Annotated in this window: 60 protein-coding genes and 1 pseudogene (1 of these 61 only partly in view); 29 read left to right on the forward strand and 32 right to left on the reverse strand. The window is 71.4% G+C overall.

Annotated features, from left to right (window positions below):
- Positions 1-244: pseudogene (locus CJ226_RS18510) on the reverse strand (hypothetical protein); the annotation flags it as partial.
- A 51-nt stretch (positions 245-295) separates the two neighbouring features.
- Here CJ226_RS18510 and CJ226_RS15795 point away from each other — a divergent pair.
- Complete coding sequence (locus tag CJ226_RS15795; protein WP_374754542.1) at positions 296-766, forward strand: LysR substrate-binding domain-containing protein; 471 nt, start codon at positions 296-298, stop codon at positions 764-766.
- A gap of 80 nt (positions 767-846) precedes the next feature.
- Here CJ226_RS15795 and CJ226_RS15800 read toward each other — a convergent pair whose 3' ends face one another.
- From CJ226_RS15800 to CJ226_RS15815, 4 genes are all read right to left on the reverse strand, one after another.
- Positions 847-2211, reverse strand: a complete 1365-nt coding sequence (locus tag CJ226_RS15800; RefSeq protein ID WP_025102745.1) for a dihydrolipoamide acetyltransferase family protein — start codon at positions 2209-2211, stop codon at positions 847-849.
- 28 nt (positions 2212-2239) lie between these two features.
- On the reverse strand, positions 2240-3205 hold the full coding sequence (locus CJ226_RS15805) for an alpha-ketoacid dehydrogenase subunit beta (RefSeq protein ID WP_062638040.1): 966 nt from the start codon (positions 3203-3205) through the stop codon (positions 2240-2242).
- Between the two features lie 11 nt (positions 3206-3216).
- On the reverse strand, positions 3217-4344 hold the full coding sequence (locus tag CJ226_RS15810) for a thiamine pyrophosphate-dependent dehydrogenase E1 component subunit alpha (RefSeq protein ID WP_102209822.1): 1128 nt from the start codon (positions 4342-4344) through the stop codon (positions 3217-3219).
- A 105-nt stretch (positions 4345-4449) separates the two neighbouring features.
- Positions 4450-5517, reverse strand: a complete 1068-nt coding sequence (locus tag CJ226_RS15815) for a histidinol-phosphate transaminase (protein ID WP_062637896.1) — start codon at positions 5515-5517, stop codon at positions 4450-4452.
- A gap of 67 nt (positions 5518-5584) precedes the next feature.
- Here CJ226_RS15815 and CJ226_RS15820 point away from each other — a divergent pair, with 67 nt between their 5' ends.
- From CJ226_RS15820 to CJ226_RS15830, 3 genes are read left to right on the forward strand one after another with little or no spacing between them, the layout of a single operon-like run.
- Positions 5585-5791, forward strand: coding sequence for a ribbon-helix-helix protein, CopG family (locus tag CJ226_RS15820; protein ID WP_029989149.1), 207 nt, complete (start codon positions 5585-5587; stop codon positions 5789-5791).
- Positions 5792-5794: 3 nt separating this feature from the next.
- Positions 5795-6178 carry a type II toxin-antitoxin system death-on-curing family toxin gene (locus CJ226_RS15825; RefSeq protein ID WP_082750084.1) on the forward strand — a complete coding sequence of 128 codons (384 nt, stop codon included), beginning with the start codon at positions 5795-5797 and terminating at the stop codon, positions 6176-6178.
- A 34-nt stretch (positions 6179-6212) separates the two neighbouring features.
- Positions 6213-6617, forward strand: coding sequence for a phage holin family protein (locus tag CJ226_RS15830; RefSeq protein ID WP_062637894.1), 405 nt, complete (start codon positions 6213-6215; stop codon positions 6615-6617).
- 25 nt (positions 6618-6642) lie between these two features.
- Here CJ226_RS15830 and CJ226_RS15835 read toward each other — a convergent pair whose 3' ends face one another.
- Positions 6643-7938, reverse strand: coding sequence for a hypothetical protein (locus tag CJ226_RS15835; protein ID WP_102209783.1), 1296 nt, complete (start codon positions 7936-7938; stop codon positions 6643-6645).
- Positions 7935-8189: a hypothetical protein gene (locus CJ226_RS15840; protein WP_062637890.1), complete on the reverse strand. Its 255-nt coding sequence runs from the start codon at positions 8187-8189 to the stop codon at positions 7935-7937. Before CJ226_RS15840 ends, CJ226_RS15835 begins: the two co-directional genes overlap by 4 nt.
- Before the next feature lie 164 nt (positions 8190-8353).
- Here CJ226_RS15840 and CJ226_RS15845 point away from each other — a divergent pair, with 164 nt between their 5' ends.
- Together CJ226_RS15845 and purB are read left to right on the forward strand one after the other, a co-directional pair.
- Complete coding sequence (locus CJ226_RS15845) at positions 8354-8893, forward strand: low molecular weight protein-tyrosine-phosphatase (protein ID WP_180964626.1); 540 nt, start codon at positions 8354-8356, stop codon at positions 8891-8893.
- Positions 8890-10272 (forward strand): adenylosuccinate lyase, encoded by a 1383-nt coding sequence (purB, locus tag CJ226_RS15850; RefSeq protein ID WP_051582177.1) that lies wholly within the window; start codon positions 8890-8892, stop codon positions 10270-10272. Before CJ226_RS15845 ends, purB begins: the two co-directional genes overlap by 4 nt.
- Positions 10273-10284: 12 nt before the next feature.
- On the opposite strand, the gene CJ226_RS15855 is transcribed toward purB, so the two are convergent.
- Genes CJ226_RS15855 through CJ226_RS15865 form a run of 3 tightly spaced genes read right to left on the reverse strand, consistent with a single transcriptional unit; the run spans position 10285 to position 12774 of the window.
- Positions 10285-11718 carry an MFS transporter gene (locus CJ226_RS15855; protein WP_102209784.1) on the reverse strand — a complete coding sequence of 478 codons (1434 nt, stop codon included), beginning with the start codon at positions 11716-11718 and terminating at the stop codon, positions 10285-10287.
- Positions 11719-11767: 49 nt separating this feature from the next.
- Positions 11768-12127: a hypothetical protein gene (locus tag CJ226_RS15860; RefSeq protein ID WP_062637869.1), complete on the reverse strand. Its 360-nt coding sequence runs from the start codon at positions 12125-12127 to the stop codon at positions 11768-11770.
- Positions 12124-12774: an acyl-CoA synthetase gene (locus tag CJ226_RS15865; RefSeq protein WP_102209785.1), complete on the reverse strand. Its 651-nt coding sequence runs from the start codon at positions 12772-12774 to the stop codon at positions 12124-12126. Before CJ226_RS15865 ends, CJ226_RS15860 begins: the two co-directional genes overlap by 4 nt.
- A gap of 290 nt (positions 12775-13064) precedes the next feature.
- Between CJ226_RS15865 and CJ226_RS15870 the strand changes: the two genes are divergently transcribed.
- Positions 13065-13991 (forward strand): hypothetical protein, encoded by a 927-nt coding sequence (locus tag CJ226_RS15870; RefSeq protein WP_062637866.1) that lies wholly within the window; start codon positions 13065-13067, stop codon positions 13989-13991.
- Here the strand turns inward: CJ226_RS15870 and CJ226_RS15875 are convergent.
- Positions 13979-14818 (reverse strand): sulfurtransferase, encoded by an 840-nt coding sequence (locus tag CJ226_RS15875; protein ID WP_062637864.1) that lies wholly within the window; start codon positions 14816-14818, stop codon positions 13979-13981. The genes CJ226_RS15870 and CJ226_RS15875 overlap by 13 nt on opposite strands.
- A 106-nt stretch (positions 14819-14924) precedes the next feature.
- Between CJ226_RS15875 and ribA the strand changes: the two genes are divergently transcribed.
- From ribA to CJ226_RS15890, 3 genes are all read left to right on the forward strand, one after another.
- A complete protein-coding gene (gene ribA / locus CJ226_RS15880; RefSeq protein WP_062637862.1) occupies positions 14925-15575 on the forward strand; it encodes a GTP cyclohydrolase II in 651 nt (216 codons plus the stop codon).
- Positions 15576-15592: 17 nt separating this feature from the next.
- Entirely contained in the window at positions 15593-16063 is a 471-nt protein-coding gene (locus CJ226_RS15885) for a MarR family winged helix-turn-helix transcriptional regulator (RefSeq protein ID WP_062638035.1), read from the forward strand.
- A 62-nt stretch (positions 16064-16125) separates the two neighbouring features.
- Positions 16126-16476, forward strand: a complete 351-nt coding sequence (locus tag CJ226_RS15890) for a helix-turn-helix domain-containing protein (protein ID WP_062637860.1) — start codon at positions 16126-16128, stop codon at positions 16474-16476.
- A gap of 70 nt (positions 16477-16546) precedes the next feature.
- Here the strand turns inward: CJ226_RS15890 and CJ226_RS15895 are convergent, their stop codons facing one another.
- Both CJ226_RS15895 and CJ226_RS15900 read right to left on the reverse strand, forming a co-directional pair.
- Positions 16547-17149: a ClpP family protease gene (locus CJ226_RS15895; protein WP_102209786.1), complete on the reverse strand. Its 603-nt coding sequence runs from the start codon at positions 17147-17149 to the stop codon at positions 16547-16549.
- The gene (locus CJ226_RS15900) at positions 17146-17760 is read right to left on the reverse strand and encodes a ClpP family protease (RefSeq protein WP_102209787.1); all 615 of its coding nucleotides are present in this window, start codon (positions 17758-17760) and stop codon (positions 17146-17148) included. Before CJ226_RS15900 ends, CJ226_RS15895 begins: the two co-directional genes overlap by 4 nt.
- Positions 17761-17896: 136 nt before the next feature.
- On the opposite strand from CJ226_RS15900, the gene CJ226_RS15905 reads away from it, so the two are divergent.
- A complete protein-coding gene (locus tag CJ226_RS15905; protein WP_081811533.1) occupies positions 17897-18367 on the forward strand; it encodes an acyl-CoA thioesterase in 471 nt (156 codons plus the stop codon).
- 94 nt (positions 18368-18461) lie between these two features.
- On the opposite strand, the gene CJ226_RS15910 is transcribed toward CJ226_RS15905, so the two are convergent.
- Together CJ226_RS15910 and CJ226_RS15915 are read right to left on the reverse strand one after the other, a co-directional pair.
- Complete coding sequence (locus CJ226_RS15910; RefSeq protein WP_102209788.1) at positions 18462-19868, reverse strand: hypothetical protein; 1407 nt, start codon at positions 19866-19868, stop codon at positions 18462-18464.
- A 150-nt stretch (positions 19869-20018) separates the two neighbouring features.
- Entirely contained in the window at positions 20019-21257 is a 1239-nt protein-coding gene (locus CJ226_RS15915) for a PLP-dependent aspartate aminotransferase family protein (protein WP_102209789.1), read from the reverse strand.
- 112 nt (positions 21258-21369) lie between these two features.
- Between CJ226_RS15915 and CJ226_RS15920 the strand changes: the two genes are divergently transcribed.
- Together CJ226_RS15920 and CJ226_RS15925 are read left to right on the forward strand one after the other, a co-directional pair.
- Positions 21370-21837: an Lrp/AsnC family transcriptional regulator gene (locus CJ226_RS15920; protein ID WP_025102769.1), complete on the forward strand. Its 468-nt coding sequence runs from the start codon at positions 21370-21372 to the stop codon at positions 21835-21837.
- 42 nt (positions 21838-21879) lie between these two features.
- The gene (locus CJ226_RS15925) at positions 21880-23589 is read left to right on the forward strand and encodes an AMP-binding protein (protein ID WP_102209790.1); all 1710 of its coding nucleotides are present in this window, start codon (positions 21880-21882) and stop codon (positions 23587-23589) included.
- A 3-nt stretch (positions 23590-23592) separates the two neighbouring features.
- Here the strand turns inward: CJ226_RS15925 and CJ226_RS15930 are convergent, their stop codons facing one another.
- Positions 23593-23994, reverse strand: coding sequence for a hypothetical protein (locus CJ226_RS15930; RefSeq protein ID WP_146008259.1), 402 nt, complete (start codon positions 23992-23994; stop codon positions 23593-23595).
- Between the two features lie 114 nt (positions 23995-24108).
- A complete protein-coding gene (locus tag CJ226_RS15935) occupies positions 24109-25581 on the reverse strand; it encodes an MATE family efflux transporter (RefSeq protein WP_102209791.1) in 1473 nt (490 codons plus the stop codon).
- A 170-nt stretch (positions 25582-25751) separates the two neighbouring features.
- On the opposite strand from CJ226_RS15935, the gene cycA reads away from it, so the two are divergent.
- Positions 25752-27221, forward strand: a complete 1470-nt coding sequence (gene cycA / locus CJ226_RS15940; protein ID WP_062637847.1) for a D-serine/D-alanine/glycine transporter — start codon at positions 25752-25754, stop codon at positions 27219-27221.
- A gap of 4 nt (positions 27222-27225) precedes the next feature.
- Here cycA and CJ226_RS15945 read toward each other — a convergent pair whose 3' ends face one another.
- The 3 genes from CJ226_RS15945 to CJ226_RS15955 all read right to left on the reverse strand — a co-directional run bounded on the left by CJ226_RS15945 (position 27226) and on the right by CJ226_RS15955 (position 29618).
- The gene (locus tag CJ226_RS15945; RefSeq protein WP_102209792.1) at positions 27226-27678 is read right to left on the reverse strand and encodes a DUF2871 domain-containing protein; all 453 of its coding nucleotides are present in this window, start codon (positions 27676-27678) and stop codon (positions 27226-27228) included.
- A gap of 78 nt (positions 27679-27756) precedes the next feature.
- Positions 27757-28380, reverse strand: coding sequence for a response regulator transcription factor (locus CJ226_RS15950; RefSeq protein WP_102209793.1), 624 nt, complete (start codon positions 28378-28380; stop codon positions 27757-27759).
- Complete coding sequence (locus CJ226_RS15955) at positions 28377-29618, reverse strand: sensor histidine kinase (RefSeq protein WP_102209825.1); 1242 nt, start codon at positions 29616-29618, stop codon at positions 28377-28379. The genes CJ226_RS15950 and CJ226_RS15955 overlap by 4 nt, the downstream gene beginning before the upstream one ends.
- Before the next feature lie 133 nt (positions 29619-29751).
- Between CJ226_RS15955 and CJ226_RS15960 the strand changes: the two genes are divergently transcribed.
- The 5 genes from CJ226_RS15960 (at position 29752) to CJ226_RS15980 (ending at position 34329) form a co-directional block, all read left to right on the forward strand.
- Positions 29752-30405, forward strand: coding sequence for a YigZ family protein (locus CJ226_RS15960; protein WP_102209794.1), 654 nt, complete (start codon positions 29752-29754; stop codon positions 30403-30405).
- 65 nt (positions 30406-30470) lie between these two features.
- Positions 30471-31388 (forward strand): DnaJ domain-containing protein, encoded by a 918-nt coding sequence (locus tag CJ226_RS15965; RefSeq protein ID WP_102209795.1) that lies wholly within the window; start codon positions 30471-30473, stop codon positions 31386-31388.
- 69 nt (positions 31389-31457) lie between these two features.
- On the forward strand, positions 31458-31877 hold the full coding sequence (locus tag CJ226_RS15970; protein ID WP_025102779.1) for a Fur family transcriptional regulator: 420 nt from the start codon (positions 31458-31460) through the stop codon (positions 31875-31877).
- Between the two features lie 64 nt (positions 31878-31941).
- Positions 31942-33411: a catalase gene (locus tag CJ226_RS15975; RefSeq protein WP_102209796.1), complete on the forward strand. Its 1470-nt coding sequence runs from the start codon at positions 31942-31944 to the stop codon at positions 33409-33411.
- A 117-nt stretch (positions 33412-33528) separates the two neighbouring features.
- Positions 33529-34329, forward strand: a complete 801-nt coding sequence (locus CJ226_RS15980; protein WP_102209797.1) for an alpha/beta fold hydrolase — start codon at positions 33529-33531, stop codon at positions 34327-34329.
- A gap of 88 nt (positions 34330-34417) precedes the next feature.
- Here CJ226_RS15980 and msrA read toward each other — a convergent pair whose 3' ends face one another.
- From msrA to CJ226_RS16030, 10 genes are all read right to left on the reverse strand, one after another.
- On the reverse strand, positions 34418-34960 hold the full coding sequence (gene msrA / locus CJ226_RS15985; RefSeq protein ID WP_025102782.1) for a peptide-methionine (S)-S-oxide reductase MsrA: 543 nt from the start codon (positions 34958-34960) through the stop codon (positions 34418-34420).
- A complete protein-coding gene (gene msrB / locus CJ226_RS15990; protein ID WP_102209798.1) occupies positions 34957-35424 on the reverse strand; it encodes a peptide-methionine (R)-S-oxide reductase MsrB in 468 nt (155 codons plus the stop codon). Before msrB ends, msrA begins: the two co-directional genes overlap by 4 nt.
- A gap of 104 nt (positions 35425-35528) precedes the next feature.
- Positions 35529-36446 carry a DUF4862 family protein gene (locus CJ226_RS15995; RefSeq protein ID WP_180964627.1) on the reverse strand — a complete coding sequence of 306 codons (918 nt, stop codon included), beginning with the start codon at positions 36444-36446 and terminating at the stop codon, positions 35529-35531.
- On the reverse strand, positions 36443-37129 hold the full coding sequence (locus tag CJ226_RS16000) for an N-acetylmannosamine-6-phosphate 2-epimerase (RefSeq protein ID WP_102209799.1): 687 nt from the start codon (positions 37127-37129) through the stop codon (positions 36443-36445). The genes CJ226_RS15995 and CJ226_RS16000 overlap by 4 nt, the downstream gene beginning before the upstream one ends.
- Positions 37126-38058, reverse strand: coding sequence for an ROK family protein (locus CJ226_RS16005; RefSeq protein ID WP_102209800.1), 933 nt, complete (start codon positions 38056-38058; stop codon positions 37126-37128). Before CJ226_RS16005 ends, CJ226_RS16000 begins: the two co-directional genes overlap by 4 nt.
- Positions 38058-39002 carry a dihydrodipicolinate synthase family protein gene (locus CJ226_RS16010; RefSeq protein ID WP_102209801.1) on the reverse strand — a complete coding sequence of 315 codons (945 nt, stop codon included), beginning with the start codon at positions 39000-39002 and terminating at the stop codon, positions 38058-38060. Before CJ226_RS16010 ends, CJ226_RS16005 begins: the two co-directional genes overlap by 1 nt.
- Before the next feature lie 15 nt (positions 39003-39017).
- Positions 39018-39818 carry an ABC transporter ATP-binding protein gene (locus CJ226_RS16015; RefSeq protein ID WP_102209802.1) on the reverse strand — a complete coding sequence of 267 codons (801 nt, stop codon included), beginning with the start codon at positions 39816-39818 and terminating at the stop codon, positions 39018-39020.
- Positions 39815-41866, reverse strand: a complete 2052-nt coding sequence (locus tag CJ226_RS16020) for a dipeptide/oligopeptide/nickel ABC transporter permease/ATP-binding protein (protein ID WP_102209803.1) — start codon at positions 41864-41866, stop codon at positions 39815-39817. The genes CJ226_RS16015 and CJ226_RS16020 overlap by 4 nt, the downstream gene beginning before the upstream one ends.
- A gap of 1 nt (position 41867) precedes the next feature.
- Positions 41868-42824 carry an ABC transporter permease gene (locus tag CJ226_RS16025; RefSeq protein ID WP_062637823.1) on the reverse strand — a complete coding sequence of 319 codons (957 nt, stop codon included), beginning with the start codon at positions 42822-42824 and terminating at the stop codon, positions 41868-41870.
- A gap of 76 nt (positions 42825-42900) precedes the next feature.
- Positions 42901-44496, reverse strand: coding sequence for an ABC transporter substrate-binding protein (locus CJ226_RS16030; RefSeq protein ID WP_025102791.1), 1596 nt, complete (start codon positions 44494-44496; stop codon positions 42901-42903).
- Between the two features lie 128 nt (positions 44497-44624).
- Between CJ226_RS16030 and CJ226_RS16035 the strand changes: the two genes are divergently transcribed.
- The 5 genes from CJ226_RS16035 to CJ226_RS16055 all read left to right on the forward strand — a co-directional run bounded on the left by CJ226_RS16035 (position 44625) and on the right by CJ226_RS16055 (position 48992).
- Positions 44625-45347, forward strand: a complete 723-nt coding sequence (locus CJ226_RS16035) for a FadR/GntR family transcriptional regulator (protein ID WP_025102792.1) — start codon at positions 44625-44627, stop codon at positions 45345-45347.
- A 48-nt stretch (positions 45348-45395) separates the two neighbouring features.
- Positions 45396-46313: a DUF808 domain-containing protein gene (locus tag CJ226_RS16040; RefSeq protein ID WP_062637819.1), complete on the forward strand. Its 918-nt coding sequence runs from the start codon at positions 45396-45398 to the stop codon at positions 46311-46313.
- 2 nt (positions 46314-46315) lie between these two features.
- The gene (locus CJ226_RS16045) at positions 46316-46843 is read left to right on the forward strand and encodes a GNAT family N-acetyltransferase (RefSeq protein ID WP_102209804.1); all 528 of its coding nucleotides are present in this window, start codon (positions 46316-46318) and stop codon (positions 46841-46843) included.
- Between the two features lie 2 nt (positions 46844-46845).
- Complete coding sequence (gene pnuC, locus CJ226_RS16050; protein WP_102209805.1) at positions 46846-47553, forward strand: nicotinamide riboside transporter PnuC; 708 nt, start codon at positions 46846-46848, stop codon at positions 47551-47553.
- A gap of 74 nt (positions 47554-47627) precedes the next feature.
- Positions 47628-48992, forward strand: a complete 1365-nt coding sequence (locus CJ226_RS16055) for an LLM class flavin-dependent oxidoreductase (RefSeq protein ID WP_102209806.1) — start codon at positions 47628-47630, stop codon at positions 48990-48992.
- A gap of 70 nt (positions 48993-49062) precedes the next feature.
- On the opposite strand, the gene CJ226_RS18185 is transcribed toward CJ226_RS16055, so the two are convergent.
- Complete coding sequence (locus CJ226_RS18185; protein ID WP_025102796.1) at positions 49063-49239, reverse strand: hypothetical protein; 177 nt, start codon at positions 49237-49239, stop codon at positions 49063-49065.
- A gap of 208 nt (positions 49240-49447) precedes the next feature.
- Complete coding sequence (locus CJ226_RS16070) at positions 49448-50248, reverse strand: MerR family transcriptional regulator (RefSeq protein WP_257996707.1); 801 nt, start codon at positions 50246-50248, stop codon at positions 49448-49450.
- A gap of 61 nt (positions 50249-50309) precedes the next feature.
- On the opposite strand from CJ226_RS16070, the gene CJ226_RS16075 reads away from it, so the two are divergent.
- The 5 genes from CJ226_RS16075 to CJ226_RS16095 all read left to right on the forward strand — a co-directional run.
- On the forward strand, positions 50310-50768 hold the full coding sequence (locus CJ226_RS16075; RefSeq protein WP_102209808.1) for a DUF6194 family protein: 459 nt from the start codon (positions 50310-50312) through the stop codon (positions 50766-50768).
- Positions 50769-50772: 4 nt separating this feature from the next.
- Positions 50773-51306: a putative immunity protein gene (locus CJ226_RS16080; protein ID WP_102209827.1), complete on the forward strand. Its 534-nt coding sequence runs from the start codon at positions 50773-50775 to the stop codon at positions 51304-51306.
- Positions 51307-51424: 118 nt separating this feature from the next.
- Positions 51425-52102 carry a response regulator transcription factor gene (locus CJ226_RS16085; RefSeq protein ID WP_102209809.1) on the forward strand — a complete coding sequence of 226 codons (678 nt, stop codon included), beginning with the start codon at positions 51425-51427 and terminating at the stop codon, positions 52100-52102.
- Positions 52095-53420, forward strand: coding sequence for a cell wall metabolism sensor histidine kinase WalK (locus CJ226_RS16090; RefSeq protein ID WP_102209810.1), 1326 nt, complete (start codon positions 52095-52097; stop codon positions 53418-53420). Before CJ226_RS16085 ends, CJ226_RS16090 begins: the two co-directional genes overlap by 8 nt.
- Positions 53421-53589: 169 nt before the next feature.
- A protein-coding gene (locus CJ226_RS16095; RefSeq protein WP_180964628.1) for a hypothetical protein crosses the window boundary here: on the forward strand, positions 53590-54168 show its 5' portion. The gene runs 324 nt beyond the window's last position; the window shows 579 of its 903 coding nt (coding positions 1-579); the start codon lies at positions 53590-53592; its stop codon lies beyond the right edge, outside the window.

Consider the following 54168-nt stretch of genomic DNA (forward strand, 5'->3'; position numbering starts at 1 on the left):
CTCCGCCCGGGTCCGCAGCGCGGAAGCAGCCGTCGGGCATCCCCTCGTGCGGCGCTCGGTCCACGGGTCGTCGCTGACCGACACGGGCAGGATGATCGTCGAGCTCGGCGGGGCGGTCCTCGAGGCATCGCGGCGCCTGGAAGCCGGCCTGCAGGCGCAGCAGCCAGTCCGGCATGAGCAGCTCGGCGATGGTCTGCGACGCGGCCACCACCAGCGCGCTCGACTCCCGCCGCAGCGCCTGCACGCTGTGGAGCCCCCGACGGCCGTCCGGCTCATCGCAGGGAGCTCCTCCCGCGTGTCAGAACTCGTCCGCGGCGGCGACGCGCACCTCGGGTTCGTGGAAGGGCCGACGGTCGATCCCCGGCTGTCCTCGTTGGTCGTCGCGGAGGACGAACTGGTCGTGGTGGTCGCCCCCGATCACCCCTGGGCCGGGACCACGATCGAGGCGCAGGAGCTGGCCGAGACCGCGCTGCTGGTCCGCGAGCCGGGGTCGGGCACGCGGGCCACCCTCGAACAGTGGCTCTCCGATCGCGGGCTCGGGCTGGCGGCCCCCGCCGCCGTCCTCGAGACGACGGGGATCATCCACGCGAACGCTCGGGCCGGTCTCGCGCCCGCGGTGATGAGCGTCCGCTCCGTGCAGGCGGACGTCGCGAGCGGAGCGCTCGTCCGTGTCTCCGTGTCCGGCCCGCCGCTGACCCGCGCGTTCCGCGCCGTCTGGCGAGACCTGCCACCCGCCGGAGCGACCCTCGTGTCGCTCGCCCGCTGACGCAGGCGGTCGCGCGGGAGCAGGCACTCTCCCTCAGGAGCGCCTGTTCCCGCGCGGATGCCTGTTGCGGCGCAGGGGCCTCAGTCCACCAGGAGCGCGGGCTCCTCGAGGATGGAGGCGACGTCGGCGATGAAGCGGCTCATGCCGTCGCCATCGATCACGCGGTGGTCGAACGAGCCGGCGACCGTGGTCACCCAGCGCGGGCGCACCTCGCCGTCGACGACCCAGGGCTTCTGGCTGATCGTGCCCATGGCGACGATGCCGGCCTCGCCCGGGTTGATGATCGGCGTGCCCGCGTCCATCCCGAACACGCCGATGTTCGTGATGGTGATGGTGCCGTTCTGCTGGTCGGCCGGCGGGGTCTTCCCCTCGCGCGCCGTGAGCGTGAGCCGGTTCAGGGCGCGGGCGAGGTCCTTCATGCTGAGGTCCTGCGCGTCCTTGATGTTCGGCACGAGCAGACCCCGGGGCGTGGCGGCGGCGATGCCGAGGTTCACGTAGTGACGCACGGCGATCTCGGCCCCGGCCTCCGTGTCGATCCAGGCCGCGTTGACCATCGGCGTCCGGCGGACCGCCCAGATCACCGCGCGGGCCATGATGAGCAGCGGCGAGACCTTGATGTCGGCGTAGTCGGGCGAGGCCTTGAGGCGCTTGACGAGCTCCATCGTGCGGGTGGCGTCGATCTCCTTCCACACCGTCACGTGCGGGGCGGAGTACGCGCTCTGCACCATCGCCGACGACGTCGCCTTGCGCACGCCCTTGACGGGGATGGACTCGGTGCGGTCGTCGCCGGCCGCCGACGGGCGCACCGGCGCGAGGCCGCGCGCCAGGCCGGACGGGGCCTGCGGTGCCGGGACGGTCTCCTCGCGCACGCTCCCCCACTCCGGGGTCTCGATGTTGCGGAAGACGCTGGCCTGGGAGGCGTGCTTCATCACGTCGTCGCGGGTGACCTCGCCGTCGGCACCCGTGGGCGTCACGCTCGTGAGGTCGACGCCGAGGTCGCGGGCGAGCTTGCGGATCGGCGGCTTCGCGATCACGCCGACCGACGACCGGACGGGGCGCTCGGCCGGGCGCTTCCGCCGCGAGGTCGCACCGCTTCCGGAGCCGTAGCCGACGAGGACCGACCCGCCGCCCTCTTCTGGTGCGGGCGCCTCGGCCGTGGCGACGGTGCCGGGTGCGACCGAACCGGTCCCCGAGCCGGCCGCGGGGTCGGTCACGAAGGTGATGATCGGGGTGCCGACCTCGACCGTCGCCCCTTCGTCGACGAGCAGCTCGCCGACCACGCCCGCGTGCGGGGAAGGCAGCTCGACCAGGGACTTGGCGGTCTCGATCTCGCAGATGACGTCGTTGATGGCCACCCGGTCGCCCGGGGCCACCTTCCACGCGACGATCTCGGCCTCGGTCAGCCCTTCGCCGACGTCCGGGAGGGGGAAGTTCTGCGTGCTCATGACGGGTCCTTTCGGCGGATGCCGGGTGTCAGTAGGCCAGGGAGCGGTCGACGGCTTCGAGGATGCGGTCGGCATCCGGCAGGTAGGCGCCTTCGAGCTTCGCGGGCGGGAACGGGGTGTCGTACCCGGAGACGCGCAGCACCGGCGCCTCGAGGGCGTAGAACGCGCGCTCCATCACGGTCGCGGCGATCTCGCTGCCGAGGCTCGTGAAGCCCGGAGCCTCCTGCGCGTAGACCATGCGTCCGGTCTTGCGCACCGACCCGAGGATCGGCTCGTAGTCCACCGGCGACAGCGAGCGCACGTCGACGACCTCGCAGCTCGTGCCCTCGGCCTCGGCGAGCGCGGCGGCCTGGAGCAGCGTCGTGACCATGGCGCCGTGTCCGACGAGCGTCACGTCGGTCCCGGTCCGCACCACCCGCGAGGAGTGCAGCGGGACGGCGGGGGCGTCGAGCTCGACCTCGCCCTTCGGCCAGTACCGGCTCTTCGGCTCCAGGAAGATCACCGGATCGTCCGACGCGATGGCCTCCTGGATCATCCAGTAGGCATCGTTCGCGGTCGACGGCGACACCACCCGCAGACCGGGGGTGTGCGTGAAGTAGGCCTCCGGGCTCTCCTGGTGGTGCTCGACCGCCCCGATGTGCCCGCCGTACGGGATGCGGATCACGACGGGCAGCCGCAGCGACCCCTCGTGCCGGTTGGTGAGCTTGGCGAGCTGGGTGGTGATCTGGTCGAACGCGGGGAAGACGAAGCCGTCGAACTGGATCTCGACCACGGGACGGAACCCCGCCATCGCGAGGCCGATCGCGGTGCCGACCAGGGCCGACTCCGCGAGCGGGGTGTCCAGCACGCGCTGCTCCCCGAAGTCGCGCTGCAGGTGCTCGGTGATGCGGAACACACCGCCGAGCTTGCCGATGTCCTCGCCCATGAGGATGACCTTGGGGTCGTCCTCCATCGCCTTGCGCATTCCGGCGTTCAGCGCCTTGCCCAGCGGCATGGTCTCCCGGGTCACTGGCCCTCTCCTTCGAACGACGCCTCGTAGCGGGCGCGCCACGCTTTCTGCTCCTCGATCAGCGGATGCGGCTCGCTGTACACGTGGTCGAACATGAGGTCGGCGCGGGGCGGGCCGAGCTGCACGGTGCGGGCGCGGAGGTCTTCCGCGGCATCGGCGGCCTCGGCGTCGACCTCGGCGAAGAAGCCCTCCTCGGCGCCGCGGTTCTCCAGGAAGGCGCGCATGCGGACGATCGGGTCACGCCCGGCCCACGCGAGCTCCTCGTCGTCGCCGCGGTACTTCGTGGGATCGTCGCTGGTCGTGTGCGCGCCGAGCCGGTAGGTCACGGCCTCGATGGCACGGGGTCCGCCGCCGGCGCGCGCCTCGTCGAGGGCCACGCGGGACACCGCGTAGCTGGCGAGCACGTCGTTGCCGTCCACGCGGACGCTCGGGATGCCGTACCCGGCGCTGCGCTGCACGAGCGGCACCCGGGACTGCGTGGTGACGGGGACCGAGATGGCCCAGTGGTTGTTCTGCAGGAAGAAGAGCGTCGGGGCCTGGTAGCTGGCCGCGAACACCATGGCCTCGTGCACGTCGCCCTGGCTGGAGGCGCCGTCGCCGTAATAGACGACGACCGCCTCGTCGCGCTCGGGGTCGCCGGTGCCGGTGCGGCCGTCGAACGTGAGGCCCATCGCATAGCCGGCGGCGTGCAGCACCTGGGAGCCGAGGACGAGCGTGTAGAGCCGGGTGTTGCCGTTCTTCGGGTCGGTCGGGTCCCAGCCGCCGTGGGAGACGCCGCGCATGAGCTTGATGATGTCCACCGGGTCCACGCCGCGGATCCGGGTGACCGCGTGCTCGCGGTACGAGGGGAAGATCGTGTCCTGCGCGCGGGCGGCCCGACCGGAGCCGACCTGCGCCGCCTCCTGTCCGCGGCTCGGCGGCCACAGGGCGAGCTGGCCCTGGCGCTGAAGGTTGGTGGCCTGGGTGTCGATCGCGCGGATGCCCACCATGTCGCGGTAGAACTGCGCGAGCTCGTCGTCGGGGATGGCCTCGATGAGCGGCAGATACTGCTCCGCGGCCGGCGTCGGGGCGACCTTTCCGGTCTCGTCCAGAACGCGCACGAGGGGGGTCTCAGAGGTGCTCACGGCCCCCACGCTACCCGCGTCGGCATGCCGGGCCACGCATACCTAGGACGCCCTCGTATCTCCCCGGAACCCCGAGATTCCGCGGCTCGCAGGGCGGTGCCGCGGTCAGCGGAGGGTCGCCGCGACCTCGAGCACGCGGGCGACGGCCGCCTCCTCGCCGACGGAGATCCGGATGCCGTCACCGGAGAACGGACGCACGATCAGGTCGGCGTCGACGAACGCCGCCGCGACCTCGTCGGTGCGCGTGCCGGTCGGCAGCCAGACGAAGTTGCCCTGGGCGTCCGGCACCTCCCAGCCCTGCGCGCGGAGCCCCTCGACGAGACGGGTGCGGCGTTCGACGATCACGGCGACGCGCTCCAGGAGCTCGGCTTCGGCGTCGAGGCTCGCGATGGCGGCGTTCTCGGCCGCGGACGTGACCGAGAGCGGGATGCCGGTCGTCCGTGCCGCGTCGAGCACCTTCTCGTGGCCGATCGCGTAGCCGACCCGGAGCCCGGCCAGACCGTAGGCCTTGGAGAACGTGCGGAGGACGACCACGTTCGGGTGCGCCTCGAAGACGCGCTCGGCCAGGCCGTCGACGGCATCGGGGGCGGTGACGAACTCGGCGTAGGCCTCGTCGAGGATGATGAGCACGTCGGACGGCACGCGGTCCACGAACGCCGCGAACTCGGCAGAGGTGACGATGGGTCCGGTCGGGTTGTTCGGCGTGCAGACGATGATCGCGCGTGTGCGGTCGGTCACGGCGTCGGCCATCGCGTCGAGGTCGTGGCGGGAGTCGGCCGTCAGCGGCACCTGCACCCCGGTCGCGCCCGCGACCAGCGGCAGGCTCGGGTACGCCTCGAACGACCGCCAGGCGTAGACGACCTCGTCGCCGACCGACGCGGTGGCGAGGACGAGCTGATGCAGGATCGCGACACTGCCGGAGGCGACATGGACCTGCTCGGGCTCGACCCCGTAGCGGGCCCCGAGCCGCGCACGCAGGCGGCCGGCCGTGGCATCGGGATACCGGTTCATCGGCGTCGTGTGCTGCAGCGCGTCGAGGACCGAGGGCAGCGGGTCGAACGGGTTCTCGTTGCTGGAGAGCTTGAAGGCCTCGGGACCGGCCTGCTTGCCCTGGCGATACGGCGCGAGGGAGGCGATGGCGGGACGGATGCGGGGCAGGGTCGGCTCGGTCACGCGTCGAGTCTAGGACGTGCTGCCCGCCACCCTTTCGAGGCGGAGGGCGCGGTGATACCATTCTGGTATGGCTATGACGGTGCGACTCCCTGAGGAACTCGATGCGCGGCTCGAAGACATCGCACGAGCCCGGCACGTCTCCAAGCACGCCGTGATCATCGAGGCGGCCACCCGGTTCGCGAACAGCGAGTCCAAGACCGATCGAGTTCTGGCGCTCGCGGACGAGGTGACCGAACGCTACGGCGACGCCATCACGCGCCTCGAAGACGCCTGATCGATGGCCACCGAGTACATCGAGCCCGAGCAGGCCCTCGCGCTGATCGCGAAGCTCGGCCTGCATGTGCGCGACGAGGGGCTGCTCTTCTCCGCTCTGGCGCGACCCGCCGCCGGCATGTTCGGCGTCGACGCGTATCCGACGTTCGCGGAGAAGGCGGCGGCCCTGATGAGCTCCGTCGCCCAGAATCACGCACTGTTCGACGGGAACAAGCGCACAGCGCTCTATCTCACCTTCATCTTCATCCGGCTGAACGGCTACGACATCACCTTCACGAACGACGAAGCCTTCGAGTTCGTCATCGATGTCGCGCAGAGCCGGATGGATCTCGGGGAGATCGCCCAAGTTCTCGCCGCCCACATCCGTCCGGTGGACGACCGCGGCTGACACCGCGGGCCCCGCGTGGGAGACTGAACGCATCATGCGCTTCATCATCCGGGTCGTCGTCAACGCGTTCGCCATCTGGGTCGTCACGCTCATCCCCGTGCTCCAGGTCACGGTGCGCGCCTTCCCGCCGGGCGAGACGCTGCAGCTCGTCCTGACGCTCCTCGCGGTCGGCGCCCTCTTCGCGCTGGTGAACACCATCATCGGCACGATCGTGAAGATCGTCGCCTTCCCGCTGTACATCCTCACGTTCGGCCTCATCGGCTTCCTCATCAACGGCTTCCTGCTCTGGCTGACCGCGTGGATCACCAGCAGCTTCGGGTGGGGCCTGTCGGTCGAGTCGTTCTGGTGGGGCGTGCTCGCCGCGCTGATCGTCTCGATCATCAACGGCATCTTCGGCTTCATCCTGCGTCCGCAGAACAAGCGCTCCCGCCGCGACTGACCCGTCTGCGGAGGGCGCGTACGGCTCACGGATCGGGGAGCACCCGCTCCGCGCGGTACTCGGTGCGTTCGACGGTGACGGCGCCGTCGAGGTCGGCCCAGTAGGCGTCGAGAGCCACCGCCCGCGGGTCGGCGGAGGCGTCCACCATCGCCGCGGTCTCGATGTAGTTCTCCAGGGAGTGGGTCTCGAGCGCGAGGTCCTGGCGACCGGCATCCGGATCGCCCACCCGGCTCGCGGTGAAGCTGTCGGCGGACCCCGTGCCCTCCCTCGCCCCTCCTGCGGCGAGCGCGGACACCGCGTCGTCGGTGTGCCGGAGCTGCACGAGCGTCTGCTCGGCGGACAGTGTCGGCTCGACCGGGCTCCCGGCGGTGATCTGGGTCGTCACCGTGAACTCGCTCTCCATCGACAGGTGCGCCGCGATCATGCCACCCTGCGAGTGGGCGACGACGTCCACCCGATCCCCGGGTCTCGCACCCGCCGCGGCCAGCGCGTCGAGGGTCGCCTGATACGACGCGGACCGACCCCCGGTGTAGAGCTCGATGTTCGACTTCATGTCCCAGGCCTCGACACCCCCGCCCTCCCGGAGAGACATCGAGCGGCTGCCCGAGACGTAAGCGACGTAGCGCGGGGACTCACCCGGAACCGTGTACTTCTCGATCGCCACCTGCGCCCCGGAAGTGGAGGGCAGGCGCCCGAAGGCGCTGGCCAGTCCGTTCGGAGCCCCGGCCGGGCGGGAACGCGAGGTGACCGATACCCGCACCGGATCCGCCGTCGCGCCGAGTGCCATCCCTGGTCGCACCCGTCCCAGCCCCGACGTCACGCCGACGACAGCGCCGCCCAGGAACACCGGCGGAAGCAGTCCCCCGGCGTCGAACTGGTCGCCCAAGCCACGGAAGCGTCGGTCGTCCGCCATCCGCTCCCGCGCGTCGGCCAGCGCGGCCAGACGCTCGTCACCGGCGAGGAGCAGCCGCAGGCGCCCCTCCACCGCAGCGGCCGCAGCCGTATCCGTCCGCGCCAGCGCCTCCGCCTGCGCCCGCAGCTCGACCACCTCGTAGACCTCGGCCATGAGGTCGAGATCGGCGGCCGTCTCTTGGACCCGCGCCGCGAGCGCCTCCAGCGCCGTCACTGCGGACCGCAGGGACCACGCCGCTGAGGCGAGCGCGGTCCATGCGGCGGAGCCGAGCATCGCCTCGACACGCCCCACGGCGTCCTGCACCTCCGCGCACACCGGCTCGGCGGCCCGCACGCGCACCGCGAGCTCGCGGAGCTGCGCCGTGTCCACCGCGATCGCGCCGCCGTGGTCGATGTCGAGCCCGCTCATGCACCCTCGACCTCCCCGCGGCACGCCTGCAGCGTCCGGCGCACCGTCGCCGTGTCGTCCGACAGCCGCCAGAGGGCCCACCGCAGCGCCTCGACGCCGTCGGACTCCCAGGCACACGCGTCACGCAGCGCCGTCAGCGTGGAAGCGAGATCGTCGAGCCCCGCGATGGCGGCGTCCAGCTCGGACAGCACTCGGACCCGCAGCGCAGGATCGACACCGGGAGAGAGAGCGGTGAGGGCGAAGGACGACATGCCCCCAGCCTTCCGCCGGACCGCGTCCGTTGCGGCCAGGGCCCCGTCGGACGGCCACGACCGGTGGAGAGCCGGTTCTCCCCCAGGACCGTGCAGGAGGGTCGAGCCGCCCCGCGATCCGGTGCCCGCTGTGCAGGAACGGCATCGACCGGCAGAATGGATCCGTGACAGCCCGAGATCCCTTCCGCGTGATCTTCGTCTGCACCGGCAACATCTGCCGATCCCCCATGGCGGAGGTCGTGTTCCGGGACCTCGCGGAGCGGCAGGGGCTCGGCTCCCAGATCGTCTCGCGCAGCGCGGGCACCGGGGACTGGCACCTCGGAGAGCGCGCCGACCACCGCACCATCGACGCCCTCGCCCGCCGTGGCTATGACGGCTCGCTGCACCGCGCCCGCCAGTTCACCGCCGCCTCCTTCGCCGAGAACGACCTCGTGGTGGCCCTGGACCGCACGCACGAGCGCATCCTCCGCGAATGGGCCGCGGACGAGGACGAGGACGGCAAGGTGACCCTCCTCCTCGCTTTCGATCCCGACGCGTCGACGCACGACGTCCCCGACCCGTACTACGCAGGCCCGGAGATGTTCGATTCGGTGCTCGGTATGATCGAGACGGCGACTCGCGGCTTGTTCCGCCAGCTCGAACCCGCCCTGCGCCTGCCCCGCACGCCCCGAACCTTCGGGGCCTCATCAGGAGGATTCCCCTGACTTTCCAGCCTTCACTCCCGCCGCAGCCCCTCAGCCCCCTCGACGGCCGCTATCGCGGTGCCGTCACCGGGCTCGCCGACTTCCTCTCCGAGGCCGGACTCAACCGCGCCAGGGTCGAGGTGGAGGTGGAATGGCTGATCGCCCTCACCGACCGTTCGCTGTTCGAGACGACCCCGCTGTCGGACGACGACAAGGAGCGCCTGCGCGCCCTGTACCGCGACTTCGGGCAGGCCGAGATCGACTGGCTCGCCGAGAAGGAGGCCGTCACGCAGCACGATGTGAAAGCCATCGAGTACCTCGTCCGCGACCGGCTCTCCACGCTCGGCCTCGACCGCATCGCCGAGCTGACGCACTTCGCCTGCACGAGCGAGGACATCAACTCCGCGTCCTACGCCCTCACCGTCAAGCGCGCGGTCGAGGAGGTCTGGCTCCCGGCCCTCGACACCGTGATCGCGAAGCTGCGCGAGCTCGCGGTCGAGCACGCCGACGCCGCCATGCTGTCCCGCACGCATGGCCAGCCCGCCACGCCCTCGACGATGGGCAAGGAGCTCGCGGTCTTCGCCTGGCGTCTCGAGCGCGTGCGCAGCCAGATCGCCGGCTCCGAGTACCTCGCGAAGTTCTCCGGGGCGACCGGCACCTGGTCCGCCCACCTCGCAGCCGACCCGGACGCCGACTGGCCGACCATCGCCCGCGAGTACATCGAGGGACTGGGTTTGGGCTTCAACCCGCTCACGACGCAGATCGAGTCGCACGACTGGCAGGTCGAGCTCTACGACCGCGTGCGTCACGCCGGCGGGATCCTGCACAACCTCGCGACGGACATCTGGACCTACATCTCGCTCGGCTACTTCGCGCAGATCCCGGTCGCCGGCGCCACCGGCTCCTCGACCATGCCGCACAAGATCAACCCGATCCGCTTCGAGAACGCCGAGGCCAACCTCGAGATCTCGGGCGCCCTGCTCGCGTCGCTGGGCCAGACGCTCGTCACGAGCCGGCTGCAGCGCGACCTCACCGACTCCACGACGCAGCGCAACATCGGTGTCGCGTTCGGGCACTCGCTGCTCGCTCTCGACAACCTGCGCCGGGGCCTGAACGCGATCTCGCTGTCGCGCGACGTGCTGCTCGCCGACCTCGACGTGAACTGGGAGGTGCTGGCCGAGGCGATCCAGACGGTGATCCGCGCCGAGGTCGTCGCCGGCCGGTCGAGCATCCAGGACCCGTACGCGCTGCTCAAGGAGCTCACCCGCGGACACCGCGTCGGCGCCGCCGACCTCGCGTCGTTCGTGGAGGGTCTGGAGATCGGGGACGCGGCCAAGCAGCGGCTCCTCGCGCTGACCCCCGCGACCTACACCGGCATCGCGGAGCGCCTCGCCCGCTGAATCCGGCAGGAGCTAGGAGCCCGACTCCCCGGAGTGCTCCTCGACCCTGTCCTTCGGCATGAACGACGCCGCCAGGAGGGTGAGAACCGCGGTCACGGCGACCGCGACGAACACCCACACCGACGCGTGGACGATCGTGTCGGGGTCGTCGGGTCCCGCACCCTGCGCGATGACCGCGTTCGAGATCGCCCCGAACACGGCCACGCCCACGGCGCTTCCCGCTGACCGTGCGAACGCATTCATCCCGGTCACCGCGCCCCGCTCGCCCCAGCCGACCGAGGCCTGTGCGGCGATGAGGGTCGGGGCCGCACTCCACCCGAGCCCGAAGCCGAGGAGGAACGCGATGCCGGCGACGACGAACGGGTTCGGCCAGGAGGCGACGGCGGCGAGCGCGATGGCCGCGAGGGTCGTGATGCTCATGCCGATGAGCGTGGTGCGACGGAAGCCGATGCGCAGGTACAGCCGTCCGGCGTTCGCGGCGGCGAGCGGCCAGCCGAGGGTCAGAGCGGCCACCGCCAGACCCGACAGCAGCGGGGCGATCCCCAGGGACCCCTCGAGGTAGGCCGGGGCGAAGCTGGTCACGCCGAGCATGAGGGCCCCGATGCCGAGAGAGACCAACGTGGTCGTGAGGATGAGCCGACGGGTCACGAGGCGCAGATCGACGATCGGCTCCGCCACCCGGCGCTCGACGAACCCGAAGGCTCCGAGCGCGACCACCCCGATCCCGAAGCAGAGGGCACTCGGCACGGACAGCCACGCCCAGGCGTTCCCGCCCTCCAGCATGCCGAGGATGAGCGCGGTCAACCCGATGGTGAGCAGCACCGCGCCCCCGTAGTCGATGCTGTGCCGCTGGGTCTGCTTCTGCTCCTTGTACGTGCGCAGCAGCATCCAACCGGCGACCAGGCACAGGGGCACGTTGATCCAGAAGATCCATCGCCAGGCGTCGAGCTGGGCGAAGATGCCGCCGAGTGCGGGGCCCACCACCGAGGAGATGGCCCAGACGCTGGCGACGTATCCCTGCACCTTCGCGCGTTCGGCAACCGTGTAGATGTCGCCGACGATGGTCATCGACATCGGCGCGACGGCACCGGCACCGATGCCCTGGATGATGCGGAAGACGATCAGCGCCGGCATGCTCCAGGCGAACCCGCAGAGGACGGATCCGAGCAGGAAGAGGGCGATGCCGAGCAGGATGATCGGCTTGCGGCCCACGGTGTCGGCGAACCGCGAGTAGATCGGCACGCTCACAGCCTGCGCCAGCAGATACACGGAGAACAGCCACGGGAACTGCTGGTAGCTGCCGAGGTCGCGCACGATGCTCGGCACCGCGGTCGCCAGGATCGTGGCGTCGATCGCGATGAGGCCGGTGGCGAGCATGAGCGCGCCGAGGATGGGTCCCCGCTCCGACCGGAGTCCGATGGAGGCGCGGTCGACGGAGGCAGTCACTCCAGAGACAAGCGGAACGACCTCACCGATATTCCGCCCGACCTCCGCGTCACGACGAGGCGGGGCGTCCCGGCTCGTCGGTGGTGCCGTCGCTCGCGCCCTCGTCCTCCGCGTCGTACAGCACCGGGCGGTCGACGGTCTTCGTGACGTCGGCGGGATCGACCGCGAGCATGAGCATCGCGAGGATCAGAAGGGTCGCGATGAAGGCGCCGCCGCCCACGACGAGGCTCAGCGCCACCGGGGTGAGGCCCTCGTATGTGCCGTTCGCGATGGCGGTGTTCACGCGGAGGGTGAAGGCGCCGGTGGAGACCAGTGTGACCACCAGGGCGAACACGCCGCAGCCCAGGGCGATGCCGAGCAGGTGGAGGGGCCGCAGGATGTCCCGTCGGGTGGGCTTGTCGTCGCTCATCGCTCTCCTCCGTGCTCCACAGGAGCCGCATCATTCTCGGGGGCGGCAGCGACGTCATCGGCGTCCGCGCGCTTCGGGGTGAGGCCGGCGATGCCGAGGAAGACGGCGACGATGGCCGCATACCCGCCGAACATCCCCACGCCGAGGATGATGCCGGACAGCTCGAACGTGCCCGCCTTCTCGATCGTGTACTCCTGGACGAAGCCCGACGGGATCAGCAGCAGGACGACCGCGAGGAGCACGCCCAGCGCCCCGACCGTGATCGCATCGGTGGCGAGCGCTCCCCCGACGCGGCGGGCGCGGATGCCGGCGAGCAGCTCGAGGCCGCCGCTGAGCACGCCCCAGGTGATGAGCACGATGAAGAACATGTCGTCCGTGCGCCAGGCCGGCACGCCCCCGGCCATTCCGGCGATCGCGCTCACGACCGCCAGGAGGATCGCCGACCAGCGCGACCCCGACGGGAGGACGAGCCAGGCCGCGAGGATGTGCACCAGGGCGGTGACCAGCGCGAAGCCGCTGAAGACGGCGAGACCGACCGCAGCGGAGTGATCCGAGGAGAAGGTGATCATGAGGGCGGCGACGGCTGCGAACAACGCGCGCAGCAATTGCACGTGGCGCATGGTGAACGCGCGAGCAGGGGCAGACATGACGGCCAGATCCTCCGGAGTTTCCCCACCAGTCTACGCGGGGCGGCGAGCCGCACGCGCCCAGGGATGCTCGTGAAGCCCGGCGGATCTCCCCAGATCGATTGCCGGGCTTCACGACATACGCAGCAAGGGGGGCATCACTGCGTCGGGCCGCTGCCGCAAGGTCGGGCACCCTCCCCGCGACATCACAGCCCCGTGACCCACTTGCCCACCTGGTCCCCTGAGGTGCGCGCGTGCGGTCTTATGCTCACTCTAGAGGTGTGTTCTTCACATACCGGGTGGGGGCTGTGATGAGTTTTGGGGACGACGAGAAAAGAGCGGCGACGCCGGACACGTTCGCGGCGGCACTGCGCGATGCGATCAACGCGAGACCGGTGACGCTGTCGTGGTTGCAGCGGCAGCTCCGCGACCGGGGCAACCGGGTCTCGATGGCCACGCTGAGCTACTGGCGGTCGGGGGCCCGCCGCCCGGAAGGGCCGCAGTCCCTCGCCGCCCTCGCCGACATCGAGGACCTGCTGTGCCTCGAGTCCGGCGCGTTGAGCCGGCTCCTGCGTCCACACCGCACGGGCCCCCTGGGGCCGCGGGGGTTCCCCCTGGAGCAGGTCGACATGGAGCGGGCCGTCCGCGAGGTCTACGCCGCCCTCGGCGCCACGTACCCGGACCCGTCGCGGGAGCTCACCGTCCACTCCGTCACGGATGTGGACGCCGACGGCGAGGTGTCCTCCTGCCTCACCCGCAGCATCGTGCAGTCGACGAGCGGCGTGATCACCGCCATCCCCGTCCTCGACCTCACCCCCGGCGTCCCCGGGCCCCCACCGCTCCTCACGGCCGTGGCCGGCGGGCGGATCACCGCGCGCTACTCCCACCCGAACGGTGAGGCGCACGGCGCGCTGATCGAGCTCGACGTGCCGCTCGAGGCTCCGGACACCGCAGTCGTCGAGTGGTCGGTGCAGTACGAGCCGGGCCGCCCCTCGGATCGGGACACCGGCCACGCCCTGTCCCGCCAGGCACGGGAACTCCTCGTGTGGACGCGCTTCCATCCCGATGCCGTGCCGGACTGGTGCGAGGAAGTCGTCGAGACCGCCGGAGGCACCGTCGTCACCGCGCTCCCGCGACCTCGCGGCACGTCGGTGCATCAGGTGCGCCGCGCGTTCGGTCCCGGTGCCCTCGGTCTGCGCTGGGGGTACGGCCGGCGCGACGGCGATCAGCCCGGCTGATCACCCGTCGCGACCGGTCGTCCCGGCGTGTTCGACCACTGGCTCCAGGAGCCGGGGAACACCTTCGCCGGGATGCCGACCTCGTGCAGCACGAGCGCGGTGTGCGCGGCCGTGATGCCAGACCCGCAGTAGGCCGCGACCGGCGTCTCCGCCGTGATGCCGACCTCCGCGAGCGTCGCCAGGACCGTGTCGCGGTCGCAGATGCGCCCGCTCTCGTCGAGGTGCCGCGTGGTGGGGAGGTTCCGGGCACCGGGGATGTGTCCGGCGATCGGGTCGAGCGGCTCGGTCTCGCCGCGGTAGCGCTCCGGGGCGCGCACGTCGAGGAGCACCCCGGTCGCCGGGAACGCCGCCGCCTCGTCGATCGAGAGGGCGTCCTGGCCGGGGTCGGCGAGGACGACGTCACCGGTCTCCGGCACGACGTCGTCGGTCGCCAGGTCGTATCCGGCCGCGGTCCAGGCGCGCAGCCCGCCATCGAGCACCCGGACGTCGACCCCGGCCTGCCGCAGCAGCCACCACGCCCGGGCCGCCGCGAGTCCCTTGGTGTCGTCGTAGGCCACGACCGTGTCGCCCTGCCGCACCCCCCAACGCCGGGCCGCCGCCTGCAGGGTCTCCGTCGAGGGGAGCGGATGCCGCCCCTCGGCGGGCGCTCCGGGTGTGGAGAGCTCCTGATCCAACGACGCGAACACGGCACCGGGGATGTGGCCAGAGCGGTAGTCGCCCGGGCCCGCCTCGGGACGGTCCAGGCGCCAGCGCACGTCGACGACCCGGATCGGGGCGCCGTCCTCGAGGAGGTCGTGGAGTTCTGCCGCGGAGACGAAGTGACTCATGGTGCGAGGCTACCGAGTGCGCGGCGCCACGCGTCGATCGCCGTCACGGACCGACACGGTCCTCGCGGCCCGGGAATAGCCACGCGCCGACGACGTTTCCCCTCACATGATTGAAACTTCAACGGTCGCCGCGGAGCGTACCCGCGTGCGGGTGCCCCTGCGCTTCGCGGACGGCTTCACCACGACGGCCGACGTGGTGACCTTCGATGGCCTCGTGGACGGACGTGAGCACCTGCTGCTCGGCCTCGGCGACTGGCAGGCGGCGCTCGCCCGCTCCGCCGACGGCGGGGACGCCCCGCTCGTCCGCCCGCACAGCGAGTGCCTCACGGGAGACGTGTTCGGCTCCGAGCGCTGCGACTGCGGGCCGCAGCTGCGGGAGGCCGTCGAGCGGATCGCCGCCGAGGGCGGCTTCCTCCTCTACCTCCGGCAGGAAGGCCGTGGCATCGGGCTCTACGCCAAGCTCGACGCGTACGCCCTGCAGGACGCCGGCCTCGACACCTATGAGGCGAACGTGGCCCTCGGCCGCGGCGAGGACGAGCGGGACTACACCGTCGCGGCGCAGATGCTGCGCGCGCTGGGCGTGGACCGCATCCGTCTGCTGAGCAACAATCCCGACAAGGCCGCGCAGCTCGACGGCCTCGGCATCCATGTCACCGAGCGGGTGCGCACCGAGGTGCACCTGTCCGAGGCGAACTCGCGCTACCTCCAGGCGAAGCGCGACCACACGGCGCACACGATCGACCTGACCGCGGCGTGACCTCCGAGGAGCACGACATGAGCGAGACGCGGCACCCGCGGCGGCTCGACGACGACGAGCTCGCGACGTGGCTCCCGATCATCCGGTTCGTCCAGCTGCTGCCCCAGGTCCTCGACCGGGCGCTGAAGGACGAGGTGGGCCTGAACCACGCCCGCTACGCGATCCTCGTGACCCTCGCCGGGCAGGGCGAGGACGCCGTCACCATGACCGAGCTCGCGCGCATCGCCGGACTCAGCCGGTCGCGGCTGAGCCACGCCCTGGACTCCCTGGAGGAGCGCGGGTGGGTGGAGCGGACGTCGTGCTCCACGGACAAGCGCACGCTCTCCGCGACGCTGACCCCGGCGGGCCGGGAGATGCTCCGGACGGCCGCGCCCGTCCACGTGGCCCAGATCCGCGAGCTCATCCTCGACCCGCTGTCCGCGGAGGATCGGCAGCGGCTGCAGGACATCCTGGGCGCGCTGCTTCCCGGCGTCACGGCGGCGCTGTGAGCCGCGTTCTGCTCTGAGCAGAACGTCTCGATCGCCGCGCAGACGGCGGCTTATCGTGAGGCATGGCCGACATCGTCCCGTTCCCCCGTGCCCCGCATCCCGTCCGTCCGCCGTCGAACGGCCCCGAGCCGCTGTGGCGCGACCTGCTCGGGGATCAGCTCCGGCGGCGGCGCCATGACCGCGGCGAGACGCTCAGCGAGACCGCGGAGAAGGCCGGGGTCTCGCCGCAGTACCTCTCCGAGGTCGAGCGCGGCCGGAAGGAACCGTCCAGCGAGATGATCGCCGCGATCGCCGGGGCCCTGGACGCCACCCTCGTGGAGCTCACGAGCGCGGTCGCCGAGGAGCTTCGTCAGGCCACCCCCGCCGCGGCGGTGGTGTCGGCCTCCCGCGGCGCCTTCGCCCTCGCCGCCTGACCCGTCTCCCCTGCACGACCGGAGTCCGGGTGCACGACGGATCCTGGAGATTCGTCGTGCACCCGTCACCTCATCGTGCCTCCGGATCCCGGGGACCGAGCACGGTGTCGATGAGGCCGTAGTCGAGGGCGGCGGCGGCGGTGAAGACCCGGTCCCGGTCGGTGTCGGCGCGGAGCTCCGCGAGGGAGCGGCCGGTGTGCCGACCCAGGATCGTCTCCATGTCCGCGCGCACCCGCACGACCTCGTCGGCCGCGAGGATGAGGTCCGGGATGGCTCCGCGCGACTGACCGGCCGGCTGGTGCAGCACGATGCGCGCGTGGGCGAGGGCCGCCCGCTCCCCCGGCGCTCCCGCCGCGACGAGGAGCGCCGCCGGGCCGATGGCCTGCCCGACGCACGTCGTCGCGATCCGCGGACGGATGTGCTGCATGGTGTCGTAGATCGCCAGCGCGGCACCGGGATCCCCGCCCTCGCTGTTGATGTAGAACCGGACGCCGGTCTCCGGGCTGTCCGCGTCGAGGTGCAGGAGCTGCGCGATGAGGGCGTTCGCCACCCCCGCGTCGATGCCCGTGCCGAGGTAGATGACCCGCTCGGCGAGCAGATGCGAGTACACGTCCATGACCCGCTCACCCCGCGGGTGCTGGGCGATGACGTTCGGGATCGTGTAGCTGCTCATGCGTCCGCCCCCAGTCCCACCCGCGCACGACGACGCGGCAGGATCTCCGCCGTCGACTGCACGATCTCGTCGATGAACCCGTAGTCCTGAGCCTCGCCGGCGGTGTACCAGCGGTCGTGGAGGGAGTCCTCGAAGATCCGCGCGAGGGGCTGACCGGTGTCCTCGGCGATGAGGCCGAGGACGGTGTCGCGCATGTGCCGGAGGTCGTCCGCCTGCGCCTCGATCTCCACCGCGGATCCGCCGATCCCCGCCGAGCCCTGGTGCATGAGGATCCGCGCGTGCGGGAGAGCGCGCCGCTTTCCCTTCGTCCCCGCGGAGAGCAGGAACTGCCCGGCGCTGCAGGCGAGACCGAGGGCGAGGGTGGAGACGTCGTTCGGGATGAGGTGCATGAGGTCGCGGATCGCCAGCATCGATGGCACGGACCCGCCGGGCGAGTGGATCCAGAGGGCGATGTCGGCCGCCGGATCCTCGGCGGAGAGGCCGAGGAGCTGCGTCATCAGGAGGGTGCCGTTGTCGTCGTCGAGGGCGCCGTCGAGGACGAGCACCCGCTCGTGGAACAGGGCGCGCCGGGCCTCGGGGCCGAACTGCGGGAAGGGCTTTTCTTCGCTCATGTCCCCAGCATCCGGCTCCGGCTGCGGCCGCGGAAGCGGATCCGCCCGGAGCAGATCCGCTCTGGGCGGCGGCGTGTGCACCCGCCGGAAAACGCGACGTAACACCGCCGACGCACGACCCGCCTAGCCTCGGGGCATGGCGAAACAGAAAGCACCCGCATGGCAGTCCGAGGACGGCCTGAACTTCCGCACCCGCAAGTGGGTGCGCCCGGAAGACCTCAACGCGAACGGCACGCTGTTCGGCGGAAGCCTGCTGAAGTGGATCGACGAGGAGGCCGCGATCTACGCGATCGTGCAGCTCGGCAACTACCGCGTCGTCACCCGGCACATCTCCGCCATCACGTTCGAGGCGTCGGCGGTGCAGGGCGACCTCATCGAGATCGGGCTGCAGGCCACCCGTTTCGGCACGACCTCGCTCACGATGCGGGCCGTCGCGCGCAACATGATCACGCGCAAGCGCATCCTCACCATCGACGAGATCGTGTTCGTCAGCATCGGCGAGGACGGCCTGCCCACCCCCCACGGCTACGACGAGATCACCTACGATCGCGACCGCATGCCCACCGAGCGCATCGCCACCGGCACGATCCCCCTCCCGAAGCGCTGATCCGCTCTCGCCGACCCACCCCCTTGAGGTCGACCCACCCCCAAAAGTGCGTCATTTATGGGGGTGGGTCGTACGGAAGGGGGTGGGTCGACGGTCAGCGGTGGGTGACGCGGTGACCGATCCAGAAGCCGATCGCGATCAGGCCGACCAGACCGATACCGAGGATCCACGGGAGCAGAGAGGGTGCGGCGCCGGCCGTGGCCGTCGCGAGGGTGCCGGAGCCATCGGCGATGCGTCCGTTGCCCGCCGCGAGGTCGGCCGCGCCCGCGTCGAGCTTCGCGCTTCCGGCCGCGAGGGTGCCGGAGCCCTCGGCGACCGCGTCGGCGCCGGTACGGAGTTCGGTCATCCCGGACCGGAGGTCGCCGGCCCCCGACTGCAGCGCGCCGACGCCCGTGGCCAGAGTCCCGGCACCCTCGTCGAGCCGCGCCGCGCCGGCGCTGAGCTCCGCGGTGCCGGAGTACAGCGACGATGCTCCGGTCGACAGGGTCTGCAGCCCGGACGAGAGATCCGCCGCGCCCGCCGCGAGCCGGGAGGTGCCGTCCTGCAGCGTCTGCGCTCCGGCGACCAGGGCGGGAGCGCCCTTCGGGGAGACCAGGGCCACGGTTCCCGGCCAGCCCTTCGAGGAGTCGCCGTTGATGAGCGCACCGACGCCGGCCGTGACACGGGCGGAGCCGTCGGCGGCACCGATGAGTCCCTGTGCGAGGCCCGGAGCAGCCGCGGCGGGGGCGGCCAGCGCGCCGACCTGCTTCTCGACGCCGGCGGCGAGCGCCGCGAGCTGCTGGAGCTGCACGTCATCAGGGTGTGCAGCGAGGAGACCCTGGAGTCCGGCCGCGAGCGTCCGCGCATTGCCGGGAGCGCTCGTGGCGACGCCCGTCAGCAAGGCCTTCGTCTCCGGATGGGCGAGTTTCTGCACATCGGCGCTCACTCCGGCGCGCAGCGTGGTGCTGAGGGTCGTCGCCCCCTCGAGCACACCGTTCGCGTACCGGTGCGCGCCGTCGACACCGGCGGCGAGAGTGGTCGCGCCGTCGACGAGCTGCCGGGCTCCGGCGTCTGCCGCCGCCATCTTCGCCGCGAGCTCCTGCGATCCGGCGAGCGCCGTCTGGGCTCCGCCGCTCACCCGCCCCGCACCGTCGAGAGCGGTGGCGGCTCCCGCGGCGAGGGTACCCGCGCCCTCGGCGAGCGTGGTGGCGCCCGCGGCAGCGGTGGTCGCGCCGTCACTGAGCTTCACCGATCCCTGCTGCGCCGTCGCGGTGCCTGCCGCGAGATCCTGCGTGCCCGCGGCCAGCTCGTCGGCCCCCGCGGCGAGGTCGGCGGCTCCGGCGGCGAGGTCCGCGGATCCCCCCTGCGCGGTGGTGGTGCCGTCCGCGAGTTCCGAGGCGCCCGCGGACACCTTGCTCATCGTGGCGAAGAACAACAGCACCATCGCCGCCAGCAGAAGGCTGAGGACGATCACGGCGATGCGCATGCCGAGGCCGTGCGCGTGGGTCTTTTCACTCGTCATTGAGGACTCCCGAGGTCAGTGGCGTCGTTGCCACCCGCGACTGTAGGGCCGCACTCCCCACCACCCCCCGGTTTTGCCGCCAGGTACCAAGTCCCACCTCGGGCGACACTCAGTTTCTTGTCGTCCTCACACAATCGCCGACCCGGCCCCTTATGCGCGAGCCACCCCCATATGTGACGCACTTTCGGGGGTGGGTCGCGCGGAAAGGGGTGGGTCGGCGAGAGTGGCGAAGGCGTTCGCGAGGTCGGCGAGGAGATCGTCGACGTCCTCGAGGCCGATGGACAGACGCAGGACGTCGGCGGCGGGACGCGCCTCCGCGGGGACCGGGCGGTGCGTGAGCGCGGCGGGGTGCTGGATGAGGGAGTCGACGCCCCCGAGCGACACGGCGTGCGTGAAGAGGCGGGTCGCCCCGGCCACCGCTGCGGCCGCTGCATAGCCACCGCGCAGCCGCAGGGCGATCATCGCCCCCGGCCCGCGGAGCTGCCGTTCCAGGATGCCGCGCGGATCCCCGTCGAGCCCGGGATAGAAGACCTCGGCGACCTCGGGCCGATCGACCAGCCACTGCACGATGCGACGAGCGCTCTCCTGCTGGTGCCGCACGCGGACCGGCAGGGTCGTGAGACCGCGGTGCAGCAGGTACGCACCGAGCGGGTGCAGGAGCCCCCCGGTCACCGCACGCACGCGACGCAGCGCCTCCGCGGTCCTCTCGTCACAGGCGACGACGCCGGCGATGACATCACCGTGGCCGCCGAGGTACTTGGTGGCGCTGTGCAGCGACATCGCCGCGCCGTGGTCGATCGGGTTCTGCAGCACGGGGGTCGCGAACGTGTTGTCGACCACGACCGGCACGCTCCCCGCCTGCCGCACGACCTCGGCGATGTCCGCGACCTCGAGGGTCGGGTTCGCCGGCGTCTCCACGACGACGAGTCCGGTGTCGGCGCGCAGGGCGGCGGCGACCTCGTCAGGACGGCAGTACGTCGTCTCCACCCCGAGCAGGCCGGACCCCAGCAGGTGGTCGGTCCCTCCGTAGAGCGGACGCACCGCGACGACGTGCCGCGCTCCCGTGGCACCCGTGTGCGCGAGGATCACGGCGGTCATGGCCGCCATCCCGGAGCCGAAGGCGACGGCGGCCTCGGCGTGCTCCAGCTCGGCGAGCGCATCCTCGAAGCGCCCGACCGTCGGATTCCAGAGGCGGGCGTAGACCATGCTGCCGTCCTGCGGCGGGCGGCCCCCGGTCGCCATCGCCTCGTACGAGTCACCGCCGCGCTCGACGTCGGGCAGCGGATTCGTCGTGGAGAGGTCGATCGGCAGGGCGTGGACCCCGAGCGCCTCGAGGTCGGCACGGCCGCTGTGGACGGCCACGGTGTCGGGATGCAGCGGTGCAGTCATCCCTCCACGCTGGCCGAATCGCGGGGTTCTCGCTGGTCTTCGACAGAACAACTCATCGAATCCGGGATCCTCGCTATTCTGTGCAACATCCGGCCGTACCGAGGAGGGCACGTTGGCGAAAGCGCAACTCGACGAGATCGACCTGGAGCTGCTCGCCGCCCTGAGCCGCGATGCAGCCGTCACCAACAAGGCTCTGGCCCACCGCCTCGGACTCGCGGAGTCCACCTGCGCCCACCGGATCCGCGGCCTGCGCGAGCGTGGAGTCATCCGCGATACGCGCGTCCGCCTCGACGGCTCCGCTCTCGGCTACCCGCTGCAGGCGATCATCAAGGTCCGCCTCGCGCATCACACCGGACCCAAGGTCACGGCGCTCTTCGACGCGCTCGTCGCGATCCCCCGTGTGCTCCAGGTGTTCCACGTCGCCGGGGTGGACGACTTCCTCGTGCACGTCGCCGTGCAGGACGCGACCGCTCTGCGCGACATCGTGCTCGAGCACATCACCGTCCACCCCGTCGTGCGCGGCACCGAGACCCAGCTCGTGTTCGAGCTCCGCGACGGCACGGGTTTCCTCCCCCGCTGAACGAGGGGGCAGGATGGAGGGACGCCGTTGCAAAGGAGCACCATGAGCCGTCGTGCCACCCCCGCCACCGAAGCGATCCGCGGGATGAGGGACCTCCTCTTCACGCACGCCACGGACTACGACGCCGCGCGCCGCGAGTTCGCCTGGCCCGACCTGACCGCCTTCAACTTCGCGCTCGAGTGGTTCGACGTCATCGCCGGGGAGAACCCCGACCGTCCGGCCGTGCAGATCGTCGAGGCCGACCTCAGCCTCCGCTCCTGGACGTACGGCGAGCTCTCCGCCCGCTCCGACCAGGTCGCCGCCTGGTTGCGCGGCCTCGGCATCGGCCGCGGCGACCACGTGATCGTCATGCTCAACAACACGATCGAGCTGTGGGAGGTGATGCTCGCGATCACGAAGCTGGGCGCGGTGTCGATCCCGACCTCGACGCTGCTGTCGGCCTCCGACCTCGCGTACCGCATCGAGCACGGCCGCGCCGGCGCCGTCGTCACCCTCGGCACCCTGGCCGACCGCCTCGAGGGGATCGACCCCGCGGTCCTGCGCATCGGCGTGGGCGCGTCGCTGCCTGCGGACTGGAAGCGGTTCGCGGACGCCGTCGCCACCACGGAGGAGTTCGTTCCGGACGGCCCGACGCCCGCCGGCGACACGGCCCTGCTGTACTTCACGTCCGGCACGACGAACCGCCCGAAGCTCGTGCAGCACACCCACGTCTCCTACCCGGTCGGCCACCTCTCCACGATGTGGTGGCTCGGCGTGCGCCCGGACGACGTGCACCTCAACATCTCCTCCCCCGGGTGGGCCAAGCACGCCTGGTCGAGCTTCTACTCCCCGTTCCTGGCCGAGGCGACGGTGTTCGTCTACAACTACGACCGCTTCGACGCGAACACGCTCATGGAGGTCATGGACACCCACCACGTCTCGACGTTCTGTGCCCCGCCCACCGTCTGGCGCATGCTCATTCAGGCCGACCTCTCCCGGCTCGCGCACCCTCCGCGGGAGCTCGTCGGCGCCGGCGAGCCGCTGAATCCCGAGGTCATCGACCGGGTGCGCGAAGCGTGGGGCGGCACGATCCGCGACGGCTTCGGGCAGACGGAGATGACCGCCTGCATCGGCAACTCCCCGGGGCAGACGGTCAAGGTGGGATCGATGGGCCGTCCGCTCCCCGGGTACCCGGTCGTGCTGCTCGATCCGTCGACGGGCGAGGTCGTGGAGGACGAGGGCGAGATCGCGCTCGACCTCGCGCAGCCGCCGCTCGGCCTCATGGCGGGGTACTACGACGACCCGGAGAAGACCGCGGAGTCGCGGGCCGGGGGCTTCCATCACACCGGAGACATCGCCGTGCGCGACGCCGACGGCTACCTGACCTACATCGGGCGCTCCGACGACGTGTTCAAGGCCTCCGACTACAAGATCTCGCCGTTCGAGCTCGAGTCCGTGCTGCTGGAGCACGACCTCGTCGTCGAAGCGGCCGTCATCCCCAGCCCCGACCCCACGCGCCTCGCGGTGCCGAAGGCGTACGTGTGCCTGACGCCGGACGCGGGCGCGGACGAGGCGGCCGCCGCACGCGCCGTGTTCGGCTACGCGCACGAACGGCTGTCCTCGCACCTGTGGGTGCGGATCATCGAGTTCGTGCCCGAGCTGCCGAAGACGATCTCCGGGAAGATCCGCCGCGTCGAGCTGCGGGCACGCGAGAGCGCCCGCGTGGCCGCGGGCGACGAGGCGCGGCAGCACCGCGACCGCGACTACCGCTGAGCGCTAGGAGACGACGGCGACCGGCGCCGTGGGCGTCGCGGTCGAGCCGGTCTTGAGCGTGGCCGTCGTCGTGGTCGCCGGCGCCGGCTTCACGCGCGCGGCCCGGCGTCGCGACTCGAAGCCGCCCGCCGTGAGCATCGCGCGCACGATCCCGCCGATCACGAGCATGCCCATGAGCGACGCGCCCGCCGCGATCAGCGGAAGCCACTGATTCGCGAAGCTCGCGGTGAAGCTCATCAGCGCGCACACGATCCACAATCCGACCGCGCCGCCCGCGAGCCCCCCGGCTCCGCGGATGATCGCGATCGCGGCCACGATCGCGCAGACCGCGGCGAGCGCCGCACCCACGTATCCGATCGGTACCAGAATGGCGGCCAGGTCTCTGGCCACTCCCACTGTCGTCATGACGACCCCCCGTCCGGCGGAACCCCTCCGCACCTTCGACATTAGAAGTGTCTCTCCGGAAGGCCATCCGTCTCAAGTCCGATCCGGGTCATCCTTCCGGTGGATATCCGCGGCTCAGCGCCGGACCGGCCACCGCAGCCGGCGCGGGCGCACGACGCGGACGGGGCGGGTGACGACCGCGTCGACCACCATCGAGCCGTCGGTGGGGCCGACGATCGCGATCGCGGAGGTCTCCGTGGCCTCGGCCGGGGCCACGGGTTGCCTCGCGAGCGCGCGATGCGCCTTGACGTAGGCCGGCACGAGGAGCACGATCGCCCCCACCCAGGCGAGCGGGTTGCTGAGGGCCACGCCGTCGAACCCGATCATCGCCCCGAGGACGACCGCGGCGACGACGCGCATCACGAGCTCGATCACGCCGGTGACCGTCGGCACCAGCGTGTGGCCGAGCCCCTGCAGCGCGCCGCGGAGCACGAAGAGCATGCCGAGCGCCCAGTAGCCGCAGCCGTTGATGATGAGCATGCGGTGCGCCATGTCGACGACGTCGTCCGAGCCGTCGCCGACGAACAGCCGGACCATCGGCGCGCCGAACGCGATGAGCAGCCCGCCGAGGACGATCGCCGCGGCGACCGCCATCCAGGTGGCCTCGACCACGCCGCGCCGGATGCGGTCGGGGCGGCGGCCGCCGTGGTTCTGGGCCGCGTACATCGACACGGCGAGCCCGAGCGAGGAGAGCAGGGCGACCGCCAGGCTGTCCACGCGGGATGCGGTCGTGTAGGCCGCCACCGCGTCGGCGCCGATCGTGTTCAGGGCGACCTGCACCGTGAGGGTCCCGATCGCGATGATCGAGGCCTGGAAGCCCATGGGGAGGCCGAGGCGCAGGTGGTCGGCGATGTCCGTGCGGGAGATGCGCCAGTCCGAACGACGCAGGTGCAGCATGGGCAGCCTCCGGCGCACGAACTCCAGACACAGGATCACCGAGACGGCCTGCGCGACCACCGTGGCGAGCGCGGCACCCGCGACGCCCCACTCCAGCGGACCGACCATGAGCACGACGAGGCCGACGTTGAGCGCACAGGAGATCGTGAGGAACACCAGCGGGGTCTTCGAGTCGCCGATGGCGCGGATGATCGCGGAGAGGTAGTTGAAGAACATCGTCGCGCCCGCGCCGAGGAAGCTGATCTGCGTGAACACCGTCGCCTCGGCCATGAGCTCGGGCGGCGTCTGCAGCAGCGCGAGGATCGGCCCGGCGATGAGGGGCGCGACCACCGTGAGGACCACGCTCGTGATGCCGCTGAGGAGCACACCCGTGGCGACGGAGCGGCGCACGGCGGCGTCTTCGCGCGCACCGAAGGCCTGGGCGATGGGGATCGCGAAGCCGCTCGTGAGACCCCAGGCGAAGCCGAGGAGGAGGAAGAGCAGGCTGCCCGTCGCGCCGACGGCGGCGAGGGACTGGACGCCGAGGTGGCGTCCGACGACGATCGCGTCGGCGAACTGGTAGAGCTGCTGCACGACGTTGCCGAGCAGCAGCGGGATCGAGAAGGCGAGGATGACGCGCCACGGACGGCCCGTGGTGAGGGTGGTGGCCATGAAGGAAGGGGCTCGCAGGGAAAGAGGGGATGGATCGGGGGTGGGCCCAGTTTATCGAATCGTTTCGGGCGAACGGAACACCCCGGACCGGATTGCCGTCGCCGGGGCGTCGATTTCGGACGAGCGGGCCCCGGTGGTTACTCTGCATCAGTCGAGGACGACCGGAGGAGATGAGCGTGACGAAGGAAGACACGGGGGCCATCCGCCAGGGGCAGACCGCAGCCGGAGGCGAGGAGCACCTGCGGCGCGCGCTCAGCAACCGGCACATCCAGCTGCTCGCGATCGGCGGGGCGATCGGCACCGGCCTGTTCATGGGCAGCGGCAAGACGATCTCCGTCGCCGGCCCCTCCGTGATCTTCGTCTACATGATCATCGGGTTCATGCTGTTCTTCGTCATGCGGGCGATGGGCGAGCTGCTGCTGTCGAACCTCAAGTACAAGTCGTTCAGCGACTTCGCGAGCGACCTGCTCGGCCCGTGGGCGGGCTTCTTCACCGGCTGGACGTACTGGTTCTGCTGGGTGGTCACGGGCGTGGCCGACGTGATCGCGATCGCGGGGTACACCGATGCGCTCCTCCCCGGCATTCCGCTGTGGATCCCGGGCCTCCTCGTGGTCGTGATCCTCCTGGCGCTCAACCTGCCCACCGTCGCGGCGTTCGGCGAGATGGAGTTCTGGTTCGCGCTCATCAAGATCGTAGCGATCGTCGCCCTCATCGTGACCGGTCTCGTCATGATCCTCACCGGCTTCTCGCACGACGCCGGCACCGCGAGCTTCGCCAACCTGTGGGAGCACGGCGGCATGTTCCCGCACGGCTTCCTCGGCTTCGTCGCCGGCTTCCAGATCGCGGTGTTCGCGTTCGTCGGGATCGAGCTCGTCGGCACCGCCGCCGCGGAGACCAAGGACCCGAAGCGCAACCTCCCGAAGGCCATCAACGCCATCCCGATCCGGGTCCTGCTGTTCTACGTGGGCGCGCTCATCATCCTCATGTCCGTCACGCCGTGGACCGAGTACGTCGCCGGGGAGAGCCCCTTCATCGCGATGTTCGCCCTCGCCGGGCTCGGCATCGCTGCCACCGTCGTCAACCTCGTGGTGCTCACCTCGGCGATGTCCAGCGCGAACTCCGGCATCTACTCCACGTCGCGCATGGTCTTCGGGCTGGCGCAGGACGGCGATGCCCCCCGGTTCTTCGGCCGGCTCTCGAAGCGCCGCGTGCCGCAGAACGCCCTGTTCCTGTCCTGCATCCTGCTGCTGTCCGGCGTCGTGCTGCTCTACGCGGGCAAGGACATCGGCACGGCGTTCGAGATGGTCACGACGGTGTCGGCCGTGTGCTTCATGTTCGTGTGGACGATCTTCCTCTGCAGCTACCTCGTGTACCGGCGCCGTCGTCCGGAGAAGGCGGCGACCTCGGCGTTCAAGATGCCGGGCGGGGTGTTCATGGTGTTCGTGGTGCTCGCGTTCTTCCTGTTCATCCTCTGGGCGCTGACCACCCAGCCGGACACGCTGATCGCCCTGCTCGTGACGCCGATCTGGTTCGCGATCCTCATCGTCGCCTGGCTGTTCGTGCGGAAGTCGCCGCACCACCGGGAGCGCCACGCCGCGCACATCGCGTACCTGCGCGACGACACGATCCCGGCCGACTGAGGCGTCAGGCCACCGACTCGAGGGTCGCGGGCTGTGCGGCCACGACCTTCGGGGCGAAGACGCGGGGGCGGAGCGCGAGGAACAGCAGTACCATGCCGGCGGCGAGCAGCATGTGCCCCACGCCCGCGATGCCGGCGATCATCTTCGTCGACTCCTGACCGAGCACCGTGAGGCAGCCGTGCCAGACGAGCATCGCCGAGGTCAGCACGAGCCCGGCGGTGTAGGTCCAGAAGAACCAGCCGAACAGGCGGCTCTCGGAGAGCGCGAAAGCCTTCTCCAGGAGCATCACCACGAGGAAGACGACGAAGCCCAGCACGAGCAGATGCGTGTGCACGAGTCCGAGCTGCGTCGGCGCTCCCTCCGGGAAGCCGTTGATCTTGGTGAACTCGCGGTAGAAGAGTCCGGAGGCGACGCCCACCAGCATGGAGGCGAACGCGGCGGTGAAGAGCCTGCGCATGGGAGTCCTTTCTGTCTGCCTCCAGCCTCGCCGTGGGGCCGTCGCCGCGGATCCATCGAACGGTGGAGACCGCGGGCGTCAGAGCAGACCGGACTCCCTCGCGATCGCGACCGCCTTCGCGCGGCTGTCGGCCCCGAGCTTCTCGAAGACGTGCACGAGGTGGGTCTTCACCGTCGCCTCCGTGACGAACAGCGCCTTCGCGATCTCCCGGTTCGAGGCCCCGGTGTCGAGCAGCCGCAGCACGTCGAGCTCGCGCCCCGTGAGCTGCACCCGCGGGGCGCGGAGGGCGCGGCCGACGCGCGCCGTGAGCTCCGGCGTCAGCGCCTGCCCGCCCGACGCGGCCTGTCGCACGGCCCGGACGATGTCCTCCGGGGCGATGTCCTTGAGCAGGTACCCCGCCGCCCCCGCCTCGATCGCGCCGAGGATCTGAGCGTCGCGGTCGAACGTCGTGAGGATGAGCACCGCCGGAGCCGGGTCGAGCGCCCGGAGCGCCGCCGTCGTCTGCACGCCGTCCATGCCGGCCCCCAGCCGCATGTCGCAGAGCACGACGTCGGGACGCAGGTGCCGGGCGAGGACGACCGCCTCCTCCCCCGACGCGGCCTCGCCCACGACCTCGGCGTCGTCGCGGCGGTCGAACAGCGAGCGCACGCCGGCGCGCACGATGGGGTGGTCGTCGACGAGCAGGATCCGCACGGGGGTCACGACCGGCCTCCGAGGGGCAGGTGGGCCGACAGCGCGGTGCCGTCGCCGGGGGCGCTCTCCACGTCGAGACCGCCGCCGAGCTCGCGCAGTCGGGCGCGCATCGCCCGCAGGCCGTAGCCGCCGCCGGGCCCCGCCGCATCCAGCCGCGACGGGTCGAAGCCGCGACCGTCGTCGACCACGTCCAGCCGCACCGCGTCGCCGGCGTCCGCGAGGGTCACCACGACACGAGTCGCGGCGGCATGGCTGCGCACGTTGGCGAGCGCGGACTGCGCCGTCCGCAGCAGGGCGACCTCCGCGTCGAGGCCGAGTGCGGGCAGATCCTCGTCGGCATGGAAGGTGGCCACGATCCCGGTCTCGGCGGTCAGGCGCTCGAGCATCCGGGCGAGGGCGTCGCTCAGCGCGGAGCCGTCCAGCTCGGCGGGCATGAGGTCGTCGACGATGCGTCGGGCGTCGGCGAGCCCTTCCGCGGCGAGCGCCCCGATCTGCCCGAGCGCCCGATCCCGGCCGTCCTCGTGCTCGGCGGCCGACCGCGCCAGCAGGACGATGGACGACAGGCTCTGGGCGACCGTGTCGTGGATGTCGCGCGACAGCCTGGTGCGCTCGGCGGCGGCGCCGGACTCCCGCTGGGTCCGGGCGAGCTCGTCCTGGAGGGCCGCCATCTCCTGCTGCGTCGCGACGAGGGACGCGATGAGTCGCCGCCGCTCCCGCCCGTCGCGGACGAGCTCCAGGTAGCCGCGGGAGATCCCGAGGGCGAAGATGCCGCCCACCAGCGGCCCGATCACGTTCGCGTAGGTGGTCGTCCCGGTGTGCAGCAGCGGCGCGACGATGACGACGGCGAGGATGAGGACGCTGAGCAGCACAGCCCATCGCAGTCGCAGCAGGAAGCCGGCGAGCAGCCACAGCGAGAACGCGAGCCACACGAACTCCGGCGACAGCGCCACCGCCCCCAGCCAGATGGCCGTGAGCCCCAGCAGCCAGCCGGTGGCGAGCGCCCGGTCGTCCGTGCGGGAGGAGAGCAGGAGTCCGCCGCCGTACCAGCCGAGGAAGGCGAGGGCGGTCGCGAGCAGCCACGGCACCGGGACCCCGTCGGCGAGGGAGCGGACGACGCCGACGACGGTGAGCACGACGGTGATGACGGCCTGGCCGACACGGAGCGACGTGACCAGGCGCCCCCAGGAGCGCGTGCGTCCCGTCCGCCCTCCGGGGTGGTCGGTCTCGGCGGTGTCTCCGGTCGGCATGCTGACATTCTCGTCCGCCGGGCCGGTGTGCGCCTCCATCGTTCGGTCGACCCCGTTCGAATCGCCCGATTGGCGGCATCCGGCCCAGATTTGGGACCAATCAGGCGATTCGAACGGAGGTATCGTGGGGCCGATGTCGACACCGCACCCGTTCCCGGCGACGATCGCGGCAGCCGTCGACCACGAGCTCGTCATCCGCAAGTCGCGCTTCCTCACGCACGTCGCACCGGTGTCGTCGGTGGCCGAGGCCGAAGCCGTCATCGCGACGATCCGGAAGCGCGCCTGGGACGCGAACCACAACTGCACCGCGATGGTGACCGGTCTGCACGGGGATCAGGCGCGCTCCTCGGACGACGGCGAGCCCTCCGGAACGGCCGGCGTCCCGATGCTCGAGGTCCTCCGGCGCCGCGGCCTCACGGACATCGTTGCGGTGGTGACCCGCTACTTCGGCGGGGTGAAGCTGGGGGCGGGCGGCCTCATCCGCGCCTACTCCACAGCGGTGTCCGAGACGCTCGACCGCGCCGCCCTCGTCCGCCGCGAGGCGCTCACCCAGGCGACCATCGAGGTCCCGCACGCCGAGGCCGGCCGCTACGACAACCTGCTCCGCGACTGGGCGGCGTCCCACGGGGCCACGCTCGGCACGCCGACCTACGGGGCCTCCGCGCAGCTGGAGCTGTGGGTGCCCGCCGCCGCGCTTCCGCGTCTGGCCGCCGACCTCGCCGCCGCGTCCGGGGGCGCCGTGGCCCCGGTGGCCGGGATCGAGCGGATCGTCGACGTCGCGGACTGAGGCCTCCCGGCGGCCGCACACCGTCCGACGGATATCCTGGACGCCGCGGTCGCGGAAGGAGAGCGATGTTCGACAGTCCGCTCTCGGCCTCGCCGTACGAGATCCTCGGCGTGGATCCGGCCGTCGACGACGCCGAGCTCCGGCGGGCGTATCGGCTGCGACTGCGGCAGACCCACCCCGACACCGGCGGCGACGCGGCCGTGTTCATCCAGGTCCAGCGCGCGTGGGAGCTCATCGGCACCGTGGAGGACCGCGCCGCGTACGATCGCCGCGCGGGCCTGACCGACGACGGCGGCGAATGGAGCGGCTGGCGTCCGCAGACCGTGCGCACCGACACCCGGCCGCGCGCCCGCTCCTACGGACACCCCGGGGGCTGGCGCCGCGAACGCTACCTCTCCCTGATCCGCGAGTGGGCGGGTCACGGGGTCGAGGTCCCCGACCCGTACGCCCCGGCCCTCGTGCGCGCCGCCCCACGGGAGCTCCGGCGGCTGCTCGCCGACGCGCTGGCGGAGGAGGCCACGGCCCGCACGGTCTCCGACCTCGGCATGGGCTTCACGGTCTGGCACGACGTCGCCGCAGGACAGACCCCCGAGGACAAGCTCGACCACGTGGTGCTCAGCCCCTCCGGCCTCTACGGCGTCATGTCCGAGGACTTCGGCGGGATCGTGGGGTTCCGCCGCGGGGAGATCACCGGCCCGAGCCTCGGCACCCGGGCCCCGGTCACGGCGGCTCTCGCCCGGATGCGCGCGGTGGCGAAGGCCGCGAAGGTGAAGTTCGCCGGGGCGATCGTGGTGCTCCCCGACGACGACCTCGCCCAGGCGGTCACCCCGCTCGGCAGCAACCGCGGGGTCCCGGTCGTGGTGGTGCGTCGCAGCGCGCTGGCGATGGTGCTGCGTCAGGGCGTGCCCGGGGCGCGGGCCATCGGCGGCAACGAGCTGTTCGATATCCGCACCCGGCTGCAGCAGACGGTCCGCTTCGTCTGACGGCGGCGACGCGCCCGGCATCCCGGCATGCTCTTTTGAATCACTCAAAACACGTGTAGAGTCGAGGGCATGGAGACGGAACTCGACTCGGCGTTGCGCGACGCCGGGCTGCGTGCGACTGCGGGCCGCGTCGCCGTTCTCGAGGCTCTCGGCTCCATGGCCCACACGGATGCGGAGCGGGTCTACCGCGCCGTGTCCGACGTGCTTCCGACCACGTCGATCCAGTCGGTGCACAACATCCTCGCGGACCTGACGACGGCGGGCCTCATCCGCCGGATCGAACCGGCAGGCTCCGCGGCGCTGTACGAACGGCGCATCGACGACAACCACCACCACGTCGTCTGCACCTCCTGCGGTGCGGTCGGCGATGTGGACTGCGTCGTCGGCGAGGCGCCGTGTCTCACCCCGTCCTCGACGGGGGGCTTCACCGTGCAGACAGCTGAAGTCACCTTCTGGGGCCTCTGCCCCAGCTGCCAGAACGCCGCGTAGGCGCATCCACCGATCCCCTCCCCGAGGGTCCGTTCGGCATGTCCGCGCGGAGAAGGAGAAGACCATGACCAACCCCACCGACGCGGGCCGTCCGGCCACGACGACGCAGGCCGGAGCGCCGATCGCGAGCGACACCCACTCGCTGACCGTGGGCCCCGACGGCCCCACCGCGCTGCACGACCACTACCTGGTCGAGAAGCTCGCCTCCTTCAACCGCGAGCGGGTGCCGGAGCGCAACCCGCACGCCAAGGGCGGCGGCGCGTTCGGCGAGTTCGTCGTCACCGAGGACGTCTCGAAGTACACCCGTGCGGCCGTGTTCCAGCCGGGCGCCACCTCGGAGACCCTCCTCCGCTTCTCCTCCGTCGCCGGTGAGCAGGGCTCCCCCGACACCTGGCGCGACGTGCGCGGGTTCTCGCTGCGCTTCTACACGACCGAGGGCAACCTCGACATCGTCGGCAACAACACCCCGACGTTCTTCCTCCGCGACGCCATCAAGTTCCCGGACTTCATCCACTCGCAGAAGCGCCTCGGCGACTCCGGGCTCCGCGACGCCGACATGCAGTGGGACTTCTGGACCCTTTCGCCCGAGACCGCCCACCAGGTGACCTACCTCATGGGCGAGCGCGGCCTGCCCCGCAGCTGGCGTCACATGAACGGCTACGGCTCCCACACCTACTCGTGGATCAACGCCGAGGGCGAGGTGTTCTGGGTCAAGTACCACTTCATCTCTCACCAGGGCGTCGAGGCGATGAGCCCGGAGGAGGCCGAGCAGCTGGCCGGTTCCGACGCGGACCACTACCGTCGCGACCTGTTCCAGTCGATCGCCGAAGGCGACTTCCCGAAGTGGGACCTGTACGTGCAGATCATGCCGTACGACGAGGCCAAGGACTACCGCTTCAACCCCTTCGACCTCACCAAGACGATCTCGAAGAAGGACTACCCGCGCATCAAGGTCGGCACGCTGACCCTGAACCGCAACCCGGAGAACTTCTTCGCGCAGATCGAGCAGGCCGGCTTCGCGCCGGGGAACCAGGTGCCCGGTACCGGCATCTCCCCCGACAAGATGCTCATGGGCCGCATGTTCGCCTACCCGGACGCCCAGCGTCACCGCATCGGCGCGAACTACAACCAGCTGCCGGTGAACCAGCCGCACGCCGCCGAGACCCGCAACTACCAGCACGAGGGCTCGATGCGGTACCAGTACAACGACGCCGCGCACCGCACCTACCAGCCGAACTCCTTCGGGACCCCCGGTGGCCCCGCGGCCGACCCGGCGAAGGGCATCGAGGTGAACTGGTCGGCGGACGGCGAGCTCACCCGCTCCGCCGCGACGCTGCACGCCGAGGACGACGACTTCGGTCAGGCCGGCACGCTGTACCGCGAGGTCTTCGACGGCCCGCAGCGCGCCCGCTTCCTGGAGGTCCTGACCGGTCAGGGCCGCTCGATCACGGTCGACGCCATCCGCGAGCGCTTCTTCCAGTACTGGACGAACGTGGACGCCGAGCTCGGCGCCGCTCTGCGCGACCGCGTCTGACCCGAGACCCCGGGTTCTCCTCGAAACCCCCTCTCCGCGACACGGCGGGGAGGGGGTTTCGGCGTGTAACCGGGGTCTCGGCGCCACGGAAGGGAGGAGTGGGGGGAGGATGGTGGGGTGGCTGTTCCCCTCTCCGACCTCACCGAGATGCCCGACCCGCAGCACGTCTACGCGGCGGACGGCACACGACTGGCGACGTACACGTGGGGGGAGCTCGACGCCCCCGTCGTGGTGACCGTGCACGGCTTCGCCTCGGGCGCGCGCGACAACTGGGTGCTGACCGGCTGGGTGCGCGAGCTGACCAGGGCGGGGTACCGCGTGCTCGCACTCGACCAGCGGGGGCACGGGCAGAGCGACAAGCCGCACGAGTCCGACGCCTACGCCATCCGCAACCTCGTGACCGACGTCGAGACCGTCATGGACACGTACCTCGTCGACGACGCGTTCTACCTCGGCTACTCGCTCGGCGCCCGGGTGGGGTGGGAGGTGGCCCGCGAGCTCCCGCATCGGATCGGCCGGGCGGTCCTGGGCGGGGTCCCCGACGGCATCCCCCTCGCGCGTCTCGACCTCGACCAGGTGCGCGCGTACATCGCGGACGGCACCCCGGTGGAGGACCGCACGACGCAGAACTACATCGCGCTAACCGAGCGGGTGCCAGGGAACGACCTGCGCGCGCTCATCGCCCTGGCCGAGGGACTTCGAGGCTCCGGCACGATCGATCCGGATCCCGCGGACGCCCCGGTCGTGCCGCTGCTGTTCGCGACAGGATCGAAGGACGCGATCATCGAGGGCTCCCGGGCACTGGCGGCCGCGGCTCCCGATGCCCGTTTCGTCGAGCTCCCGAACCGCCACCACTTCAACGCCCCCGGCTCCCGCGACTTCAAAGAGGCCGCGCTCGCCTTCTTCGCTGAGTCCTGACTCCGCCGAGACCCCGTCTACGCGCCGAGACCCCCTCCTACACTCGCGTGCAGGAGGGGGTCTCGGCGGGAAAGCGGGGTCTCGGGGATCAGGCGGTGGCGTCCTCGCGCTTCGGGAGGACCCAACCGGCGCGGGGGAAGTGGCACGTGTAGCCGTTCGGGTACTTGATCAGGTAGTCCTGGTGCTCGGGCTCGGCCTCCCAGAACGGACCGGCAGGCTCGATCGTCGTGACGGCCTTCCCCGGCCACAGCCCGGAGGCGTCGACGTCGGCGATCGTGTCGCGCGCGACCTGCTCCTGCTCGGGGGTGAGCGGGAAGATCGCCGACCGGTAGCTCGACCCGATGTCGTTGCCCTGACGGTTCAGCGTCGACGGGTCGTGGATCTGGAAGAAGAACGCCAGGATGTCGCGATAGGTCGTCGCACTCGGGTCGAACACGATCTCCACGGCCTCCGCGTGACCGGGGTGGTTGCGGTAGGTCGCGTGGTCGTTCTCCCCGCCGGTGTAGCCCACGCGGGTGTCGATCACGCCGGGCTGGCGGCGGATGAGGTCCTCCATGCCCCAGAAGCAGCCGCCCGCGAGGACGGCCGTCTCGGTCCCGGGAGTGCGGGTGATGGTTCCGGTGTCGGTCATGACTGCTCCTCAGAGGTGTGGGTGGTGAAGAGGGGGCTGTAGCGACCGTACCCCTCCTTCTCGAGATCCTCCGCCGGGATGAAGCGGAGGGCGGCCGAGTTCATGCAGTAGCGCAGGCCGCCCTCGGCGCGGGGTCCGTCGTCGAAGACGTGTCCGAGGTGGCTGTCGGCACCGGACGACCGCGCCTCGGTGCGGGTCATCCACAGCGTGCGGTCGGTCTTCGTGGTCACGGCGTCGGCGTCGATCGGGCGCGTGAAGCTCGGCCAGCCGGTGCCGCTGTCGTACTTGTCCCGGGAGGAGAACAGCGGCTGCCCCGAGACCACGTCGACGTAGATGCCGTCGTCGTGAGTGTTCCAGTAGGCGTTGCGGAAGGGCGGCTCAGTGGCGTCCTGCTGCGTGACCTCGTACTGCAGGTTCGTGAGACCGCTGACGGCCTCGGGGGTCCTGCCGTAGTCGTTCGACATGAGTGGCTCCTTGTCCGACGCCGCTGGCTGCGGCGTCATAGAGGAGAACCAGGGACGGGTCCGTTTTGGTCCCGCGGGGCTGGGAGCGGGCTGGGAGTTTCCGCTCAGCCCGCGTCTCGGACGACGGCGAGGTTCCTTTCCGCGGTGCGGACGATCTCCGCGACCGTGCGATCCTCCGGCCGCCGCGCGACCTTGAGGCCGAGCCAGGGCACGTCGCCCGCGGCGTGGAGTCCCGCGCGGACGTGCGCCGCGTCGAGCAGCGAGGCGGACGCGGGATGGGTCTCCGCGATGGGCAGATGCGCGTCCACCCAGGCGGGGCCGTACGGACTCTCGACCGGCGCGGCCCCGGAGAACGCGAGCCCGGTCAGCAGCCCCGAGGCCGCGGCGTCGGCGATCTGCGCGGTCACCGCGTCCGCGTCCCGCAGCTCGATCGCCGACCGCCCCCAGTTGAGCCAGAGGCCGACCGGGGCGTCGGCGGACCGGATGGCCGCGATCTCGGCCGCGAGCGGGAGGAACCCCTTCTCGGGCGTCTGACCGGGAACGGCGGCGTCGCAGTGCTCGATGACGAGCCGGGCTCCGCTCCAGTCGAACGCCGCGACCTCCTCCAGCGACCGGGCGAGCGGGTCCCCGTCTCCGCTCCCGCGGGGCGCGGTGTGCAGCATCACCACCGCGACCGCTGCGGCGCTCTCGGCGGTGAGCCGCGCGACATCGTCCGCCACGCGCCGCAGATCCGCCACCGCCGCGGCTCTCCCCTCCGCCTGCGGTGAGGCGAGGCCGTACGACGGGTCCTCCCCGAGCCGCCGCATGACGAACGGCACTGCGGTGACCGCAAGGGGCACGGCCGGCACGTGGTCGAGGAGCCAGGACGGGTCGTGTGGATGGACCGCCCCCATCCACGGCACCTCGAGCCCGGCCACCCCGGGGAGCGCGCAGAGCTCCGGCAGCAGCGCGGCCTCCAGCGCCGGATCCCACTGGGTGTGCGCGGGCGACAGCGGATAGGCGCTGAGGAGCACGGGGGTCACGGACGGGCCCCGGCGAGACTCCGCGCGAACCACGACGTGATGGTGGCCGGATGGGTGATGGCCGTGCCGACGCAGACCGCGTAGGCCCCCGCGGCGATCGCGGCGGCGGCGTGCGCCGGGGTGTGGATGCGCCCTTCCGCGACGATCGGGCGCGTGCAGCGTGCCGCGATGAGGCTGATGAGCTCGAGGTCGGGGCCGTGGCTCTTCGGACGCTCCCCGGTGTAGCCGGAGAGGGTCGTGCCGAGGATGTCGGCGCCCGCGGCTTCGGCGGCGAGCGCGTCGTCGAGCGAACCGCAGTCGGCCATGATGAGCGCGTCGGAATGCGCGCGCAGCCCGACGATGGTCTCCGCGAGGGTCCGGCCGTCGGGCCGCGGGCGTCGGGTGCCGTCGATCGCCACGATGTCGGCGCCCGCGTCGGCGACGGCCACGGCATGCTCCAGCGTCGGCGTGATGAAGACGTCGGCGTCGCCGTCCTTCCACAGCCCGATGATCGGCACCGGGAGGGCGGCGACCGCGCGGATGTCGTCGATGCCCTGCACGCGGATCCCGGCGGCACCCCCGACGACGGCGGCGTCGGCGACCTGCGCCATGGTGCGCGGGTCGCGCATCGCCTCCCCGGGGTACGCCTGACAGGAGACGATCAGGCCGCCGCGCAGGCGTTCGAGGATGGGGGTGGATGTCATGGTCGCCTCCAGGCGGATGCCGCCGCGCCCCGCAGCGGCGCGTCGTCGCCGAGGGTTCCCGGCAGGATGGGGGTGTCGTGCAGGGCGTCGATGGCGTCCGCGTGGAAGGCCGCCCGCAGGGAGTCCCACCACAGCTCGCCGATGCGCGGCACGCCGCCGGTGACGACGATCCGCTCGGGGTCGAGGAGGGTCGCGGCTCCCGCGAGTGCGCGGCCGACGGCGGCGGCGGAGTCCTGGATGGCGCGGACGGCGAGGGAGTCCCCCGTGCCGGCCGCGACGGCGACCCCGCGCGCATCGCGCAGCGCCGCGTCACCGCCGAGCGAGAGGTAGTGCCGGTGCAGGCCGATGCCGGAGCCGAGCGCTTCGAGGTGTCCGTGCCGGCCGCAGGGGCAGCGGAGGTGCGCCGCCCCCGGGATCGGGAGGTGCGCGAGCTCGCCCGCCACGTGATGGGCACCGCGCACCGGACGGCCGTCGAGGATGACGCCCGCGCCGACGCCGGTGCCGACGGCGACGACGAGGGCGCTCGCGGCTCCGGCGGCGGCGCCGTGCCGGTGCTCCCCCGCGGCGTGCGCGTCGACGTCGTTCTGCACGGCGACCGGCGCATCGGCGGGGAGGCGATCCGCAAGGACTTCCCGGATCAGGGCGGCCAGCGGGGTGCCCGGCCAGTCGGCGAAGGTGTCGGTGGCCGACACGATCGTCCCCGTCCGCGCGTCGACCACGCCCGCGGTGCCGATGCCGACGCCGACGAGCGCGGACTCCTCGTCGAGCAGTTCCTCCGCGAGCGCGGCGACGGTCGCCACGACGGCGGCGGGTCCCGCGCTCGCGGGGGTCGGCGCCGCGGCGGTGCGCAGCAGCGCGTCCTCCCGGTCGGCGAGCGCCGCGGCCGTCTTGGTGCCGCCGATGTCGACGGCGAGGACGACCTCGCGCATCAGACGGCGACCGGAAGCAGACCGAGCTCGTCGAGGATCGTGCGGATGCCGGCGACGGCCTCCGGGGAGAGCGGCTCCACCGTGTCGGCCATCGTCGCGTGGTCGATGATGCCGCGCGCGTGCATCGCCGCCTTGAACGCGCCGACGCCGGTGGCGTCGCCGGACAGCCCCTGCGGCTGGAACACGATGTCGAAGAGCCGGTTGATGCGCTCCTGCTCGGCCCGGGCGGTCGTCCAGTCACCGCGCTGCGCGGCCTCCCAGAGGCGCACGTAGCCCGCGGCCTCCACGTTCGCCAGGCCCGGGACGACACCGGCGGCACCGACGAGGGCCATCGCGTCGACCACGACCTCGTGCCCGGTGAGCAGCTGCAGCGGGCGACCGGCGGCCTCGTTCGCCGCGATCAGTCGGCGGAACCCGACGTCGTCGCCGGACGAGTCCTTCACCCCGTGGATCACGCCCTCCCGGCCGAGCTGCACGAGCAGGTCGATGCCGAGCTTGGAGTGCACCCGCACCGGCACGTCGTAGGCCCAGAGCGGCACGTCGATCGCGGCGGCGATCGTGCGGAAGTGCGCGGCGACCTCGGCCGGCGAGTTCAGCGTGTACAGCGGCGCGGTGGTCACGATCGCCTGCGCGCCCGCGGCGACGAGCCGGCGGGCCGTCTCGATGATGCGCGGGGCCGTGAGCTCGATCGCGCCGGCGATGACGGGCACGCGTCCGGCGTTCGCGGCGACGATGGTCTGCAGCAGCTCGACGCGCTGGTCGTCCGTGAAGTACGCCGTCTCCCCGGTGGAGCCGAGCGCGAACAGTCCGGAGACGCCCTCCCCGATCAGGCGCTCGACGAGGCGGGTGAGCGACGCGTGGTCGATCGTCCCGTCGGGGAGCAGCGGGGAGGCGACCGGCGGGACGACGCCGGAGAACGACAGGGCGGGAGCGGGGGAAGGCATAGGTGTTCCGTCTTTTCAGTGGTGGGGTTCGAGCAGCGAGGGCGCGGCGCCCAGCAGCGTGCGGGTGTAGGGGTCGGCGGGGTCGTCGAAGACCCGGGCGGCGTCGCCGTGCTCGACGACGCGGCCCTTGTTCATCACGGCGATCTCGTCGGAGAGGTAGCGGACGGTCTGGATGTCGTGGGAGATGAAGACCATGCCGAGCCCGAGCTGCTGCTTCAGGTCGGTCAGCAGATTCAGGATCTGCGCGCGCACGGAGACGTCGAGGGCCGAGGTCGGCTCATCGGCCACGATGACCTGGGGGTCGAGGACGAGGGCCCTGGCGATCGCGACGCGCTGCCGCTGCCCGCCGGAGAGCTGGCTGGGCAGCGCCTCCAGCGCCGACGACGGCAGCCCCACGAGCCCGATGAGGTCGCGCACCTTGCGCTCCCGGCTCGCCGGGGAGCCGAGGCGATGCACCTGCAGCGGATCCAGCAGCGCGTCCCGCACGGTCATGCGGGCGTTCAGAGCCGTCGCCGGGTCCTGGAACACCACGGAGAGGATGCGCCCCAGGCGCTTGCGCACCGCGGGGGTGAAGGAGCGCACCGTCTCCCCGTCGAACACGACCTGACCGCTCGTGGGCTTCTCGAGGCCGATCAGCACCTTCGCGGAGGTGGACTTGCCCGAGCCGGACTCGCCCACGATGCCCAGCGTCTGTCCGCGGCGCACCGTGAGCGAGACCCCGGCGAGCGCGTCGACGTAGTGCGGGCGGAACAACGACGAGCTGCGGGCCCGGTAGCGGACGTGCACGTCCTGCAGCTGGATGACGGGTTCGCTCATCGTCCTGCTCCGATCGGTTCGACGGGCGCATCGTCGGGATGCGCGGAGTAGTAGTGCTCGGTCCCGTCGATGTGCCGCCGCACGGGTTCCACGCCGGCGTACCGGGCGGGGTCCGCGGAGCGCGGCGCGAAGCGGTCGCCCTGCGGGAAGTCCCGCGGGGAGGGGACGACACCGGACACCTGGTGCAGGCGGTCGGAGCCGGCCTCGATCGAGAGCACCGCCCCGAGCAGGCCCTGGGTGTACTCGTGGACGGGCTGCGTGAGCACCTCGCGGGTGGTGCCCTGCTCCACGACCTGGCCCGCGTACATCACCGTGATCCGGTGCGAGAGCTCGGCGACGAGGGCGAGGTCGTGCGAGACGAACACCAGTGCGAACCCGAGCTCGCGCTGCAGCCGCATGAGCAGCTCCACGACCTGGGCCTGCACCGTCACGTCGAGGGCCGTGGTGGGCTCGTCGGCGATCACCAGCCGCGGGTCGCGGGTCAGGGCCATCGCGATGAGCACGCGCTGCCGCTGGCCGCCCGAGAGCTCATGCGGGTACGAGGCGAGCGTGCGCTTCGGATCGAGACCGACGAGCTCCAGCAGCTCCTCGGCCGTGCGGGTGCCGCCGCGGGAGGTGAGCTGCTTCATCTGCGCGCGGATCAGCATCGCGGGGTTCAGCGAGCTCAGGGCGTCCTGGTAGATCATCGCGATGTCGTGGCCGCGCAGCGCGTTGCGCTCCTTCGGCGTCATCCGCAGCAGATCCTTCCCGTCGAACAGGATGCGCCCGCGGATGTCGGCCTTCGGATCGAGCAGCCCCATGATCGCCAGCGAGGTGATGGACTTGCCGCACCCCGACTCCCCCACGAGCGACATGGTCTCGCCGGGGCGCACGGTGAAGCTGACGTGGTCGACCACGTCGACGTCGCCGTGGCGCGGGAAGGAGATGCACAGGTCCTGCACCTCGAGCAGCGGCGCGGCGTCTCCCGTGTAAACCAGGCGATCGGTACGGGAGAGTTCGCGGACGCGCAGCTCGGCGAGGCGCTCCGCCAGCGGCACCGTCTCCGCGGTGGGCACGAGCACGTCGGGCACACCGCTGGGCACCGAGAGGTTGACCGCGGTATCGACCGTCGGGATGACGTGGGTGTCGTCCGGGGCGGCGGCCTCCTCCAGGTCGTGCGTCGACTCCTCCGTGTTCGCGGCGTCGGCGGTGATCTTCCTGGCGCGCGGCGAGACCATGGCGTCGGTCATCCCCTCGGACAGGATGTTGAGGCTCAGCACCGTGATCATGATGAGGATGCCGGGGAAGAAGGTCGCCCACCAGGCTCCGCTCATGAGCAGGTTGCGCCCCGCGGCGATCACGTTGCCCCAGGACGGCTCGGGGTCGGGCACACCGGCCTGGAGGAACGACAGCGAGGCCTCGAACACGATCGCGTCGGCGACGAGCACCGTGGCGAAGACGAGCACGGGTGCCATGGCGTTGCGGGCGACGTGCCGCACGATGATCCGCGGGGTCCCCGCGCCCATCACGCGGACGGCCGAGACGTAGTCCTCGCCGTACTGGTCGAGGATGTTCGCGCGGACGATGCGGGTCAGCTGCGGCACGTAGAGGAATGCGATCGTGAGCACGAGCACCGGCAGCGACTTGCCGAACACCGCCACGAACACCGCGGCGAGCGCGATGCCGGGGAACGACATGATCACGTCCATGACGCGCATGAGGGTCTCGGAGATCCACTTCGGCGCGGTCGCGGCGATCGTGCCCAGCACGCAGGCGACGGCGAGGGCGACGAGGGTGGCCCCGAGCCCGATCACGAGGGAGTAGCGGGCCCCGTAGACCAGTCGGGAGAAGATGTCGCGACCCTGCCGGTCGGTGCCGAACCAGTGCTCCCCGCTCGGCGGCTGCACCGGCGGGCCGGAGGCGAGCGGGTCGTACGGCGAGATCAGCGGAGCGAGGATCGCGGCGAGCGCGATGATCGCGAGCACGGCGAGGCAGATGATCGAGCCGAGGGAGAGACGGCCCCAGCGGAGGCCGGGGACGGAGAGCCGTTCCGTGAGTCTGCGTCGCATGTCACACCGCCCGGATTCGAGGATTGATGAGCACGTACAGGAGGTCGACGATGATGTTGATCACGACGAACGCGAGCGCGACCGCGAGTGTCACGCCCTGCACGAGGTTGGGTTCGTTGTTGGTGACCCCGTTGAGGATGAGCGTGCCCATCCCCGGGATCGCGAAGATGATCTCGATCACCACGGCACCGCCGAGCAGGTACCCGATGCGGAGACCGAGCACCGTCACGGGGGTGATCAGCGCGTTGCGCAGCACGTTGCGGCCGACGACGATCACCCGCGGGATCCCGGCGCCGAGGGCGGTGCGCACGTAGTCGCGGTCGAGCTCCTCGACCATCGAGGTGCGCACGACCCGGGAGAGCTGCCCGATCACGGGCACGGCGAGCGCGACCGCGGGAAGGGTCATCCGGGCGAGCCACCCGGACGGGTCGTCGGCGAAGGCCGGCAACGGGCCCGAGGCCGGCAGCACGCCGAGCGCCAGGGTGAACACCTGGATGAGGAGGATCGCGAGCCAGAAGGAGGGCGTGGACAGCGCGGCGACGCCGAAGACGCGGATGACCTGGTCGGGCCAGCGGTCACGGTAGACCGCGGCGAGGACGCCGATCACGAACGCCACGACCACCGCGATCACGAGCCCGAGGAAGGTCAGGGCCAGCGTCACCGGGAAGGCCCGGGCGACCTCGTCGACCACGGGCAGGCTGCGGGCGGAGTAGGTGCCCAGGTCGCCCTGGACGAGACCGAACAGGAAGTTCACGTAGCGGACGAACAGCGGGAGGTTCAGTCCGTGGTCTTCGCGGTACGCCTCCAGCGCTTCGGGGGAGGCGGTCTCGCCGAGCGCGGTGCGTGCCGGGTCGACGGGCGAGAAGGACATCACGAAGAAGACCAGGAACGTGATGCCGAGGATCATCAGAGGCAACTGCAGCAGTCGCCGGCCGACGAGGCGGAGCGTGTGGGACACGTGCCGCTCCTTCCGGGGGTGGGGTGGCGGGGGCGCGCTCTTCGGGCGAGCGCGCCCCCGCCCTGTCGGGCAGGTGCTACTTCGCGGCCACGCCGACGTCGAGGAACGACAGTCCGGTCGTGGGGACCGGCTGGAAGCCGACCAGCTCCTGCGAGCTCCAGGCGGTGGGCAGCTTGCGGTGGAACAGCGGGTACAGCACGGCCTGGTCGGAGATCAAGTCGTACGCCTGGTTCCAGGACTCCTGCTGCTCCTCGCCCTCCTGGGTGACGGCGGTGTCGAGCAGCGTGCGCAGCTCGGCGTACTCCGGGGAGTCGGCCCAGGCGGTGCGCGTCTGGGTCCAGACGTTCTCGCCGTACCACCAGTTCATGAGCAGGTCGGGGTCCACGCCGAACACCGACGGGTCACCGGGGGCGATGGCGACGGTGTAGTCGCCGGAGTCGACCTTCTCGTACATCGACGCCGACTGGCTGATGTCGAGGGTGGTGTCGATGCCGATCGCGTCGAGGGACTCCTTGATGAGCGGGGCCACCTCCTTCACCCATCCGGTGTCGGTCATGCGCAGCGTGATCGCGAGGTCGGAGACCCCGGCCTCCGCCAGCAGCTCCTCCGCCTTCTCCGGGTCGTACGAATAGACCGTGGAGGCCTCGTGGTAGTTCGGGTAGTCCTCGGGCAGGAACGACGTGGCCGGGGTGGCGTTGCCGAGCATGCCGGTCTCGATGATCTTGTCCATGTCGAGCGCGTAGTGCAGCGCCTGGCGGACGCGGACGTCGTCGAACGGCTCGGCCTTCGTGTTGAACATCATGAAGAGGAGGCCGAACGACTGCACGCTCTCGACCTCGGCCGAGGCCGCCAGTCCGTCGGCGTCGATGTACGGCACGTCCTCGATCGCCTGCACCGTGCCGGTCGACATCGCGGTGACGCGGGCCGAGGCGTCGGCGAGGAGGTTCCAGTTCATACCCGCGGCGAGCGCGGGACGCGGGCCGTTGTAGTCGTCGTACCGCTCGAAGACGATCTTGTCCTCGGGAACGGCGGAGACGAGGGCGTACGGACCGGAGCCGATCGGGTTCGCTCCGAACTCCTCGGGATCGGCCTCGACCACGGCCTTCGGCACGATCTTGACGACGCCGAGACGGTCGTCGATGAGGGAGAACGGGTAGTCGGTGGTGATCCGGACGGTGTCCTCGTCGACGGCGGTGACGGTGTCGATGAACTCGACGAACGAGCGGAACAGGGAGTTGTTCGCCGGGTCGAGGACGCGCTCGTAGCTGAAGACCACGTCGTCGGCGGTGACCGGGTCTCCGTTCTGGAACGTCGCGCCTTCGCGGAGATCGATGTCGTAGGTCGTCTCGTCGACCTGCGTCGGGAAGTCGGCGGCGAGGGCGGGGGCGGGCTCCTGCGTGACGGGGTCGAGGTCGATGAGCCCCTCGAAGACGTGCCAGTTCGCCGAGACCGTCACGGCGCCGGACGCGACCATCGGGTCGAAACTGCCGTTCAGGGTGTACGAGATCCCGGCCTCGATGATGCCGTCCGGGTCGATGTCGCTCGCGGCGGGGCTCTCGGCGGTGCTGGCGGCGCCGCCGCCGCAGCCGGCGAGGGCGAGGGACGCGGCGACCGTGCCGGCGACCGCCATCGCGAGACGACCCGCGCGGCGGCGAGTGCTGTGTCGGTTCATGTGTGCTCCAGGTGGTGGGGGGCGACGCCTTGAGGACATCAGACGTCTGATGTACTCTAAACACACGTTCGACCGGATCACAAGAGTGAGAGGATCGGAGCGTTTCCGGCAGGCAGGAGAGGGACCCTATGAAGTCCACCACGGGGAGGGCGTCGCGGATGCGGCGAGCCACGACGGCGGATCAGATCAAGCAGCTCATCCTCACCCGCGGACTCACCCCGGGCGACCCTCTGCCGACCGAGGCCGAGCTCTGCGAGGAGCTCGACGTGTCGCGCTCCTCGGTCCGTGAGGCGATCCGCACGCTCTCCACCCTCGACATCGTCGACGTCCGGCACGGTCACGGCACCTACGTGGGCCCGATGTCGCTGGACCCGATGGTCGAGGCGCTCGTCTTCCGGGGCGTGCTGTCCCCCGAGGGGTCGCTGCAGGCCCTGCGCGAGGTCGTCGAGGTGCGCCTCGCGCTCGACCTCTCCATGGCCGAGCGCGTGGTCGAGGCCGCTCAGGCGCAGGCGGACCCGGAGCTCGACGAGCTCGTCGCCGAGATGGTCGACAAGGCCGGCCGCGGCGAGTACTTCCTCGACGAGGACAGGGCGTTCCATACCCGCCTCTTCGGCGCCATCGACAACCGTCTCGTCGGCCAGCTCGTCGGCGCGTTCTGGGACGTGCACACCGCCGTGCTCCCGCAGCTCGGCATCGCGCAGCCCGACGACATCCACAAGACCGCCAAGGCGCACGGCGACATGCTGGACGCGGCGCGCTCCGGCGACGTCGAGCGCTACCGCCGGGCCGTCATCGAGCACTACCAGCCGCTGCAGCGCGTGCTGGCGACCGCGGAGGACGTGCGGGCCTGAGCCCGGGAGTCGGTAGTCTGACTTTCCCACCACGGAAAGAGGACCCGCATGTCCGTTGGACTGCTCGCCGTCGTCGACGACATCCTGAGCGCCGCGATGAAGGCGTCGGCGAAGGCCGCCGGAGTCGTCATCGACGACGCCGCCGTGACCCCGCAGTACGTGCAGGGCCTCACCCCGGCCCGCGAGCTCCCCGTGGTCGGCAAGATCGCCCTCGGGTCGCTGGTGAACAAGTTCGTCATCATCATCCCGATCGCTTTGCTGCTCACGGCCTTCGCGCCGTGGGTGCTGCCCTACCTGCTGATCCTCGGCGGCTCGTACCTGTGCTTCGAGGGCGCGGAGAAGGTGCTCGAGTGGTTCGGCGTGCAGCACGGCCACGCCGACGAGGGCGCCCGCGACGAGAAGAAGCTCGTGCTCGGCGCCGTCCGCACCGACCTCATCCTCTCGACCGAGATCATGCTCATCTCCCTCGCCAGCCTCGACAAGGGGCTCGGCATCTGGTCCACCCTCGCGATCCTCGCCGTGATCGCGCTGGTCATGACCGTCGCGGTGTACGGCGCCGTGGCGCTCCTCGTGAAGATCGACGACATCGGCCTGAAGATGGCGAAGAACCCGGCGCAGCGCGTCCGGCACACCGGCACCCGCATCGTCCGCTCGATGCCCGCGGTCTTCCGCTTCATCAGCGTGCTCGGCACCGTCGCTATGCTCTGGGTGGGCGGGCACCTCGTCCTCATCAACCTCGGCGAGGTCGGGCTGCACGCCCCGGCCGACGTGCTCCATGTGGTCGAGCACGCGCTGGAGCCCCTCGGCGGCTTCGTGGTGTGGGTGGTCGACACCCTCATCTCCGCGGTGGCCGGTCTCGTCTGGGGTCTCGTGATCGTCGGCGTCGTCCTCGGCATCGCGAAGCTCTTCGGCCGGAAGCCGAGCTTCCACGAGGGCGAGGCCTCCCCCGCCGACATCCGCGTCTGACGATGACCGCCGTGCACCTCAGGCCCGCCGAGAGCGCCGACCTCGACACGATCACCGAGATCCACAACCACGCCGTCCTGCACACGACCGCGATCTGGAACGAGGAGGCCGTCGATCGCGCCGACCGGGAGGCGTGGCTCGCCGACCGGACCGCGCGCGGCTGTCCCGTCATCGTCGCCGCCGACGAGAGCGGCGTCGTGGGCTATGCGTCCTACGCCCAGTGGCGCCCGCACAGCGGCTACCGCCTCACCGTGGAGCACTCCGTCTACGTACGCGGCGATCAGCGCGGACGCGGCATCGGCACGGTCCTCATGATCGAGCTCATCGCCCGGGCCCGGGCAGCCGGGATGCACGTGATGATCGGCGGTGTGGAGAGTGGCAACACCGCCTCCCTCGCCCTCCACGAGCGCCTCGGATTCCGGGAGGTGGGCCGCATGCCCCAGGTCGGCGCGAAATTCGGCCGGTGGCTCGACCTCAGCATGCTGCAGCTCGTGCTCGACGAGCGCCCCACCCCCGACGCGGCGCTCTAGCGATGGGCTTCCTGCAGTGGCTCGTCGACGCTTTCTCCTCGTCCTGGGTGCTTCCGGGTGGGCAGACCCTCCTGGTGCGTGAGGTCGTGGGGAACGCGTTCGGACTCGCGAGCGCCCTCGGCGGCATGCGGCGCAAGGTCTGGGCGTGGCCGGTCGGCATCGTCGGCAACCTCCTGCTGCTCACGGTGTTCCTCGGCTCCGCGCTGAGCCCCGACCCCTCGCTCCCGCATCTCCTCGGTCAGGCCGGGCGGCAGATCATGTTCATCACCGTCGCGATCTACGGGTGGATCCGCTGGCGGAACGCCGACGGCGGTCGCATCGTGCCGCGGTGGGCGCCGACCGGGGCCCGCATCGGTCTGGTCGTGGTGCTCGTCGTCGGAACCGTGGCGCTCACCCCCCTGTTCCGCGCCCTCGGTTCGTGGGAGCCGGTCTGGGCCGATGCCTGGACCTTCGTCGGGTCACTGCTGGCGACCTACGGCATGGCGAAGGGCTGGACCGAGTTCTGGCTCATCTGGATCGCCGTGGACGTGGTGGGGGTGCCGCTGCTGTTCAGCTCCGGCTACTACGCGACCGGCCTCATGTACGTGTTCTACGGCGTCTTCACGGCGGTCGGGTTCGTGATCTGGTGGCGAGCGCAGCGACAGACCGCGCGCCCGATCGAGATCCTCCCTCCCGACCCGAGCCCCCGCCGTCCGGACGACGAGGCCTGAGCCGCACCACGGATTGTTTCCGTGCGTGTCGATCCCGCTCGCCTCGATACCGTCCGGTCCCGTTTCATGGGGGCATGACCCGGCAGATCCGCTTCAACGCCTTCGACATGAACTGCGTCGCCCACCAGTCGTCCGGCCTGTGGCGGCACCCCGACGACCGTTCCCGGCAGTACAACACCCTCTCGTACTGGACCGACCTCGCGAAGCTGCTGGAGAGCGCGACCTTCGACGGCATCTTCATCGCCGACGTGCTCGGCACCTACGACGTCTACGGCGGCACGAACGAGGCCGCCATCCGCAACGGCGCCCAGGTGCCGGTGAACGACCCGATCCTCCTGGTCAGCGCGATGGCCGCGGTGACCGAGCATCTGGGCTTCGGCGTCACGGCCGGCACCGCGTTCGAGCACCCCTACCCGTTCGCTCGACGACTCAGCACGCTCGACCACCTCACGCAGGGCCGCGTCGGCTGGAACGTCGTGACCGGGTATCTGCCCAGCGCCGCGCGGAACATGGGCCAGAAGGACCAGCTCGCCCACGACGACCGCTACGACCACGCGGACGAGTACGTCGAGGTGCTCTACAAGCTCTGGGAGGGGTCGTGGGAGGACGACGCGGTGGTCGAGGACCGCGAGCGCGGCATCTTCACCGACCCGTCGAAGGTGCACCCGATCCGGCACGAGGGGAAGCACTTCTCCGTGCCCGGCATCCACATCTCCGAGCCGTCGCCGCAGCGCACCCCGGTGATCTACCAGGCCGGCGCGAGCCCGCGCGGGGTGCGGTTCGCGGCGGAGAACGCGGAGGCCATCTTCGTTGCGGCGCCCTCGAAGGAGGTGCTCGCCGGGACGGTGAAGCGCATCCGCGACGCCCTCGAGGCCGCGGGGCGCGACCGCTACGACGCCCGCATCTACACGCTGCTGACGGTGATCACCGCGGCGACGAGCGAGGAGGCGGCCGCGAAGCACGCCGAGTACCTGTCCTACGCGAGCCCGGAGGGGGCGCTCACCTTCATGTCGGGGTGGATGGGCGTCGACCTGTCGCAGTACGCCGAGGACGAGCCGGTCGGGAACGTCGAGTCGAACGCGATCCAGTCGGTGCTGCAGCACCTCAAGGAGGAGGCCGACCTCGGGCGCGAGTGGACGGTGGGCGACTTCGGGCGCCACAACGCGATCGGCGGGCTCGGCCCGACGATCGTCGGCTCGGGCGAGGAGATCGCCGACGAGCTGCAGTCGTGGGTCGAGCAGACCGACATCGACGGCTTCAATCTCGCGTACGCGGTCACTCCCGGCACCTGGCAGGACGTCATCGAGCACGTCATCCCGGTGCTGCGCGAGCGGGGCGCCTACCCCGAGGAGTACGTCCCCGGCACGCTCCGCCACAAGCTGCACGGCCGCGGCGACCGGGTCCAGCCCACGCACCGCGCCGCCCAGTACCGCCGCTGACCCCGTTCGAGTCGCCCACTTTGCTGTAAAACCAGCCGATTTGCCGCAAAGTGAGCGATTCGAAGGCAGGTCAGTCGGCGTCGCGGGTGAAGAGGCTCCGCAGCACGAGGAAGACCACCACGGCGACGACCGCGACGATGGCGAGCTTCGCGATGAACCAGAGCACCGAGAACAGCGCGCTGACGATCCACCACGCGATCACGACGGCGAGGATGACGCCGAGGACGGTCCAGATGTTCTTGGTCATGCCTCCAGCCTACGGAGTCGACGCTGCGGGAATCTCGTCGAGCGATCGGTAGACGGGCAACCCGAGCTCGTGGGCGATCTCGACGATGCCGTCACCAAGCGGGCGATCGCCTGCCGATGCGCCGCGACCATCGTGCTGGCCAGCGGCGAGAAGATCGGCGCCGCCTCGCGCTGCCCGGTACTGCCGTTCGAGGCTGTCGCCGCGGTCATCACCGGCCCCCTCGACGAGAATCCGCTGATCCCCGAGGTCCGGGCGCAGATCCCGGCGCGGGCGTGCGCGACGAACCCTCCTCCTCCGCGAGGCGTTCTGTCAGCAGGGCGTGCAGGTGTCCTGCCGCCGCGAGAAGCGCGACGCTGCGGCGCGTGAGGTCGGCCAGCCGCTCCGCGAGGATGCGGTGAACTTCTTCCGTGTCACCATGCGCGCGCACCTCGTCGATGATCCGCGAAACGGCGGGGATGCCGTAGCCGCCCGAGCGCAGGGCAGCGGCGATCCGCGCCTCGGTGATCGCGAGGGAGTCATAGGAGCGCACCGATCCCGCACGACGACGGGGGCGCACGAGCCCTTCTCGCTCCCAGTGCCGCAGCGCGGAGGACCGGACGCCGAGCGCCTGGGCGAGTTCGCCGATGGCCATCGCATCGTCCTCGACGAACGGGTCGTCGGCCTCCGCCACCGCGTCCTCGAGTCCGCGCAGGGCCGCGCGCACCCGTGAGCGTTCGAGGGCGAGATCCGCGTGCAGGGTGTCGATCCGCTCCGCCGCGTGCTCGACCGATCCGCCGATGAGAGCGGGCATCAGTCGACGCGCGGGTACCGGACCGAGCGCCGTCGCCAACGCGCGATAGGCGCGCAGCGCCAGGGCATGTGGCATCCGATACCGCCGGTACCCGTTCGCGCCGCGCTCTGCGGCGGGGAGGACACCGAGGCGCTCGAGGTCGCGCACCTGCTGCGTCGAGTAGTCGACCAGCCGTCCGAGCGCCGCCGTCGTCATCACCTGCTCTTGAGGGTTATGCACGCGCTTCCTCGTCTTTCCGGGCCTTGCGTCCACATAGGCACATCAGCCTCAGCATTGAAGGATGGATATGCAGGAGATCATCGCAGAGGTCCGCTCGTTCGACGGTGTGCTCGTCGTGACCCCGGAGGCGGGCAGCGACTTCCCCGAGCTCGCCTGGGGAGACGCGTTCTTCTTCCATGCCCCCGACGGCCGGATGCCCGAGCGCACCCAGCCGTTCGGAACGATCATCACGAAGGACTATCCCGACGACACGTCCTCCGCTCTGGATGCTCCCGAGCGCTTCCGGGTGAACATCCACGTCGGACGCGAGCGCGCGGAGTCGATCATCGCGGCGGGGTCTCTCACGGGCGGCGACACCGACCCGACGGCGGTCGACGTCTTCCGGCCCCACCCGTTGTACGGCACCGCCGGCTGGGTGTGCGTGATCGATCCCGCAGAGGCGACGGAGGGTACCGTGCTCACCCTCCTCCGCGAGGCGCACGAGGCGGCACGTGCGCGCACCGGACGACGGGCGAGGTGACCCCATGTCCACTCCGCAGGGCATGACCGAGGCCGACCGCCGGATCGTCGCGGTGTGGGCGGCGGACTGCGCCGCGCGCGTGCTGCCGCTGTTCGAGAGGGAGGCCCCGGACGACGACCGCGCGCGCGATGCCATCGCCAGGACGCGCGCCTTCGCGCGGGGCGAGCTCACGGCTGCGGGCGAGATCCGTCGTCGCTTCGTCGCGGGCAGGGCCGCCCGCAGTTCCGTGACCCCTGCCGGCACCGCGGCCGCCCGCTCCGCGGCACAGGCCGCCGGGGTCGCGCACATGGGTGCGCATGCTCTCGGGGCAGCCGCCTACGCCGCACGGGCCGTCGAGCTGGCACGCCCGGACGCCCGCGAAGCCCGCGCCGCCGAAGTGCGCTGGCAACTCGCGCAGCTCTCCCCCGAAGCCGCTGCAGCCCTGCGCACCCTCCCGCCCCTGGGCACCGACCCCGCGGGCCCCCTCGGCCCCGGACTCCTCTCCTCCGGCCCCCTCGGCGAGGTGATCCGCGAGATCCAGGCGCACCTCTCGTCGTAAGTCCCTCTTCGAATCGCGCAACTTGCTGCATCTGAGCCCGGAATGGAACGAGGTGCGCGATTCGAAGCGGCCCGACCGCTTCAGCCCCGATTCAGCGACGACGCGCCACACTGGGGGGATGCGGATCCTGGTGGTGGACGACGAGGTGCGTCTGGCCGAGGGCGTGCGCCGCGGACTCGAGGCGGAGGGCTTCGCGGTCGACGTCGCCCACAACGGCGTCGACGGCCTCTGGCGGGCCCGCGAGACCCGATACGACGCCATCGTGCTCGACCTGATGATGCCCGGCATGAGCGGGTGGAAGGTGTGCGAGGCCCTGCGCGCCGAGGAGAACTGGACCCCCGTGCTGATGCTCACCGCGAAAGACGGCGAGTGGGATCAGGTGGAGGCGCTGGAGAGCGGCGCCGACGACTACGTCACCAAGCCCTTCTCGTTCGCGATCCTCGTGGCGCGGCTCCGGGCACTCGTGCGCCGCGGTGCGGTGGCACGACCGACGATCCTGGAGGCCGGCGACCTGCGGCTGGACCCCGCCGGACACCACGTGTGGCGCGGCGAGACCCCGATCTCCCTCACGGCCCGCGAGTTCGCAGTGCTCGAGCATCTGATGCGGCACCGCGGGCAGGTGCTGTCGAAGCGCGACCTCCTGGCCGGCGTCTGGGACGACGACTTCGACGGCGACCCGAACATCGTCGAGGTGTACATCGGCCACCTCCGCCGCAAGGTCGACAAGCCGTTCGGGCGTGAGGCGATCGAGACCATCCGCGGCGCGGGCTATCGGCTGGCGGCGACCGGTGGCTAGGCGGCTCTGGCGGTCGGTCCGCGGCCGGACGACCCTGGGTGCCACCCTCGTCGTCGCGGTCGCGCTGCTCCTCGGGGCCTTCTCCTTCTACGGGGTGCTGAGCGCGAGCATCCACGGCAGCACCGAACGCGCGGCGGAGCAGCGGCTGGAGGAACTCGTCAGCCGGTTCGACGGTCCGGGACGCCGCGGCCCCGACCAGCTCGACGACGACCTCGTGCAGCTGCTCGGGCGGGACGGAGCGGTGCGCGCGGCGAGCGAGGAGGCCGCCGATGCGCTCGGCGCCACCCCGCTGCCCGTGGACGACGATCCGCAGGTCGTCCGGGTCGACGGCGAGCCGATGGTCGTGGTGTCGGAAGACGTCGAGGGCGACCAGACCCTCGTCCTCGCGGTGCCGATGGACGAGGATGCGGAGACCCTGTCGACGGTGGCGACGCTGCTCGTGATCGCCGTCCCCGCGCTGCTGCTGCTCGTGGCCGTCACGACCTGGCTCGTCACGGGGCGCGCGCTGCGCCCTGTGACCCGCATCCGCCAGGAAGTCGAGGGCATCACCGCCGAGCGTCTCGATCACCGGGTGCCCGTTCCCGACACCGCGGACGAGATCCACTCCCTCGCCGTGACGATGAACGGAATGCTCGACCGGCTCGACGCGGCGGCGACCGCGCAGCGCCGCTTCGTGTCCGATGCCTCGCACGAGCTCCGCTCGCCCCTGGCCACGATCCGTCAGCACGCGGAGCTCGCCCAGGCGCACCCGGAGGTGACGAGCATCGACGAGCTCGCGGAGGTGGTGTCCGAGGAGGGGCTGCGGCTGCAGGGCATCGTGGAGTCGCTGCTGCTCCTCGCCCGCCTCGACGAGGGTGTCACCGGGAGCACCGAACCGGTGGACCTGGACGACCTGGCCCTCGCGGAGGTGCGTCGGCTACGGGCCACCGGGCTCGACGTCGACGGCTCCGGAATCCGTGCGGCCCGCACCATCGGCGACCCCCGGCTGCTCGGCCAGCTGCTGCGGAACCTCGCCGACAACGCCGCGCGGCACAGCAACGGCCGGGTGGCGATCGGGGTGGAACCGCAGGCGGCGCACGTCGTCCTCACGGTCGAAGACGACGGGGCCGGCATCCCGCCAGAGGAGCGGGACCGCATCTTCGAGCGCTTCGTCCGGCTCGATGAGGCCCGCAGTCGCGACGCGGGAGGCAGCGGGCTCGGTCTCGCGATCGCCCACGGCATCGCCACCGCCGCCCACGGCGCGATCACGGTGGACACGTCCCGGTTGGGCGGCGCCCGCTTCACCGTCACCCTCCCGCTGGCCGGCCCACTCTCCTGACCCACCGCCCGGGCACAGCTTCGGAGATCCCCGACGACACCCCGGTCATGGCCGCCCGCAGGCGGCGTGTCGTTCCCGAGCTCCGGAGTCGTGCCCGAGATATCGGTTCCTGAACGGGGCTTCAGGAGGCTTCAGGGTGGCTTCAGCGGCGTCGGGAGACCATCGAGACATGAACGACAAGACTCCTGCTCCCGACCAGAACCCCACGCCGGACGAGAACGACATCGCGGGTCAGAACGCGGCACCCGCGGTCCCGAGCGCGGGCCAGGACCAGCACGCCGGACAGGACTCCCCCGCCGGCCCCGGCACCACCGCCGACGCCCCGACGGTCCCGGTCGCGCCGACCCCCGGCCCGGCCGCCGCCCCAAACGCCGCCCCGAACGCCGCCCCGGAGGCACCAGCCGCCGCAACCCCCGCCACGCCCGGACGCAAGCGCGCGCTCCTGATCGGCGGCGGGATCGCGGCCGCGGTACTGCTCGCCGGCGGAGGCGTCGCGGTGGGTGCCGCGATCGGCGACGAGTTCGGTGACGACGACGACCGCCCCGCCATGGAGGGTCCCCGACACGAGGGCGACCACGGCCCGCGCGGTGACCACCGCGGCGACGAGGATGCCCGCCCGAGCGGAGACCGGGCCGACCGCGGCCCTGTCACCGGCATCGGCACCGACGACGTCGACGAGCTCCTCGCGATCGCCGCCGCCGCCCAGGACGCCGCCGAGGGCGAGGTCACCTCGATCGACGCGAAGCGC

It is taken from the genome of Microbacterium sp. UMB0228 (assembly GCF_002871415.1).
GTDB lineage: Bacteria > Actinomycetota > Actinomycetes > Actinomycetales > Microbacteriaceae > Microbacterium.

What these genes read in the sequence shown, in the direction of transcription:
- CJ226_RS16055 (WP_102209806.1), top strand. Translation starts at nt 47,628, where the DNA reads ATGACCCGGCAGATCCGCTTCAACGCCTTCGACATGAACTGCGTCGCC.
- CJ226_RS16015 (WP_102209802.1), bottom strand. Translation starts at nt 39,818, where the DNA reads ATGAGCGAACCCGTCATCCAGCTGCAGGACGTGCACGTCCGCTACCGG.
- cycA (WP_062637847.1), top strand. Translation starts at nt 25,752, where the DNA reads ATGAGCGTGACGAAGGAAGACACGGGGGCCATCCGCCAGGGGCAGACC.
- CJ226_RS15800 (WP_025102745.1), bottom strand. Translation starts at nt 2,211, where the DNA reads ATGAGCACGCAGAACTTCCCCCTCCCGGACGTCGGCGAAGGGCTGACC.
- CJ226_RS15955 (WP_102209825.1), bottom strand. Translation starts at nt 29,618, where the DNA reads ATGCCGACCGGAGACACCGCCGAGACCGACCACCCCGGAGGGCGGACG.
- CJ226_RS16020 (WP_102209803.1), bottom strand. Translation starts at nt 41,866, where the DNA reads ATGCGACGCAGACTCACGGAACGGCTCTCCGTCCCCGGCCTCCGCTGG.
- CJ226_RS16010 (WP_102209801.1), bottom strand. Translation starts at nt 39,002, where the DNA reads ATGCCTTCCCCCGCTCCCGCCCTGTCGTTCTCCGGCGTCGTCCCGCCG.
- CJ226_RS15895 (WP_102209786.1), bottom strand. Translation starts at nt 17,149, where the DNA reads ATGAGCAGCTACACGATCCCGAACGTCATCGCCCAGCACCCGCGGGGT.
- CJ226_RS15910 (WP_102209788.1), bottom strand. Translation starts at nt 19,868, where the DNA reads ATGACGAGTGAAAAGACCCACGCGCACGGCCTCGGCATGCGCATCGCC.
- CJ226_RS15975 (WP_102209796.1), top strand. Translation starts at nt 31,942, where the DNA reads ATGACCAACCCCACCGACGCGGGCCGTCCGGCCACGACGACGCAGGCC.
- CJ226_RS16080 (WP_102209827.1), top strand. Translation starts at nt 50,773, where the DNA reads ATGTCCACTCCGCAGGGCATGACCGAGGCCGACCGCCGGATCGTCGCG.
- CJ226_RS15885 (WP_062638035.1), top strand. Translation starts at nt 15,593, where the DNA reads ATGAGCGAGACGCGGCACCCGCGGCGGCTCGACGACGACGAGCTCGCG.
- CJ226_RS16005 (WP_102209800.1), bottom strand. Translation starts at nt 38,058, where the DNA reads ATGCGCGAGGTCGTCCTCGCCGTCGACATCGGCGGCACCAAGACGGCC.
- CJ226_RS16035 (WP_025102792.1), top strand. Translation starts at nt 44,625, where the DNA reads ATGAAGTCCACCACGGGGAGGGCGTCGCGGATGCGGCGAGCCACGACG.
- CJ226_RS15820 (WP_029989149.1), top strand. Translation starts at nt 5,585, where the DNA reads ATGGCTATGACGGTGCGACTCCCTGAGGAACTCGATGCGCGGCTCGAA.
- CJ226_RS15935 (WP_102209791.1), bottom strand. Translation starts at nt 25,581, where the DNA reads ATGGCCACCACCCTCACCACGGGCCGTCCGTGGCGCGTCATCCTCGCC.
- CJ226_RS15970 (WP_025102779.1), top strand. Translation starts at nt 31,458, where the DNA reads ATGGAGACGGAACTCGACTCGGCGTTGCGCGACGCCGGGCTGCGTGCG.
- CJ226_RS16030 (WP_025102791.1), bottom strand. Translation starts at nt 44,496, where the DNA reads ATGAACCGACACAGCACTCGCCGCCGCGCGGGTCGTCTCGCGATGGCG.
- CJ226_RS15930 (WP_146008259.1), bottom strand. Translation starts at nt 23,994, where the DNA reads ATGACGACAGTGGGAGTGGCCAGAGACCTGGCCGCCATTCTGGTACCG.
- CJ226_RS18185 (WP_025102796.1), bottom strand. Translation starts at nt 49,239, where the DNA reads ATGACCAAGAACATCTGGACCGTCCTCGGCGTCATCCTCGCCGTCGTG.
- CJ226_RS15925 (WP_102209790.1), top strand. Translation starts at nt 21,880, where the DNA reads ATGAGCCGTCGTGCCACCCCCGCCACCGAAGCGATCCGCGGGATGAGG.
- CJ226_RS15835 (WP_102209783.1), bottom strand. Translation starts at nt 7,938, where the DNA reads ATGAGCGGGCTCGACATCGACCACGGCGGCGCGATCGCGGTGGACACG.
- CJ226_RS15860 (WP_062637869.1), bottom strand. Translation starts at nt 12,127, where the DNA reads ATGAGCGACGACAAGCCCACCCGACGGGACATCCTGCGGCCCCTCCAC.
- CJ226_RS16075 (WP_102209808.1), top strand. Translation starts at nt 50,310, where the DNA reads ATGGATATGCAGGAGATCATCGCAGAGGTCCGCTCGTTCGACGGTGTG.
- msrA (WP_025102782.1), bottom strand. Translation starts at nt 34,960, where the DNA reads ATGACCGACACCGGAACCATCACCCGCACTCCCGGGACCGAGACGGCC.
- ribA (WP_062637862.1), top strand. Translation starts at nt 14,925, where the DNA reads ATGATTGAAACTTCAACGGTCGCCGCGGAGCGTACCCGCGTGCGGGTG.
- CJ226_RS15945 (WP_102209792.1), bottom strand. Translation starts at nt 27,678, where the DNA reads ATGCGCAGGCTCTTCACCGCCGCGTTCGCCTCCATGCTGGTGGGCGTC.
- CJ226_RS15805 (WP_062638040.1), bottom strand. Translation starts at nt 3,205, where the DNA reads ATGCCGCTGGGCAAGGCGCTGAACGCCGGAATGCGCAAGGCGATGGAG.
- CJ226_RS15890 (WP_062637860.1), top strand. Translation starts at nt 16,126, where the DNA reads ATGGCCGACATCGTCCCGTTCCCCCGTGCCCCGCATCCCGTCCGTCCG.
- CJ226_RS15875 (WP_062637864.1), bottom strand. Translation starts at nt 14,818, where the DNA reads ATGAGTCACTTCGTCTCCGCGGCAGAACTCCACGACCTCCTCGAGGAC.
- CJ226_RS16040 (WP_062637819.1), top strand. Translation starts at nt 45,396, where the DNA reads ATGTCCGTTGGACTGCTCGCCGTCGTCGACGACATCCTGAGCGCCGCG.
- CJ226_RS16045 (WP_102209804.1), top strand. Translation starts at nt 46,316, where the DNA reads ATGACCGCCGTGCACCTCAGGCCCGCCGAGAGCGCCGACCTCGACACG.
- CJ226_RS15865 (WP_102209785.1), bottom strand. Translation starts at nt 12,774, where the DNA reads ATGTCTGCCCCTGCTCGCGCGTTCACCATGCGCCACGTGCAATTGCTG.
- CJ226_RS16085 (WP_102209809.1), top strand. Translation starts at nt 51,425, where the DNA reads ATGCGGATCCTGGTGGTGGACGACGAGGTGCGTCTGGCCGAGGGCGTG.
- CJ226_RS15870 (WP_062637866.1), top strand. Translation starts at nt 13,065, where the DNA reads ATGAGTTTTGGGGACGACGAGAAAAGAGCGGCGACGCCGGACACGTTC.
- CJ226_RS15905 (WP_081811533.1), top strand. Translation starts at nt 17,897, where the DNA reads ATGGCGAAACAGAAAGCACCCGCATGGCAGTCCGAGGACGGCCTGAAC.
- msrB (WP_102209798.1), bottom strand. Translation starts at nt 35,424, where the DNA reads ATGTCGAACGACTACGGCAGGACCCCCGAGGCCGTCAGCGGTCTCACG.
- CJ226_RS15900 (WP_102209787.1), bottom strand. Translation starts at nt 17,760, where the DNA reads ATGAGCGAAGAAAAGCCCTTCCCGCAGTTCGGCCCCGAGGCCCGGCGC.
- CJ226_RS15840 (WP_062637890.1), bottom strand. Translation starts at nt 8,189, where the DNA reads ATGTCGTCCTTCGCCCTCACCGCTCTCTCTCCCGGTGTCGATCCTGCG.
- CJ226_RS15915 (WP_102209789.1), bottom strand. Translation starts at nt 21,257, where the DNA reads ATGACTGCACCGCTGCATCCCGACACCGTGGCCGTCCACAGCGGCCGT.
- CJ226_RS15960 (WP_102209794.1), top strand. Translation starts at nt 29,752, where the DNA reads ATGTCGACACCGCACCCGTTCCCGGCGACGATCGCGGCAGCCGTCGAC.
- CJ226_RS16000 (WP_102209799.1), bottom strand. Translation starts at nt 37,129, where the DNA reads ATGACATCCACCCCCATCCTCGAACGCCTGCGCGGCGGCCTGATCGTC.
- CJ226_RS15830 (WP_062637894.1), top strand. Translation starts at nt 6,213, where the DNA reads ATGCGCTTCATCATCCGGGTCGTCGTCAACGCGTTCGCCATCTGGGTC.
- CJ226_RS15825 (WP_082750084.1), top strand. Translation starts at nt 5,795, where the DNA reads ATGGCCACCGAGTACATCGAGCCCGAGCAGGCCCTCGCGCTGATCGCG.
- CJ226_RS15965 (WP_102209795.1), top strand. Translation starts at nt 30,471, where the DNA reads ATGTTCGACAGTCCGCTCTCGGCCTCGCCGTACGAGATCCTCGGCGTG.
- pnuC (WP_102209805.1), top strand. Translation starts at nt 46,846, where the DNA reads ATGGGCTTCCTGCAGTGGCTCGTCGACGCTTTCTCCTCGTCCTGGGTG.